The following is a 44,425-nucleotide window of genomic DNA, read 5'->3' as shown; positions in this document are numbered from 1 at the left end:
GTTGGTCGCCGCCGAGGGGTCCGCTTTGCAGACGGTGCACGGGCATGCCGAGCGCTTCTGATACCAGGCGGCCGGTTGTGCCGGTGGCGTAGAGCTCGCAAGTCGCCATACTTTCATGATGCGACTTCGACCATTCAATTAATTCTTTCTTCTTATTGTCGTGAGCCACAAGGGCTATGTGCTTTTTGCTCATGGAGAAAGTCAAATCCGTCTAAAAATACACATTGCAGGTTACATTCCTTCTTCTATTTTTGCCAGCCTGTTTTTGAAACGCTATGATGGAACAAGAGAATCTCAACCGCTGGGTAGAACTGATTGCAAAGGAGCTCGCGCAGCCCCTTAAAAATGTTAAAGCTGTAGGCGAATTGTTGGCCGAAGGCGCGACGATTCCATTCATTGCACGCTACCGAAAGGAATTGACGGGTAGCATGGACGAAGTGGCGATCATGAACGTCCGCGACCGCCTCGAACAACTTCGCGAGCTCGACAAACGTCGTGAGGCCGTGATCAGCTCCATCGAGAAGCAAGGTAAGCTTACGTCGGAGCTGATGTCCTCGATCGTTACCGCCGAAACCCTGGCGGAACTCGAAGATATTTACCTGCCGTATAAACCCAAGCGCAAGACTCGCGCCAGCATGGCCAAGGAGAAAGGCCTAGAGCCCCTCGCCCAGCGCCTCTTCAACCAGGAGAAGTTTAACCTGGATGAGTTTGCCGCCTCCTTTGTGGACAGCGAAAAAGGCGTAGCCGACCTGAACGAGGCACTCGACGGCGCCCGCGACATCATCGCGGAATGGGTCAGTGAAAATCCGGATACCCGTAAAAACGTCCGCGAGATCTTCTGGACCGAAGGCCAGGTGGAGTCGCACGTGCTGAAAGGCAAAGAAAACGATGGTCAGAAGTATAAGGACTATTTCGAATGGAGCGAGCCGATTTCCAAAACGCCCTCCCACCGGCTGCTGGCGATGCGCCGCGCGGAGAAAGAAGGTGTTCTTGCTCTTGATATCTATCCGCCTGAAGAGCTGGCAATCAGCTCTATGGAGCGTCAACACGTGAAAGAAGAAAACGCTGCTGCCGATCAGGTGCGGTTAGCGATTAAGGATAGCTACAAACGACTGCTGCGCCCATCGCTGGAAACGGAAGTGCGCATGGAGTCCAAGATGAAGGCGGATGAAGAAGCCATTAAGGTGTTTGCATCAAACCTCAAAGAGCTGTTGCTGCAGGCGCCGCTTGGCCAACGTAACGTATTGGCGCTCGATCCGGGCTTCCGCACAGGCTGTAAAGTGACCTGTCTCGACCGTCAGGGCAAGCTGCTCTACGACGACGTAATCTACCCGCATGAGCCTCAGCGTCAGACTGCAAAGGCGGCAGCCCTCGTCAAAGCGCTGTGCGAGCAATACGACATTGAAGCCGTCGCCATCGGCAACGGTACCGCAGGGCGTGAAACAGAAGCCTTTGTAAAAGCCATCGGCCTGCCGCACAAGGTTCTGGTGGTGATGGTGAATGAGAGCGGCGCCTCGGTGTATTCAGCATCGGAAGTAGCTCGGGAGGAATTCCCAGACAAAGACATTACTGTGCGGGGTGCCGTTTCGATCGGCCGCCGCCTGATGGACCCGCTGGCGGAACTGGTTAAGATCGACCCTAAATCGATCGGTGTGGGCCAATACCAGCACGATGTCGAGCAAACCAAGCTCAAGCAGGGACTGGATGACGTCGTGATGAGTTGCGTAAACCAGGTGGGTGTGGAAGTAAACACCGCCAGCAAGGAGCTACTCTCCTATGTATCCGGTTTGACGCCTGCGCTTGCCCGCAACATTGTCGAGTATCGTAACCAGAATGGTCCGTTTAAAGATCGCGAGTCGCTGATGAAGGTGTCGCGTTTGGGGGAAAAGGTTTTCGAGCAGGCGGCAGGCTTTCTGCGCATTCATGCTGCTGAAAACCCGCTGGATTCCAGCGCGGTACACCCAGAGAGCTATTCTATCGTCAAGCAGATGGCGGCCGACCTGGGTTGTTCCGTACGCGAGTTGATGAGCAGCGCCGAGCTACGCCGCCAGTTGGATCTTAAGAAGTATGTAACAGATAAAGTCGGTCTCCCGACCCTTAACGATATCCTTGCCGAACTTGAGAAGCCCGGACGCGACCCGCGCCAGACCTTTGAGATTTTCAGCTTTACGGAAGGTGTCAATACCATCGGCGACTTGAAGATCGGCATGACCATGCCTGGCATCGTAACGAACGTGACGAACTTCGGTGCTTTCGTCGACATCGGCGTACACCAGGATGGCCTTGTGCACATCAGCCACCTGGCCGATAAGTTTGTGAAGGATCCGAAAGAGGTTGTTACAGTGGCTCAAAAGGTAAAGGTGACCGTAGTAGAAGTGGATGCACCTCGTAAGCGGATTGGTTTGTCGATGAAGAGCGATCCATTTGCTGATCAAGGTGTGCCGGCGCAAGATGGCAGCAACAAGGGCAAACGTGACGATAAAGGGCAAGGGAAAGGGCCGCGCCGCGAAAACAATCGAGGCGAATCGAAACCACAAGAGAAAGAAGTCTCTATGGAAGAGAAGCTGGCAATGCTGGTGAGCAAGTTTAAGAAATAGTCGTCCCCTTCGCGGGGATCGTTCAAGCGCAAGCTGGTAGGTTGACCTTCTGGCTTGCGCTTTTTCATTACGTTTTTAATCCCCTTTCATTTACACTTTTTAATCTTTCTCTAATCTTTTAGTTTTACTTCACTTAATATATTTAACTTAAAGATTATCAATATATTAATAGCTATTTATTAAAGTCGTAATAAGCCTTGATTTTTATCACTCACTCATTCGCAAAGGAGTAGCCGTTGCCAAATCCGCAAACCTTTTATATTCGCATCCTCAACCGTAAATCTATGCTGCCAAACCACAATCCGACCGAGACCGCTGCATGGCAAAAGCTTGAAACGCTTTTCCTCACCATGCAGGCCACGCACATGCGCGAGCTCTTTGAAGAGGACCCGGAACGCTTTAAGAAGTTCCATTTGCAATTCGAAGACATCCTGGTTGACTACTCCAAGAACATCCTGAACGAGGAAGTGCTCAAAGAGCTTTTCAACCTGGCCAACGAGGTCGAGCTGAAGGATGCCATCGACGCCATGTTCCGTGGCGAGGCCATCAACCAAACCGAAGACCGCTCCGTTCTGCACGTGGCATTGCGTAACCGCTCAGGCAGCCCCACGATGTCGGATGACGAAGACGTCATGCCGAAGGTGAACCAGGTGCTGGCCCAGGTAAAGAAGTTCTCCGACAGCCTGCTCGGCGGTGCCTGGAAAGGATACTCCGGCAAGCCGATCACGGCCATTGTCAACATCGGCATTGGCGGTTCAGACCTCGGTCCCTATATGGTCACGGAAGCCCTCCGCCCCTACTGGACCACTGTCACGCCGCACTTCGTGTCCAACGTAGACGGCACTCATATTACGGAAGTGCTCAAGCGCGTAGATCCCGAAACGACGATCTTTATCATCGCCTCTAAAACATTCACCACACAAGAGACGATGACCAACGCTACCACGGCCAGGGATTGGTTCCTTGAAAAGACCGGTGGCAAAGGCGACGTGGCCAAACACTTTGTGGCTGTATCGACCAACGAGAAGGCTGTTACTGCGTTTGGAATCGCCCCGGAGAACATGTTTGTGTTCTGGGATTGGGTCGGTGGTCGTTACTCATTGTGGTCGTCGATCGGCTTGTCGATTGCCGCCACCATTGGCTACAACAACTTCGAGAAACTGCTTTCGGGCGCGCATGCGGTCGATAACCATTTCCGCAGCGAACCCTTTGAGAAGAACATTCCGGTGGTGCTCGCGCTCATCGGCGTTTGGTATAACAACTTCTTTGGCGCTGCATCGGAGGCGATCCTGCCTTACGACCAGTATATGCACCGTTTTGCCGCGTACTTCCAGCAGGGCAATATGGAAAGCAATGGCAAGCAAGTGGGCCGCGACGGTCAGCCGGTGACGTATCAGACAGGACCGGTGATCTGGGGCGAGCCCGGCACCAACGGTCAGCACGCTTTTTACCAGCTCATTCACCAGGGTACCAAACTTATTCCCTGCGACTTTATCGCACCGGCTGTCAGCCACAACCCGGTAGGTGATCATCACGCGAAGCTCCTCTCCAATTACTTCGCGCAGACCGAAGCCCTCATGCAGGGCAAGACCCTCGACGAGGTAAAAGCCGAGCTGAAGCAAGCTGGTATGGATGCCGAAGGCATTGCCCGCCATGCGCCTTTCCGCGTGTTCGAAGGCAACCGTCCAAGCAATAGTATACTTTTTCACAAGCTTACTCCCGAGACGCTGGGCTCCCTGCTCGCGATCTACGAGCACAAGATCTTTGTGCAAGGCGTGATCTGGAACATCTTCAGCTTCGATCAATGGGGTGTTGAATTGGGCAAGGTGTTGGCCAAGAAAATCCTTCCCGAACTGACGTCGACGGAAGAAATCACCTCGCACGATGCTTCGACGAATGGGTTAATCAACTATTTCAAACGTTTGAAATCTCTTTGATTAAATAACTGATTGTAAAACTAAACTCGTCCATTATTTTTGATGGATTTTTTCGACAAATGAGCAATAAAATTCTGAAGGTTGGAGTGTTCACATCGGGCGGCGATGCCCCCGGTATGAATGCGGCCATCCGTGCCGTGGCACGTTCATGTGCATACTATAAGCTGGAGTGTGTGGGGATTATGCGGGGTTATGAAGGTATGATCGAAGGTGATATTGCACCACTCGATGCACGCGCCGTGGGTAACATTTTACAACGGGGAGGTACTGTTCTGAAGTCTGCCCGCAGCAAAGAATTCCGTACTCCCGAGGGACGCAAGAAGGCACACGATCACTTAAAGAAGCACAACATCGATGCCCTCGTGGCCATTGGCGGCGACGGTACCTTTACCGGCCTGCACAAGTTCTACGAAGAGTATCAGGTGCCATCAATCCTTATACCCGGCACGATCGACAACGACCTCACGGGTACGGATTATACGATTGGTTACGACACCGCCACGAACACGGCTGTCGAAGCCATTGACAAAATCCGCGACACCGCCATGTCGCACAACCGGCTTTTCTTTATTGAGGTGATGGGTCGCCATTCGGGCTACATCGCTATCCACGCCGGCATTGCCGGCGGTGCCGCCTCGGTGGTCATTCCCGAAGAAACCATGTCGTTCGAAGATCTGTATAAAATCCTGGGCGAAGGCGAAGACACCAGCAAGAAGTCAAATCTTGTTGTTGTAGCAGAAGGCTCGAAGATCGGCGATGCGCACGCCCTCGCCAAGAAGGTAGCCGAGCGTTCTTCTTACTTCGATATAAAAGTGACTGTACTGGGGCACCTGCAGCGCGGAGGCTCTCCTACTTACTTCGATCGCGTGCTCGCGAGCCGCATGGGCGTGGCTGCTATAGAGGGCCTGCTGAACGGCGAGAACGGCGTGATGGTCGGCATCAAGGACAATAACATGGTATACAGCTCTTTTGAGAGTGTTATTGGAAAACACCATGAGATCGACGCCGAGTCGATGCGTATCGCAAAGATCCTTTCTATCTGATAAAAACCAACCAATCTACCAAACCAATCCAAACCAATCAGTAACCCAAATTTTATCTATGAAAGAATTAACCATTGGTATTGACATCGGGGGCACGAACACAAAGTATGGCATTGTCGACCGCGATGGTAATGTTGTTTTTCAGGGCAGCATTTCTACAGCTGAGTACGAGGAGTTTCGCGACTACTTCAATGGACTTGCCATTGCCTTGCGCAAGGCAACCGAAAGCATACCGTTTGCTCACAAGATCATCGGTGTTGGTGTAGGGGCCGCGAACGGCAACTATTACAAAGGCACAATCGAGCGGGCGACCAACCTCAAGTGGAAAGGCATCATTCCCCTGGCGGACATGTTCAAGGAAGAGTTCGGCATTCCAGCTATCATTACCAACGATGCCAACGCGGCAGCTGTTGGCGAAATGGTCTACGGTGCTGCGAAAGGCATGAAGGACTTTGTCGTGATCACCCTGGGCACTGGTCTGGGCAGCGGCTTTGTCTGCAACGGCATTCTCCTGAATGGTAAGCATGGTATCGCCGGTGAAGTAGGCCACACGTCGGTAAACCCGGCCGGCCGTTTTTGTAATTGCGGTAAGCGCGGCTGTCTGGAGACGTATGTCTCGGCCACCGGCATTAAACGTACCGTTTACAAGCTCCTGGCTGACCACCTTGAGCCCAGCGAATTGCGCGGCATCAGCTTCGACAATCTTACGACCAAGATGATTACCGAGTCGGCCGTACGCGGCGATGTAGTGGCCCTGGCAGCGTTCGAATATACCGGGCGCATCCTGGGTATGAAACTCGCGGAAACCGTGGTGCATACCGATCCGGAAGCGATCTTCCTGTTTGGTGGCTTGTCACTGGCCGGCGACCTGATCTTCAAGCCGACGATCAAACACATGGAGGCTAACCTCATGCCGCTGTTCCGTGGCAAAGTGAAGGTTCTCCCCTCCGGCCTCCAAAACCAGGCCGCGCCGATCATCGGTGCCAGCAGTCTGGTATGGAACTATCTCGATAACAATAAGACACAGCTCCAGGAAGAAGTGTACTAACCAAACACACCTTATGCCGAGTAGCGACTTAAAGCCTCATGATCATCATGAGGCTTTTTTATTGCCGGGCCCACCATTAAGCGACAGGCGGGCTACTGTACCTTCACACCAAGATTATCCCCTAAGGCGTTGAACTGGCCGATCCAGTTGTCCGAGCGTTGTTCGTTGGCTTGTTGCTGAGTGATCTCGAAATACAGGTTCTGAGTCTTGTACAGGTTGGGGTTGATGCGGAAGTTGCGCAGCAGCGGAAACAGGCGATTAAGGCGCTCGATACGCCGTGAACTCCGTTCTCCTTCGCCGCTGATCCGTTTCAATTCCTTGAAGATGCTTTCACCAGCCAGGCGTTCTACTTTCTCGCGGTCGTCAATGTTCAGCTTCCACTTGACCAATTCGCTCAGGATGCGCTCCACCTCGCGGATGTTGATCTTGTCGGTCAGGAAGCAACGTACCAGGTCGGCGTTGAGAATATATTCAAACGTGGTGCGGTAGGCGTTCGGAATGGGCGTATCATTCTTCGCCAGCGCATTTACCAGCGGATAGTCCCGGTTGTAGATACGCCGCAGCGATGCTTCCAGGTCGTTCATGCTCTGCTCGGTAATGAGATTGAACACCTTGCGCTTTTCATCCTGGAAAAGCTGCCAGATGGTATATTTTTCGGAGCCAAAATACATCTGCATGAAGCCGATGACATCGCCCAGGCGCCCTTCTTCGAACGCGTTCACGATCCGTCCTTGCATGCCGGCAAATTTCTCTTCCTCCATGTCGAGCGAAATATTGCCGATGATATTGTGCTTGCCCATGTAGAGCACGGCAAACGAGAACTTCTTTTCCGACCGTGTTACATTGGAACGTATCTGCGTCACGCCAAGCGCCAGGCGCTGCTCACCGGCCTCCTTGCGGATAAAGATTTCATTGCGCGTGTTGTAGTTAAAGATTGGGAACGATTCGGGATCCTCTTCGAAGATCGACGCCACGGCATAATGCACGCCCACCCGTTGCAGGTTGGTTTTGGCCGGCAAGACATACTTGCGATATATAATGGCGCCGTTGTCCAGCACTGGCACATTGCTCGGCGCCAGTTCCAGGCGTTTCATAAATTCCTCCTCCAGCTTCACGTCGCTGATCTGACTTACCAGCTGCATGGCGCGGCATGCGTATTGCATTATCTGTGTGGTCTCAATGCCTGAGATTTCGTCAAAGAACCAGCCGCAACTGGTATACATTAGCTGCGCATTCCGCTGAATCTCCATCAGACGTAAGACCAGGTTCATCTCCACCTGCCGGGTACAGTGCGTGGCCATAAACTTACGAATGGTATCATCCGTGCGATCAAGGATCACGTTGATATATTCGTCGCGTGCCTTCCAGGGATCTTTAAAAATGGACGACGCCTCCCGCTCATAAATTACTACCAGCTCATCGCGCAGCCAATCCAACGCTTCACGCAACGGCTTTCGCCAACGCTGATGCCAGCCCGGGTTACCGCCCGAATGGCAGCCGCAGTTGTTGCGCCAGCGCTCTATACCGTGCACGCAGCTCCAAGAGCTGTTCTCATGAATCTCCGCTTCATAGGCCGGCGGGAATTTGGCCAGGTATTCTGCATAGTTAGTCAACCTGCACGTTGCGTCGCGATCGATATTGTCAAGGCAAAAGGCCAACGCCATATCACCATGTTTGTGATGATGACCATAGGTTTCGCCGTCAGTCGCAATGTGTACCAATTGGGGCTCGTCACTCTCGGCGTCAAACGATGCCTGCAGATGGCCACAAAATTTAGCGCCATCGTTCAGCAAACCACTAAATGCAACTCCCTGGGCAATGCGCCCGTCATAGAAAAATAGTGTAATGGTTTTTCCCGACGGCAACCGGCACAGATACGGTCGGCGTGTATCAACACTTTCCGTCGTTACACCCGTCCACAGCAAATCGTCGAGCTTGCGGATCGACTTTGCTTGCCGCGGCGCCAGTATGGTAAATGCAATGCCGTACTTGGCCAGAAGCTCCAGCGATTCGGTGTCCACGGCAGTCTCCGCCAGCCACATGCCTTCGGGCATACGATTAAATCGATGCACGAAATCACGGATGCCCCACGCGATCTGGGTTTCTTTGTCGCGGCGATTGGCGAGTGGCAGGATGATGTGATTATATACCTGGGCAACGGCAGAGCCATGCCCGCTAAAATTCTTAACGCTCTCGCGGTCAGCTTCGAGAATGGCCGCATAGGTTACCGGGTCGTACGCCTCCATCCAGGACAACAGCGTCGGGCCGAAGTTGAAACTGATGCGCGAATAGTTGTTGATGATATTTTTAATCACCCCTTTTTCATTCAGAATGCGCGAGGCTGTATTGGGCCCATAGCATTCCGCCGAGATGCGCTCGTTCCAGTCGTGGTAGGGATGTGCCGAGTCCTGTACTTCAATTACTTCCAGCCATGCGTTCTCGCGCGGCGGTTGATAGAAGTGTCCGTGAATACAGATATAGCGCTCGGCAGGTGTCTTTACTTCTTCTTCCTCCATGGTCTTTTCCTCCGATGATCATTAGCTGCCCAGCCCGAACCCTTGTTCTTGTTTCACGAGTTTCCAGACCGTGATGCCGAGCGGAGGCAAAGTTAACGAAATCGAATTATCATAGCCATGGTATTTCACCGGCGAAGTCGACGCAATACCTTCGTTTCGTACACCGCTGCCGGCGTACTCGGTTGCATCCGACGTAAAAATTTCTTGCCATTGTCCGCGATAGGGCACGCCTAACCGGTACTGATAGCGTACTTCGGGTGTAAAGTTGCAGGCAACCAGTAATAATTCCTCCTTGCTATCACCTATGCGTAAGTATGCCATCACGCTATTGTCGCGGTCGCCATAATCCAGCCAGCGAAAGCCCTTGGCTTCGAATGCGTGGCGGTATAATGCCGGCTCTGACTTATAGAGTTTATTGAGGTCGCGTAGAAGTTGCTGCACGCCCGCGTGTAGCGGATATTGCAGCAAGTGCCAGTCCAGGCTGCGTTCATGATTCCACTCCGCCGACTGTGCTATTTCAGCACCCATAAAGAGCAACTTGGTGCCCGGGTGCGTAAACATATAGCTATATAGCAGGCGCAGGTTTGCAAACTTCCTCCATTCATCGCCCGGCATTTTTCCCAGCAACGAGCCTTTGCCATGCACCACCTCGTCGTGCGAAAGCGGCAGCATGAAATTCTCGGTGAACGCATACATAATGCTAAAGGTAATTGCGTTCTGATGATGCTTACGGTGTACGGGATCCAGTTGGAAGTAATTCAACGAGTCGTGCATCCAGCCCATCATCCACTTCTGCCCAAAACCGAGGCCACCAATGAACGTGGGGCGCGACACGCCCGTCCACGATGTCGACTCTTCTGCAATCGTGATCGCATCCGGGAAACTACTATACACAACCTCATTCATTTCTTTGAGGAATGTGATCGCCTCCAGATTCTCATTGCTGCCATACTGGTTGGGAATCCACTCCCCCGCCTTGCGCGAATAGTCCAGGTATAACATCGAGGCCACAGCGTCGACGCGCAGACCGTCAATATGAAACTCATCAAGCCAGAAAAGTGCGTTGCTGATCAGAAACGAACGAACTTCGTTACGGCCATAATTATAGATATAGCTCTGCCAGTCCGGATGAAATCCCTTCCGGGGATCGGCATGCTCGTACAGGTGCGTACCGTCGAATTCATACAGACCGTGCGCATCGCCGGGGAAGTGTGACGGCACCCAGTCGAGGATGACGCCAATGCCCGCCTGGTGAAAACGATCGATCATGTACTTGAAGTCTTCGGGCGTACCGTACCGGCTTGTCGGCGCAAAATAGCCCGTCAGTTGGTAGCCCCACGAACCGTAGAAGGGGTGCTCCATCAACGGCAGAAATTCGATATGTGTAAAACCCATATCCGCGACATACGCTACGAGCTGGTCGGCGGCTTCGACATACGACAGCGACCGGTTCTCTTCTACCGTTCGGCGCCACGAACCGAGGTGGACCTCGTAAACGGAATAGGGCTGCGGTTGGCCTTCCAGTTTTTTGCGGGCTTGCAACCATTCCGCGTCCTTCCATTCGTAGGATTCATCCCACACCACCGACGCGGTGCGAGGCGGTGTTTCAAAAAACCTTCCGAAGGGATCCGCCTTTTCCAGGGCCTGGCCCGTAACGGATTGAATGGCATATTTGTACGCTTCGCCATGCTGAATACCCGGGTGAAAGCCTTCCCAGATGCCGGAGCCATCCCATCGCGGCGACAGCGGGTGTGATTTGCCTTTCCAATGGTTAAAGTTGCCGATTACGGACACTTCTACGGCATTGGGAGCCCATACAGCAAAATAGGTGCCTTTCTGACCATCAAAGGCGGCTGGGTGCGCACCCAGCTTTTCGTACAGTTTGAAGTGTTTGCCCGTGTTAAACAGGTGAATATCGAAATCTGTCAACAGGGTGAAAAACTCTTCCGTGCCCTGATTCTTTTGAATTGCGTGTTTGGCCATTATGGGGTTGCTTAAAAGGGTGCAAAGACAGCCCGAAAAGAGCGTGCCAACCACCCGGTAATCACTTTTTCTTGCGTTCGTCCTTTTCCTCTTGGAAACGCTTCATGATGTAATAGATACCCCGCAGGGGGATAATTGTCCAGTCGGGCCGCCCATTCAGCTCATATCCCAGTTCGTAAATGGCCTTCTCTAACAGGAAAGTGCGTAGTAAAACGTCGTACTCCGGCGTCAGTACATTGCCCATGCCCATACGCTCCATGTACGCGCCCAGGTAGTAGCGCGCCACATAGTGCTGCCACTGCTCTGCCCATGACTCCAGGAAATCAAGGTCTCGATCGCGGTAGTTTTCGTTCAACAGGATTTTACCAAACGCCGCGTAGTGGATCGAGCGCATCATACCGGCCACATCTTTCAACGGACTGCGCTTCAACCGGCGCTCACTAAAGGCCAATCCCGGCTCTCCTTCGAAGTCGATGATCACAAAGTCCTTACCGGTAAAGAGCACTTGCCCCAGGTGATAATCGCCATGAATACGGGTGCGTACCGCGCTGATCTTCACCTGGTATATCTCACTAAAGCACTCCAGCACCTGATCTTCCAGCGCCAACACCTTGCGCGCAATGTCTTGTGCTTCGGCCGGCAGCCTGGTCAGCGTGCTCTCCAGCAGACTAAACTGGTCGCGCACCATTTTGCGCATAGACGAATAGATAGAGCGTTGGTAGTTGCTGGTGAAGCTCTCCGGTGTGAAGGCCGGGTTCGAGACATCGGATGCCAGGGCCAGGTGCATTTCCGCCGTACGCTGCCCCAGGCGTACCATCCGCTCGTAGAAACCACGCCCTATAAACTCCTGGATGATCTCCGGCGACTCCTCAAACTTGATGGCCGACTTGCTCAACAGCTTCGGCAGTTTCATACCCTTACCCTTCGCCATGACGCGCTCAAAGAAGCGCCCGACGGAGTCCATCGACATGGTCCATGCCTCGCCCTGGTTCTCTACCTTTTCCTGTAAAAGTCCGAATACGATGGTCTTACCCTCTGCATCGTGGTATTCAATGCTGCCCGCATATTTGGGACTATTCTGGAACGACGTGTGCTCTGACAGAAAGCGAACAACCTCTAAATCGGGGTTGATCTCCTTCTCGAGCTTGCGGTAGAATTTAAAGAAGTACTTATCATTATAAATGATCGCCGTATTGCTCTGATCCGCCTTCAGGATTTTCGAGTCAACCTGGCGGTTTTTATCTAACCGGGCAAATACACTGGAACAAAATTCCAACTCACCACCACTGTCGTCACGCAGATGCAATTCTTTCTCCATGCCGGTAAACAGGAAGTCGCGGAATACTTTATCATAGCTGCTATCCATGATAAAGCCCGCTTTGCCTTGTATCTCGGCGCGGCACACTACACTCTGCACGGTGTACTCCACGCGCTCCAGGATATTGTCCGACGGCACAAACGTCAACGGCAGGAAGTATAGCTCCGGCAGTCGCTGCACATAATGCACTTCCAGAATGGTGAGGTAGTGTGTGTCGCCCTCTACTTTCAAGGGGATCGTTTTATGAATCCCGATCTTATTCAACACCTTGGCCTTACCACCAAACCACCGGCACTTCTTCATGAACGGCGGCAAGATCTTACGCTCCAGGTTGCGCACTTCGTTGTAATTGTCAAGAAGACGTTCCCACGAGATGTCCGTACGCACCAGCGGCAGCTCACCGCTTGCGTCGGCTTTTTCTTTTTTCTCCGCCGCGTCCGCCTGGAACCAGAAATAGCCGTACGGGCCGATCGTAATGGGGTAGTCGCCCTCGCCTACGTTCATAAAACGGTTCTGGCTAAACGCCTCGGTCATATCACAATCGCGGTACTCTGACAGGTTCAGCGTCGTGGCCTGCGAGAACTGCGACAGGTTCGCTACTACAATGACCCGCTGTTTATCGTACGTGCGTGCAAAGGCCAACACTTTTGCATTGCTGCTATCAATAAACTTCATTTCTCCCCGCCCGAAAATATTCAGGCGTTTGCGCATCGCCATGACGTGTTTTAGCCACCACAACAATGACGACGGGCTTTCCTCCTGCGTCGAGACATTGACCGATTCATATCGATAGACCGGGTCGGTAATAATGGGCAAAAACAGCCGTTGTGGGTTCGCTGTTGAAAACCCCGCATTGAGGTTCATATTCCACTGCATGGGGGTCCGCACCCCATAGCGATCGCCCAGGTAAATGTTGTCGCCCATGCCGATCTCGTCACCGTAATAGATCACGGGCGTACCGGGCAGGGAAAACATGATGGTATACAGCAGCTCGATCTTGCGGCGATCGTTGTTCAGCATCGGCGCCAGCCGGCGGCGGATGCCCGTATTGACCTTCGAGCTGGCATCGCTCGCATAGGCTTTTAACAAATAGTCTTTCTCCTCCTCTGTCACCATCTCCAACCCCAGCTCGTCATGGTTGCGCAGGAAGATTACCCACTGGCAGTTTGACGGCGTATCGGGCGTCTGATCAATGATGTCGACTATGGGGTAGCTGTCTTCCGTACGCAACGCCAGAAACATGCGCGGCATCAGCGGGAAGTTGAAGTTCATGTGACATTCGTCGCCGTCGCCGAAATACGTAGCGGCATCTTCCGGCCACAGGTTGGCTTCGGCAATGAGGACTTTGTCTTTATAGTTCTTATCGATGTGTGCGCGCAGCTTTTTCAAAAAGACGTGTGTCTGCGGCATGTTTTCGCTGTTGGTTCCCTCCTCCTCATACAAGAACGCTACCGAGCCCAACCGGAAACCATCTACGCCCAGTTTCATCCAGAAGTCGACGACCTTGATCATCTCCATCTGCACTTCGGCATTTTCGTAATTCAGCTCGGGTTGATGGCGGTAGAAACGATGCCAATAGTAGCCGCGTGCTTCGGTGTCCCAGGTCCAGTTGGAAACTTCGGCATCGGTAAAGATCACCCGTGCCTCTTTGTATTTATCCGGGCTGTCGCTCCACACATACAGGTCGCGGTACCGGGAACCGGTACGCGCCTTGCGCGAGCGTTTGAACCAGGGATGTTGATCGGAAGTATGATTCAGAATGAGCTCAATGATTACCCGGATGCCGCGACGATGCGCTTCCTTGAGAAAAAGCTTGAAGTCAGCCAATGTGCCGTAGTCAGGGTGCACATCGGTGTGGTCGGTCACATCGAAGCCGTCGTCCTTGAGCGGCGACGGGTAGAACGGCAGCAGCCACAAGGTGTTAATGCCAAGGTCCTCCAGATAGTCCAGGCGTTGGATCAGTCCTGGAAAGTCGCCAATACCGTCGCCATTGCTGTCGTAGAAGGCGCGTACAGAAACTTCGTAGAAGATGGCGTCTTTAAACCACAGCGGTTCTCCGGCTTTTACGGGCGTACTCATTGATAGGATTCGTGGATGGCTAAGTGAAATAAATGGAAGGGAATTTTATGTGGGTCGATGCCTACATAGTTCCACTCCTGCGTCCAGGTATAATGCTCGCCCGTCATCAGGTCGTGCAGCTTGATGTTGATATGGTCGCCAAGTCCCAGCAACGCCTTGGGCAATTGTACATATCCGGTTTGCGTGGCATGCGGGTCGAGGTTGACGACTACCAGCACAATGTCGCGCAAGTCTTCGGTCGCTTTGACGTACGCCAGCAGGTATTGGTTCTCGACCGGGCAGAAATGCAGGTTCCAGGTTGTCTGTAGTGCCGGGTGCTCTTTGCGGGCTTTGTTCAGGACGGTGATGATATCGGTCATACGATTGGTCTTGTTCCAGTCGTATTGTTTGATCTCGTACTTCTCCGAATTGTAATACTCCTCTCTTCCCTCCACCGGCTGGTTCTCATAGAACTCATATACCGGACCATACATGCCATAATTGGACGACAGCGTCGCGGCCAGCGCCAGGCGAAGGATAAAGATATTCTCGCCCTGGTGTTGCAGGTGCCACGGCAGGATGTCGGGTGTATTGGGCCAGAAGTTGGGCCGGAAGTATTGGCGTGACGGTCCGTGTACCAGCTCATTCATGTATTCGATGATCTCTTGCTTACCCACCCGCCAGGTGAAGTAGGTATACGACTGCGTAAACCCTGCCTTGGCCAGCGACGCCATCACCTTCGGCCGTGTAAATGCCTCAGACAAGAACGTGATGCCGGGGTATTGTTTATTTACCTCGCCAATCGCCCATTGCCAGAAGCGAATGGGCTTGGTGTGCGGGTTGTCCACGCGAAAGATCTGCACGCCCTGGTCGATCCAGTACGTGATGACAGATTTCAATTCTTCCCACAAGGCCACCCAGTCTTCCGTTTCGAAGTTGAAGGGGTATATATCCTGGTATTTCTTCGGCGGGTTCTCCGCATACTGAATCGAACCATCCGGGCGCTGTTTAAACCACTGAGGATTTTCTTTTACATACGGATGATCCGGCGCGCATTGAAAGGCCAGGTCGAGCGCAATGTCAATGCCCAGCTTATGCGCCTCTTTGATCAGCGTACGATAGTCTTCCAGCGTGCCCAATGGCGAGTGTACTGCCTTGTGTCCTCCTTCATCGCTGCCAATGGCCCACGGAGAGCCGGGCTCGCCGGGCTGAGCGGTCGTCGCGTTGTTCTTGCCCTTCCGGTTGACCTTGCCGATCGGATGTATCGGCGGCAGATACAGTACGTCAAAGCCCATCGCGGCCACGCGCGGCAGCAGGCGTACTACATCGTTGAATGTGCCGTGATGGATGCCGTCGCCCGCGGAACGCGGGAACAGCTCATACCAGGTGCTATAGCTTGCTTTCGGATGCTCTACCACGACCGGCAGCACCTGTTGGTAGAGCGTTTCAAAGGCCACCAGCGGATAGTGTTGGACGATACGCGCAAAAGCGTCGCCCATGGCGTGCTCAATAGCTTGTTCATACGGCAATGCCAGTTGCGCGGCAGCTTGTTTAACTTCGTACGGGTTCTCGACCAACAGCGAGCCGAGCATCTGTGCCCCTTCCTGCAGCTCGAGCGTAACATCTACGCGCGCGGCCACCTTTTTGCGGAAGCCATCGTACCAGGTCTCGAGGTGATCTACCCACGCTACCACGGTAAACACGTGCAGGCCCTGTTGGCGCACGGTGAAGGCGGCATGCCAGCTATCGTTGCCGGTGTGCACCATCTCGACGGTTTGCCAGGATTCTTCCGCGTCCATGCGGTGCCATACCTGCGCGCGAATGTGATCGTGACCGTCGCCAAAGATATCAGCGGTAACGTCTACACGCTCTCCCGGCGTGCGTTTAGCCGGGTAACGGCCGCCGTCTACCTGGGGCTGTACATTTTCAATGATAACACGCGCCTGCCCGTTTTGCTCTGTTGGAGGCAAGTGTTGGGCTGTCGGAATATTGGCGGGGACTTTCTTCGTACGCATGGCTACTTGATTTTAAAAATATAGGCACTAAACGGCTTTAACGTGAGCGCAAATTTGCCGGTCTCGTCAATGCCCACTTCCGTTTCGTGCCACAGCATATCGCGGGCTATATAGCCCTTCGCGGGGTCAAGGCCCATCTTTGTAAAGGCCTCGGCCGGTATCTGTATCGTGGCGGGCATAGGCGCGGCCGCGTTAAAGCTGGTAATGATCAATAAACGTTCCTCGGCGGCAAACCGCAGAAAGGCGTGCACGTTGGTGCCAAAATTCCCCGCCGTGACATTGGCGCCCGTGATGTCGAGATATTCCCCCGCATACAACGCCGGGCTGCGTCCCGCCAGGTTGAGCAAGTCGGTATATAGCCGGTGCAATTGCTTCTGCTCGGGCGAAAGCAGGCCGCCATCAAACAGACCACCGTTCATCCATTTCTGATGCTCGGGCACACCCCAATAGTCAAAGATCGTCGTGCGGCCATCCTCGCCCTGAAATCCTTCTGCACCCAGTGCCGGTTCGCCACTCTCCTGGCCAAAATAGATCATGATCGGTCCTTTGTCAATCGTTGCGCTTACCACCATGGCAGGAATGGCACGCCAGGGGTCGCCGGCAAAAAACCGGGAGGCCGCGCGTTGCTCGTCGTGGTTCTCGATAAAGTGCAGCATGTGGTGGTTGATCCCGTTCAGGCGCGCCTGCACATTGGCAATCTCGGCGGTGCTGCGGTCAGGCGCAGTCGTCAACGCCCGCAGTGTATCGTATAACAATACCTTGTCGTAGAGGAAGTCGAACTTACCTGTCTCGATATAGCCCTGGTACTGATCGGGATTGTAGATCTCTGCTATGAACAGGATCCCGGGGCGCAATGCCTTCACCTGCGGTATGACCCAGGCCCAGAATTCCACGGGCACCATTTCTGCCATGTCGCAGCGGAAGCCGTCTACATTCTTGCCCGCCCAGAACACCAGGATGTCGCGCATCTTGTTCCACGTATCGGGCACAGGCTCGAAGTGTTTGCTTTTCCCCTGCTGAATGTCTACACCGTAGTTGAGCTTTACCGTCTCGAACCATTCGTTCGCACCGGGGTGTGCCGTGAACTGATCGTTTCCCGTAACCTTGGCAGGTGTCTCTTCGAACTTACCGTCGAGGGTCGGGAATGTATTTTTGCCCAGCGGCGTATAGCCATCGGGTACCTGGAACGACTGCCCCGGCAGATAATAAAAGTTATTGCTGGGGCTAAAGACCACGGTCTTGTCATCGTCTGCACCAAGGTCTTTTATTCCGGCAGGCTTCACGTCCGAATGATAGGCCCGGGCCACGTGGTTGGGCACAAAGTCAATGACCACCTGCAGGCCGTGCCGGTGTGTACGCGCAACGAGCTCTTCAAACTCCTGCATGCGTTTAGTCACGTCAGTCGCCAGGTCGGGATTGACATCGTAATAGTCTTTGATGGCATAGGGTGAGCCGGCACGACCCTTTACGACGTCGGCATCGTCGAGGGGAATGCCGAAGCGGGTATAGTCGGTGAGCACCGCGTGCTCAATGACACCGGTATACCACACGTGCGTAATGCCCAGCTGTTGAAAGGCTGTCAGCGCGGCATCATTGATATCGGCAAACTTGCCGGTACCATTTTCTTCCATCGTGCCGAAGGGAGTGTTGGCGGTTTGTTTGTTGCCAAACAGGCGGGGTAATAATTGGTATAAAATAACCTTTCCGGAAGCTTCTTCCATGGGCATGGCGGGTGGGATTTTCTCTTTCGGCGTTGTGCAGCACACCAGCGCCAAACAAGCCGTTACAAGGTACAGTAAAACCATTCTCATACGACTGGAAGATAGAAAGAAAAATCGTATGGAAACTAATCTTACGCCGCCGTCCTGCGGCGCGACACCATCAGGTGGAAGACTACTACGATCACGCAGATCATCAGTCCGAGGAACTCGCGCGCCTCCTCGATGTACAGGTGCTCCATCTTGGCAACATTGTCAAAGAGCGCCGAGTGCTCCGGTTGGTCCCACCATTCGCGCACGCCCGGTACATAGATGATGCTATACGCCAGCATGGCTACCAATACCACCCAAAGCGCCTTGCGCGGGTAAAACGAAAACATGGCCATGACGCAAAACACCGCCATCACCCCGTAGACCAGGATCCAAAGAACAGGGTCAGGATCATTGACTTGCAGAAAAGCAAATATCAGAAACATCACCGCCAGCACGAAGTTGAGAATACGCATACGAAGAATACAGTTTACACTACATAAATAAACAAAAGATGCCGGACATAACATGCCCGGCATCTCCTTGTCAACAAAACAAACTTACAAGATCGTCTTCAGGTATTTAGCACTCGAGGCAGCACTATCGATCGGTGCACCGGGATACGACTCCTGTTCAACATAATAGTATTGCAGACCTGACACTTTTGCCTTATTGAAGATCGCTTTCCAATCAATGGAACCGGTACCTACGTCAGCATTTTTGTTGCGGTCTGTCTTATCCATGTCCTTCACATGCCATTGCTCGAACCGGCCCGGGTACTTTTCAAAATACTGAATCGGATCGTAGCCTGCGTTCACTACCCAGTAGATGTCCATTTCCATGCTCACTTTCTTAGGGTCGAGCTCTTTCAACATCAGGTCGTAGGGCACCTGGCCGTCGATCTTGTCGAATTCAAACGCGTGGTTGTGGTAACCGAAGCGTATACCCGACTGGTTGCAAACTTCGCCGGCGGCGTTGAGGTCCGCGATGATGCGTTTGTAATCGTCCAGCGTCTGGCGCTGCTCTTCAGCGATATAGGGCACAACCATGTATTTCTGGCCGTTCTTTTTGGCGTCTTCTACGGCTTTCTTCCACGTGTCTCCTTTGATCAGGTCGAGGCCATAGTGACCGCTGGTCACCTGCATGCCCAACCCTTTTACAAAGGTGTTGAATTCGGCGTAGGCCATGCCAAAGATCTGGCCGTCTTTGTAGCTATACGCCTCCAGCTCCTTGTAACCAAAGCTGGCCACGCGGGTTAGTACGCCTTTCGGATCTTTACCAATGGTGTCGCGCAGGGTGTAGAGCTGAAGCCCTACGCCTTTCTGGCGTTTTCCAGCTGCGGCGATAGCCGGCAGTGCCAGCAAGCTGGCAGCGGCGAACGTCGCAGTCTGTACAAATTCTCTTCTTTTCATGGCTGTTTAGGGTTGTAGTGGTATATGCCACCCGTCAGTTCACGAGTTGCACACTTCTAAAATAAAACAAAGATTGATCACCTGCACCGGAATTTTTAAATACCAGATACAAATCGTGATAACCGGTGGTTGCGGTCGCCGTAATGCCGATTGTCTGTGACCCTTTGCCGGTAGTCCTGCCCTTTCCGAACAAGGCTCCGTCGGGCTTGTCAAGGTGCAATTCCACTTCACCCCCCGCCTGGTCGGCTGGTACAATCAATGTCACCTTTGCCTGCCGGATTCCGGTCAGGTCCAAATGCTTGAACGCCGCCCGTGCGTTGTTCTTCACATCGGCCAGCACCGACTGATCGTTCTCTTTCCGGCGTTGCGCACCGTCTATCTCCGTGGCCTCGCGTGCGGTGAGCACAGCGCTGCGCAATACAATCACCTGGTTTGCCGACAAAGCCGGTACATTGCCCGCGCCACCCTTATCCTGGTAAGATGCCGTCAGCATATAAACACCGTCCGTTTCTTTGCCCGGCGTAACCTTACCTTGTAGCGGCAACTTCGCCGGCGCCTTCGTATCGGCCAGCGACAGAATGTATTCCACCATCTTCTTGGCATCGTCCACGCTCACCTGCGGGTGCGCCGCCATTTCGGTACCACCCCAAATGCCCGCGCCGCCTTTGATGACTTTCGCGGCCAGTTGTCCCGGGGCGTCACCGTTGCCCTTGTAGCGTTCGGCCACCTGCAGGTAGCTGGGGCCGGCCGAACGTTGGTCGATCGTGTGACACGACTTGCAATCGCTCTTCGCAATCAACGCCTTGCCGGGCAACTCTGCCGTCGGCATCTGGTGCCCCTGGGCAACCTGCGCCATGTCAAAGCCTTTCACATAGTCGAATGTTACGGTTACCGCAGCCGGGTCGATCTTGCCGTCTGCGGTGCTGCCGTCTTCGGCGTCCGTAGCCTCCACCACGTATGCCACGGGCGTACCCGGGAAGAAGAAAGTTTTGTTGCCGCTGGCCAGCGACGCCTTCACTTCGGGCGGCGCATTGCCGGCGGCCACTTGCACGGAGGTGATGGCCTCCAGGCCTTTGTCATCCACGACCTTGAGCTGCACCGGGTAGACGCCGGGTTTGTCGAAGGTCACGGTAAAGAGGCTGTCCTTTGCCTCATAGTCCTTACCCGCGGCCTTCAGCGTAAGTGTAAGCTTGTCGCCTTTGTCATGGTCGAACGTACCCGCGGCCGAGAACTGTACTTGCAGGGGTACGCCGCCGTTGATCTGGCTGGCCTTCAGCCTGGCTACCGGTGCGCGGTTGCCGGGGTTGTAGTCGATTCGCACCAGACGTGCGTCGAGGTTCTGCGCAAACCACTTGGTGCCGTATTCCAACATGTACAACCGGCCGTCGGGACCAAAAGCCATGTCGATAATGTTGTTGAAGTTGATGTTGGGCATGAAAGGCTCCATGTCCATGATCTTATCCTGTCCGTCCAGGCTTACAAGGAAGATCCAGTTACGCATCCAGTCGTACGCGATCAGCTTATCATCGAAGTAATCCGGGAACGCCGTCGAGACGCCTTTGTACAGGTCGCTATGATACACCGGCCCGGCCATGGCGTTGCGTCCACCCTCCTTCAGCATCGGAAACTCGTCGGAATGTGCATACGGGTAGTAGATCAGCGCCGGGGTCGCCGGCGGCAAGTCATGTTTACCGGTGTTGTTGATCGACTCGTTTACCGGCAGCGCCGGATCCCACCAGCCTTTGATCTCGCCGGTAGCATAGTCATAGCGTGAATACGCTTCGTTCTTGCCGACAAAGTAGGGCCAGCCATAGTTGCCGGGGCGGCGCGCCAGGTTGATCTCATCGTATGAGCGCGGTCCGCGCAGCGAGTCACCTTCGCCGGCGTCGGGTCCCACTTCACCCCAATACAGCGCACCCGTCTTGGCGTCGACCGAAATACGGTACGGGTTGCGACAGCCCATAACGTAGATTTCGGGGCGCGTGTCTGGCTCCTGTTCATCAAAGAGGTTGCCGGCGGGAATGGTATATGTGCCATCCGGTTGGGGCTTGATGCGCAGTACTTTGCCGCGTAAGTCATTGGTGTTGGAAGACGACTTCTGGGCATCATACGGACCGCGGTCCGGGCGTTCATCCGACGGACTAAAGCCGCGCGACTCCCAGGGGTTGGTGTTGTCCCCCGTTGACAGAAACAAGTTACCATCGGGGCCAAACGCCAGCGAGCCCGCGGTGTGACAGCAGCTCTCCCGTTGCGTAGGCACTTCCAACATGACCTTTTCCGATGTACTGTCGATTTGGTCGTTCACAAAGGTGAAACGCGACAGGATGTTGGCGGACTTTTCGGCGTGTGAATAGAAGATATACAGCCAGTGATTTTTGTCAAAGCCGGGATCGGCGGCAATGCCGAGCATACCGTCTTCAAACTTGGTGCCTATGCGGAAAGTGTTTACGACACGTACTTTGCCGCTCTTGGGGTCGTACAGCTTTACATCGCCTTTACGTTCCAGGAAGATGATGCGGCTGTCGGGCAGGATCACCATTTCGGTCGGTTCGTTCAGATTGAAGTCTAACACTGTTTTGGTGAAGCGGCTTTCATCCGGGGCAATCTTGGCAGTGGCCTTCCCGAAGTCCGGCTTGTCGCCTTCGCCCAGGGCATAGCGGATGCCCTGCCACAGGTGATTCCGGAAGAAGGCATCTGCATAGCTTTCGTCGGTGTGGCCCATGCCGGTATAAAATGCCCGGCCACCGTCAAACTCGTGGTACCAGGCAATGGGGTGGTCTTTGCCGTTGCCGCCGCCCTGGTACGACGCTTCGTCGAGATTGTACAGCACCTCGAGGTCGGCGCCGATGCTGCGGTAGTTATACCACTCGTCGGTACGCAACACCGATTGTTGCAGCGAGTCGCCTTCGAACGTTGGTTTCAGTGCCACGATGCGGGCCTCCTGGATCTTCGGGTGGCTTTTAAAATACGCACCGGTCAGGCGACCGAACCATGGCCATTCATACTCGGTATCGGAGGCAGCGTGTACACCCACAAAGCCGCCGCCCGCCTGAATGTAGCGGCGAAAGGCGCCCTGCTGCTCCAGGTCGAGTACGTTACCGGTAGTGCTCAGGAATATGACCGCATTGTAGCGGCGCAGATTGTCTTCGGTAAACACCGATGCGTCTTCGGTTGTGTCGACGTCAAAGCCGTGTTCCCGGCCAAGTTCCAGCAGCGCTTTCTTTCCCGCGCCGATAGAGGCATGCCGGTAGCCGGTGGTTTTAGAGAACACCAGGACGCGTGGCCGCTCCTGGCACGAAAAGAGTAGGCACAGCAATAACGCTGGCACGATAAAGCTCAGATTTTTCATAGGAGGTTAGGATGGGCATAAAAAAACCTGGAAGCCGCAGCCTCCAGGTTTTTAATGTTATTTCAATTCCTTGATTTTGAGGTTGCGGAACCAGACCTGGTCGCCGTGATCTTGTAATGCAAAGTGTCCTTTCTTGGTCTTGCCGAAGTCGGGCATGCTCTTGAACTTGCTGGCGGCCACCATTTCGTCCCAGGCAGCATCGTGCATGGTAAAGGTCACGACCTTCTTGCCGTTCAGCCAGAACTCATACTTGCCTTTGTTCGAGATGATGCGGGCTTCGTTCCATTCGCCGGCAGGCTTCACGGTTTCTTCCGAGCAGGCGATCAGATCATACAGGTCGGCGGCGCGATGCTTGTGGATTTTCGCATCGGGGTGACCATTGTTGTCGAGCACTTGCATTTCCGGACCGGTAACATATACCGCGCTATACTTAGGGTCTTCTACCACGTTGAACAGCAGACCGCTGTTGCCATTCGGCGCAATCTTCCAGTCATAGGAAAACTCGTAGTTTTCATATTCACCGGCAGTGATCAGATCACCACGGCCTTCTTTGGTAGAAGCATCGAGGTACAGGGCGCCGTCGGCTACCTTCCAGGCCGTGCCGTCAGACTTGCCGTTAAATACTTTCCAGCCTTTGGTGCTGGTTCCGTCGAAAAGCAGTTTCCAACCGGCCTTTGTCTCGGCGGCAGTCAGCTTATTTTGGGCTTGTGTAGGTGCGCTCATAACCAGGGCAATGGCGGTCAGCAATACAATGATTCTTTTCATGTTCAGGATGTTTAGCAAATGATGGATAGAACGATCAATCTTTCAGTTTCTCGCCGTCGAGCGACAGCACATACATGGCCATCTTCTCGGCATCGGCTTGCGACAGATCGGCGTGCGCGGTCATCGGTATCTCACCCCAGTTGCCCGCACCGCCGGCAATGATCTTACCGGCCAGCATGGTTACGTTTGCTTTTGTGAACTCGTATTTCTTAGCCACTTCCGCGTGTGCCGGGCCAATGATCTTGTTCGTGGGGTGGTGACAGGTTTTGCAATCGCTGTTGTCGACAAGCGCCTGACCTTCTTTGATCAGGTCGTCGGTCGATGCCGCTTTGGGCTCGGCCGTCTCGTAGTCGCTATACGCATCACCTTCCTCTTTCTTCTCTTCTTCTTTTTTCGATCCTCCGCACGATGTAAGCGCAAAACTGGCTACCCCTGCAAGGGCCACGATGACGAATAATTTTTTCATGTCTGTAGTCGATTTATACTGTTGTGTCTGTGATTTTATAAAATTAGAGGCCCAGAATCCGTTTGTTTAGCTTCTGGTCTTTGCCTGCCGACGCAAAATCGTCAAAGGCACGTTCCGTCACGCGAATGATGTGGTCCTGGATAAAGGGTGCGCCCTCGGCAGCGCCCTGCTCGGGGTGTTTAATACAGCACTCCCACTCCAGCACGGCCCATCCGCTGTAGTCGTATTGGGTCAGCTTGCTGAAGATCGCACTGAAGTCCACCTGCCCATCGCCCAGAGAGCGGAAACGACCGGGACGGTTTACCCAGTCCTGGTAGCCGCCATACACGCCTGATTTACCGGTGGGGTTAAATTCGGCGTCCTTGACGTGGAACATCTTAATGAAGGTGTGATAGAAGTCGATATACTGCAGGTAGTCCAGCTGTTGCAACAGCAAGTGGCTGGGGTCATACAGCATGTTGCAGCGCGTATGCTGCCCGGTAGCCTCCCAGAAACGCTCGAAGGTTATACCGTCGTGCAGGTCTTCCCCCGGGTGAATCTCATAGCACAGGTCAACACCCGCTTTGTCAAAGGCATTGAGAATGGGCAGCCACCGTTTCGCCAGGGCGGCAAAGCCGTCTTCCACCAGGCCTGCCGGGCGTTGTGGCCACGGGTACATGGTGTGCCACATCAGCGCGCCCGAAAAGGTAGCGTGCGCATTCAGGCCCAGGTTGCGGCTCGCTTTGGCAGCGAACTTCAGCTGCTCAGTGGCCCATGCCTGGCGCTCTTTGGGATTGCCGCGCACCGCCTTTGGCGCAAAGCCGTCGAACAGCTCATCGTAGGCGGGATTTACCGCTACGAGCTGCCCTTGCAGGTGTGTCGAAAGCTCGGTGACCTGCAGGCCTGTCGACTCGACAATGCCCTTCCAGTCGTCGCAGTAGTCTTTGCTCTCCGCTGCTTTTTGCAGGTCGATGCAGCGGCTGTCCCACGTGGGAATCTGCACGCCCTTATACCCCAGTGAAGCGGCCCATTTGCAGAGTGTCTTCAGGTTATCGAACGGAGCCTGGTCGCCGAGAAACTGCGCCAGGAATATAGCCGGTCCTTGTATCTGTTTCATGTGTCTGTCGTGTTACGGAAAGGCTAGATGTCTTTCAGCGGTACCCACTTTTTGTTAGACGTAGCCGACTTCACGACGGTCTGCACGAAGTTCATGCCGCGTACGCCATCCTCCACATCGGGAAAGTCATACTTCTCGTAGTTAACCTTCTTGCCCGGCTTGTAGTCGCGTAAGGCGCGGCTAAAGGCGCGATAGATGTTAGCAAACGCTTCCAGGTAGCCTTCCGGGTGACCGGCCGGTGTGCGTGTAAACGACTTGGTGTGGTCAGACAGGTAGCCCTGGCCGGCGCGGATTATTTCCTGAGGCTTATTGAGCCATTTTATCTTGAGGGTATTGGGCTCCATCTGGCGCCATTCCAGGCCACCATGCTCGCCGTAGATACGGATGTTGAGGTCGTTCTCTTCGCCGGCCGCTACTTGTGTGGCCATCAAAATACCGGAGGCACCGTTGTCGAAACGCAGCAACATAGACGAATCGTCGTCCAGGTTACGGCCCTTTACAACCGTGTTCAACATGGCGCAAACTTCGGTGATCTTGTTGCCCGTGATATATTCCGCGAGGTTGGCAGCATGTGTGCCGATGTCGCCAATTGCACCACCCATACCCGACTGTTTGGGATCGGTACGCCAGGAGGCTTGTGCATTACCACTCTTCTCCGCAGCGGTCGACAACCAGCCCTGGGGATATTCAACAAATACTTTGCGGATTTTGCCCAGCTTACCGGCGCGCACCATCTGGCGTGCCTCTTTCACCAGCGGATAGCCCGTATAGGTGTGCGTAAGACCGAGAATAAGGCCGGTCTTGTCGACCAGCTTGCGAAGTATTTTGGCTTCGTCTACAGAAAAGGCAATAGGCTTCTCCACGATCACGTGAAAGCCATACTCGAGGGCCATTTTAGCGGGGCCGAAGTGTACGTGGTTGGGAGTGACGACGGAAACAAAGTCCATCCGCTGGTCGGCGGGCAGCTGTGATTCCTTCTCGAACATCTCCTGGTAGGTTTCATACACCCGTTTCGGATCGAGATATAACGCTTGCCCGGTCGCTTTGGACTCGCCGGGTACAACACTGAAAGCACCGCATACTAATTCAATCTCGCCATCAATTCCCACAGCTTTGCGGTGTACAGGGCCGATAAAAGAGGTGAGTCCCCCTCCTACCATCCCCATGCGTAATTTTCTTTTCATGAGTGTTAATGATTGGTTGTTAAGGTTTAAGATGATCCTATCCCATTACCGGAAAGACGCCTACCCTGTCTTTACCGGTCGGATATTTCATACGTTTGTATTTTGTTGCAATAAAGTATTCTCAGCTTGAAAAGTAAACAAATAAAATTACCGGAAACGATTGCAAAGCCTTCCGCGTCCGCAATTTTTTACACTATTGCGCAAAATTTGCATTGCCATCGTGACAACCAGAGGCCACGCCTTATAGTCATAGTGACAATTGGTGGCGAGCGTTAACGCTGAGGCATCTCTTGTGTATTTCATAAATTACAGTTTGGCACCTGCACTATAGCGACCTTATAGTGACATTCAGCCATACCAAAGCCAGGAATAAGCCACTATAAAGTTAGTCGCCAGTCCCGTGCAGACGTTTTGTGAATTCTCATCGTTCTGATTTCCGTCACCAAAATCTTCGGGAAATTCCCGCTACCTTTGGCCATCGTAGTACGTAACCGATATTCATGACCGAATCGCTCTTTCTTCGAAATCTTTGGTATTTCGCCATGCACGGCGAGTTTTTGAAACCGGGTAAACTTATTGCCAAAGAGATTTTAGGCGAACGGATCGTCTTCGGACGCAACGAACAGGGTGAGCCTTTTGCCTTGAAAGACAACTGTCCCCACCGGGGCGTGCCCCTGTCCATGGGGTGGTACGACGGCAAGGAAATCCAGTGTTGCTACCACGGCTGGAAGTTCAACCATGCCGGCACCTGCACGGAGATCCCGGCCCTGGCCGACGACAAGTTCGACCGCTCCAAGATCAAGGTCTTCAAATACCCGTGCCGCGAGTTGAACGGCACCATCTGGATCTACATTCCCCGCAACAAGACGCAACTCGAGGGCGCCGAAAGCCGGCTGCCCGACCTCCTCATAAAGCCCGAGCTGAAGTTCAGATTTGTCGAAAAGGTAACGATGCCTGCCGACGTCGACCATGCCGTAATCGGCCTCATCGACCCCGCCCACGTAACATTTGTACACCAATCGTGGTACTGGCGTTCGGCTAAGAAACTGAAGCAGAAAGAGAAACACTTCGAGCCCGACGGTCTGGGCTTTAAGATGGTAAGGCACAAGCCGTCGTCGAACTCCAAGGGCTATTCAATTCTGAAGGGTGAGACTTCTACGGAGATCAACTTTCAGTTGCCGGGCAATCGCTTTGAGCACATTCGCGTGGGCGAGCATGAGATCGTGTCTATCACGTGCCTTACGCCCATCAACGAAAATGAGACCGAGCTGAATCATATCTTCTATGCTTCCTTCGGTTTTGTAAAATACCTGTGGTGGCCGCTGCGCTATTTGGGCAAGCAGTTTATCCATCAGGACCTCGGCGTGTTCCGCAAGTTACAGAAGGGGCTGGAAACGAAGCCTACGCTGATGCTGCTGGGTGAACCCGATGCGCAGGCGCGCTGGTATCATGAGTTGAAACGGCAGTGGGACTTGTCGCAGCAGGAAGGGAAGCCGTTTGAGAATCCCATTCCTAAGAAAACACTGCATTGGGTCACTTAAGCGAGACAACGCCTGGAGGTCAACGGGAGTAAACCCGGACTTGTCCTAGTCCTTTCTATACTAGCTTATCTCTAGCTTAAGTCTAGGTTAACACTAGCTTAAGTCTAGGGTATCCCCGCTTTATCCGCCAAAAACGCTGTATTTTTCTTCGCTCTCGCTTCCACACGGACACTGGTTCATTACCAGTCATCGCTGTCTTTCTTCTTCTGAAGCTCAGTGTACTGGAGCTTGTCTGTAAAGGCTTTATCCAGTAATCCTAAAGTATTTGGCTTGCACCAATCCGGCGACAGAATTGTCGCGCTATTCTTTGTGGCGTAGTTTGTCAGACGATCTTTTTCGCTGATGTTCTTGTAGCCAATGTTGCCTGTTACCATCAACGTACGGAACGTCAGGCGGTACTTTCCGTCCTTTACGGCGGCCGTAACTTTACCGCTATACTTTCCCGTTTGGATGATGGGCGGGGTAGCTACCTGGGTAAATTGAAATTTTTTATAGTCGACTACAATGTCATTTACATCGAATGACACTTCGTCGCCGCTGACGGTTACATTGGCAACATAGGGCAATGCTTTATAAAATGCCGCCATCTTTTCGGCGGTGACGGAATCTTGTACAAAGACCTTTTGATAAATGATCTCCTGATCGACGACCTTGAAGTTGCCGTAGGTAGTGGTGGGTTGGGCCTGGGCAAAAAGAGAAACAGAAGCCAGGATCAAAGAGCAAAAAATACCTCTCATGGGGGTGTTAAGTTTCCCCAAAGGTAACGAACGGGTGTCAATCACCCATACGGCCGGACCAAAACAAAGGCCGTTCGACCGGGTAGGGTGTCGAACGACCTTCATGTGTATCGGCTAGATGAACTTGCTAAGCAGGTTCTCGTAGTACTCTTGTTTGCCGCTGATCTGTTGCGGCTCGCCGGCCTTGTGGGCCAACGTGCGCAGCTCTTCCAGGGTCACTTTGCCTTGCTCGAACTGTCTACCTTTGCCGCTGTCGAACGATGCATACCGTTCTTTGCGCAGCTTCAGGTACGTGCCGTCGTCGAGGATGGACTGGGCTGTCAGCAGGGCGCGGGCAAACGTGTCCATACCGCCAATGTGTGCGTAGAAGACATCCACCAGGTCGGTTGAGTTGCGGCGTGTCTTCGCGTCGAAGTTTACGCCGCCGTTCTTAAAGCCGCCGGATTGTAAAATCACCAGCATGGCTTCCGTCAGCTCAAACAGGTTGTTCGGGAACTGGTCGGTATCCCAGCCGTTCTGGTAGTCGCCGCGGTTGGCGTCGATGCTGCCGAGCACGCCGGCGTTGGCCGCTACCTGCAGCTCGTGATCGAAGGTATGTTGGGCCAGGGTGGCATGGTTTACTTCGATGTTCAGCTTGAAATCATCCATCAGGTCGAACTCGCGCAGGAAGGCGATACACGTTGCGGCGTCGAAGTCGTACTGGTGTTTCGACGGCTCCATGGGCTTAGGCTCGAGCAGGAAGGTGCCTTTAAAGCCTTGCGCACGGGCGTAGTCTTTTGCTACGTGCAGGAAGCGCGCCATATGCTCTTGCTCACGCTTCATATCGGTGTTGAGCAGTGACATATAACCTTCGCGGCCGCCCCAGAATACGTAGTTCGTACCCCCCAGCTCGATGGTAGCGTCCAGGGCATTCTTTACCTGTGCGCCGGCATGGGCCACGACGTTAAAATCCGGATTGGTAGCGGCACCGTTCATATAGCGCGGGTGCGAGAACAGGTTGGCTGTACCCCACAGCAGCTTTACGCCGGAAGCCTTTTGTTTTTTCCTGGCATACTCCACCACCTTCGCCAGGCGTGCTTCGGACTCTTTCAAGGTAGACCCTTCGTCTACCAGGTCGTAGTCGTGAAAGCAATAGAAAGGCGAACCGATCTTGGTAATAAACTCAAAGGCTGCATCCATTTTGTCGAAGGCGCGCTCAACGGCATCTTCGCGTTGGTTCCAGGGGAAGTTCTTGGTGCCCGGTCCGAACGGATCGCCGCCGGTGCCGCAGAAGGTATGCCAATAGGCAATGGCAAAGCGGAAGTGCTCTTCCATGGTCTTCTTGCCGATCTTGCGCTTGGCGTCATAGAATTTAAACGCGAGCGGGTTGTCGGAATCCTTGCCTTCGTACTTGACCTGGCCTACGCCTTTGAAGTACTCTTTGTCTCCAAGTGAAAGTTTCATAGTATAGCCTTAATTGATTTGTTTCTGTAATTGTTGAAGCCAGCGGTCATACGCCGCGGCATACGCATCGGCCTTGCCGGCCACCGGATCTTCCGAGCGAATAAGCTTCAGTCCGCGGAAGGCATCTTCAAACGCGCCATAGATCCCCGCGCCTACGCCTGCACCCAACGCTGCGCCTTTCGAACCATCAGTATCATACAGCTCCAGCCGGGCGCCAATGGTATTCACAAACGCTTCGCGGAACAGCGGGCTTAAGAACATGTTCGCATTGCCGGCACGGATCACCTGTGTCTTCAGGCCCATTTCCTGTAACACATCAAAGCCATACTTCAGCGCAAACACAATACCCTCCTGCGCCGCGCGGAAGAGATGCGCCTGTCCATGTTGATTGAAGTCCAGGCCAAACAATGAGCTGTTGATGTTTTTGTCCTCCAGCACGCGCTCAGCGCCATTGCCAAAAGGCAACACCGTCAAACCTTCCGCACCAATCGGTGCACCGGCCGCGATGCTATTGATGCGGTCATAACCGTACAAATCACCCTCGCCGCGCGCCATCTTGCGCAGCCAGCTGTTAAGAATGCCCGTACCGTTAATGCAGAGCAATACACCGTTGCGTTTCGCGGGGTGTTTATCATTGACGTGAATGAACGTGTTGACCCGCGAGCGCGTGTCATATGCGTTCTTGTCGGTCACGCTATAGATCACACCCGAAGTGCCTGCCGTGGCAGCGGTCTCGCCGGGATTGAGCACATTGAGAGAGAATGCGTTGTTGGGTTGATCGCCGGCGCGATAGCTTACCGGAATACCTGCCGTCAGACCCAATTGCCCGGCTACCGCCGCACGTACTTTTCCCTGAATCGAAAAGGTTGGCTCCTGCCGGGCCAGCATGCTGGCGGGAACGCCGTATTGCTCCAGCAGGCGCTTAGACGGCGCCTCGTCCTGGTAGTCCCAGAACATACCTTCCGAGAGGCCCGATGCGGTGGTTACGACTTCGCCGGTAAGCTTCATTGCCAGGTAGTCGCCGGGCAGCATGACTTTGTCGATCCGGTCAAAGACCGCGGGCTCGTTCAACTTCACCCAGCGCAGCTTGGAGGCTGTAAAGTTACCGGGCGAGTTCAGCAAGTGTTGCAGGGCATAGCCTTCGCCAAGCACCTTCGACGCGTTCTTGCCGATCTCGACGGCACGGCTGTCGCACCAGATGATCGACGGCCGCAATACATCCTGGTTCTTATCGACACAGACCAGGCCGTGCATTTGATAGGAAATACCAATGGCGGCAATGGCCGCGGGGTTGACACCCGACTGCATCAGGGCGCCCTGCAGCGCCTTGACGGCGTGCTCCCACCACAGGGCGGGATCTTGCTCGGCCCAGCCCGGCTGCACGGCCAGCATGCCCATTTCTTCGGCAGGCGAATGTGCCGCGCCAACGGTCAGGCCCGTGTCGGCATCGACCAGCGAGGCCTTCACGGAAGAGCTTCCGACATCGTACCCCAGGAGGTATTTCTTCATATTAACAATGGTTCAATCGGTTGATGATGTCGGTAAAGATATAACTTATAGTACATTTGACTACAAGGTGTCCGAAATTATTTTCTATCTTGGCCTCCACAGCACACTTATGCCCATGCCCCACGAAACACCCGATGCGATTATTGATGCTCTGTCGATCGACTGTCTGATCTTTGGCTTCCAGAAGAACGAGCTCGACATTTTGCTCGTACAACACGGCGAAGGGATCAGCAAAGGTAAATGGGCGCTGCCGGGCGGCTGGATCAAATACAACGAAAGCGCCGACGCTGCCGCGGCCCGCATTCTGCAAGACCTTACCGGTGTGTCGAAGATCTACCTGGAGCAGCTCCGGGCTTTTGGCGACGTGCAGCGCTACCCTACCAAGCGTGTCATCACCATTGCGTATTATGCGCTGGTTAAGCCCGAGGCCTATACACTGGGTGCCGGCTTCACTGCGTCGGACGTGAAGTGGTTTAAGCTGGGCGACGTGCCCTCCTTACCCTACGACCACAGCGCCATTCTCCACGCCGGCCTGCGGCACCTCAAACACAAGGTGCGCCACGAGCCGATTGGGTTCAACCTGCTGCCCAAGAAGTTTACACTGCTGCAACTACAGGAATTGTACGAAGCACTGCTGGGCCAAAAGCTGGACAAGCCCAACTTCCGGCGTAAGCTCATGAAAATGAACCTGCTACTGCCGTGTAAAGAAAAGCAGACCGATGTGTCGCACCGCGCCGCCAGCCTCTACCGTTTCGACAAAAAGACCTATGATAAACTGACCGAGAAGGGCTTTACGTTCGAGCTCTAACGGCGTGTGGCCAGGCCGGTGATCTATTATAATAGTCTAAACGACCATAACCCACTGGAATAATTGTAGCTTGCAATCGTTGGAAAGCAACAAAAATACATCCATATTCCGGGCGCTAAACCTAAATCGAACATATACTATCCTATGGAACAAACCATTGACCGCTCACGCCTGTTTTGGGCCAGCTGCCTGGCGCTGCTGGTTACATCCCTGTCGTTCGGCATCCGCGCCGGTATCCTCAACGAGCTGGGTACTACTTTTCAACTTTCCGCCACCGAGCTGGGTGTCATCACCGCTACAGCCTTCTGGGGCTTTCCGCTGGCGGTAATCATCGGTGGCATGGTGGTCGATATCATCGGCATGAAGCGTCTGCTGGTGGTCGCCTTCCTGTTCCACCTGGCGGGCATCATCTTTACGATCTTTGCCTCCGGCTATTGGTCGCTCTTCCTGTCCACGTTGCTGATCGGCATTGCCAACGGTACAGTCGAAGCGGCATGTAACCCGCTGGTAGCAACCATTTACCCCGACAACAAAACCACCAAGCTTAACCACTTTCACTTGTGGTTCCCGGGAGGCATTTTTATCGGCACACTCATCGTATTCTTCTTTACCAAGCTCGGCCTCGGCTGGCAGGTGCAGGTAGCCACCATGCTGATCCCTACGCTGCTATACGGCTACTTTTTCTCACGCCTTACTTTCCCGGTAACAGAACGTGTCGCCAAGGGTGTTTCTACCGGCGAGATGTACAAAGCATTGCTTAGCCCGCTTTTTATCTTTATGATCATCTGCATGTTCGGCACCGCGATCACCGAGCTGTTCACCGGTCAATGGATCGACGTGCTACTGCGCAGCGTAACCGATAACGCCCTGCTCGTGCTGACACTGACCACCGGCATCATGGTAATAGGCCGTGGCCTGGCAGAGCCAGTCGTACACCGGTTCTCACCGCAAGGTGTGCTGCTGATATCTGCCGTACTTTCGGTATTGGGTCTCTACCTGCTGGGCCATACCAGCGGCAACATGATCTTTGTCGGCGCGCTGGCGTTCGGCATGGGTGTATGCTACTTCTGGCCAACGATGATCGGCTTTGTTGCCGAGAACCTGCCCCGCACGGGGGCTGTCGGCCTGAACTTTATGGGCGGCGCCGGCATGTTTGCCGTGTCACTGTATCTCATTTTCATGGGCGGGTACTACGATAACCTGGTGAAAAGCAAGATCCCTGCAGGAATCTCGGAAGCTGAAACCGTCAACCTGCTGGCAGAGGCGCGGAAGGCGGCTGGGCCTGAAATCATCAATGTGACACTCGTTATTCCCATTATACTCACGGTTGCCTTCGCTGGCCTCGTGTTTTATATGCGCGGGCGGAAGAAGGCGGTAGTGTAATAGCCCTAATAACACCAAAACTTGAAATGAGGATGCTCTAACGCATCCTCTTTTTTTTTGTATTACGGCATCGGACATGCCATTCCAATACCCTGGCCCGAATTCTGCTAAACAATCTCCGTTAACTTTAACGATCTAATCTTTCCTATGAGAAAACTTCCAACGCTTTGTCTACTCACGGCATTTGCCATCACCAGTTTTCTCTTCACGGGCTGTTCCAGTGAAGACGACGACCCAGATCCCGCCACCAGATTGGGTAGCATTAAAGCAACTTTTACCGGCACACGAAGAGACGGCCTTGCCTTTAACCACTCAACCGAATACAAATTTACAGATGGTGGAACCAGCAATCCCCAAACTTCGAGTTGGTTCGAAACGATATTCAACGATCGTCTCCAACGCAACATTTATGTTTATCGACGGGCAGGTTCCCCCTCTAGCGAAGATATGGCAGGATTTTCGCTCGCCGAGAGAGATGGCGAGGTTTCATTCCGGATGCTCAACGCCGCCACGACAATCGTTGCTGACGATCGAACATACTTTCGCGTGAATTTCTACAGTCCCTCGGCATCGAATGCGTTCGAGCCGGTCATGTCCGACTACGTGTTCAACGCCGCCACCGGCGAGCTCAGATTCAAATATAGTTTCAGATTCGCCAAAGATGACGTAAACAACTCCACTGAGAATGACATGCAGATTACACTCGATGTAAACGTTTTGCTTTACAAAGAGTTATAGTCGCACGAGCGAAATACAACCCGCAAGAAGGGGCTTTCGCGCCCCTTCTTTTTTTGCCTATCCGGAAATATCCCGAAGAAATCCGCGCCATCGGCCATTTGCGTACATGCAGGAAACTACACAATCGTTTCCTTGAGTATGAAGAAACTTATCCTGATATTACTGATAGCATCCGTGAATGACAGTATGGCACAGAAACTGAACGTCGTCGATCCGGTTAAATTCCTCGCCCTGGGCGACTCGTACACCATTGGTGAAAGCGTCGCTCCCGCCGAGCGGTGGCCGGTACAGTTGGCCGAGGCCTTGCGCAGAAAAGGGCTCTCCTGCCCCGATCCTACTATCATTGCCACTACCGGCTGGCGCACGGATAATCTCAAAGACGCCATTCAGCAGGCCCATCTCAAGCCGGAGTACACGCTGGTGTCACTGCTCATCGGCGTCAACAATTATTACCAGGGTAAGTCGGTGGAGGCCTATGGTCCTGAGTTTGAGGGACTGCTCAGTACGGCCATCGCCCTGGCGGGCGGCCAGCGCGCGCACGTGTTTGTTGTCTCCATTCCCGACTATGGCTATACACCCTTTGGCAAAGACAAACAAATTACCATCACGCTGGGCATCGACCGGTTTAACGCTGCCAACAAAGCCATCGCCATTCGCATGGGCGTGACGTATATCGACATTACAGGCATCTCACGCCGCGGACTCGCTGACGCGGATTTAGTGGCCGGCGACGGCTTGCATCCTTCCGGCAAAATGTATACCGCGTGGACAGCGCTGATCCTGGAACATCTAAAAATCGCCAGGCCGGCAGACGAAGGTAACAACACCCCCACAACACCCGAAAACGGCATTCGCGATGCACGCTATAGTTTGAAAGTATACCCCAATCCATTCCACGACATCCTCCAGGTCCAAAGCCATGCTGCACCGTCGCCCAACCGGCGTTTGAGCTTGTTGACCAGCACCGGCGAAACGATTAAACACGTCCTGCTTGATACCCAGGGCACGATCCTGATCCCCACCGCCGACCTGGCCGCCGGCACATACTTCTTATCCTTGCGCGACCAGGATACCGAAGTGCTGCGCGAGCCGATTGTGAAGCATTAAACAGCGTGAAGTATGAGCGCGAAGAAACTGTCGCGCTTCCAAATGAAGTCCGTTGCCGCGCACAAATAAGCCTGATTTATAGGTGTAGCTGGATAATTGCTTTTCTGATAGCCTCTTCGTTTCTTGACGGAAAGTAGTTTATGAGCTCCGCAACCTTACGCGTCACTTCTGAGATCGGCACCTTGCGCAGGCTTTTGGTGCACAGCCCCGACAGCAGTCTGGGCAAAGTAGTGCCGTCCAAAGCGCAGGACTGGCTCTTCGAAGACATTGTTCACCTCGACACTATACGCCGCAAAGAGTACGATTTTTATACCCGCATCCTGCTGTATTTCCTGGATCCTGCGCGCATTCAGGGAAAGCTGACGACCATCGACGATCCCCGCAACGGCCGGGCCTTCTTTAAACCTTGTCACGACGATTTTCACCGTTCTGAAAATGTCATCGAGCTGCAGTGGCTGCTGGCGGATATCCTGGCCGACACCAGCATACGCCTGCGCCTGGTTGCCTCGGTCTGCGCCATCGAGTTCTGCTCGTATGAAACGCAGAACAACCTCTTCGCCCTGGAACCACGCGAGCTTTCGAAAGTACTCATCAGCGGCATCCTGCACGATGGGCGCATGCTCTTTCCGCCGATTCCCAACTTTATCTTCACACGCGACATCGGCGTGGTTATTAACGACCATATACTCTTAAACCGGCCGGCAAAGAAAGCGCGTACGCGCGAAGCCCTGCTGACCAAATATATATTCTTCAACCACCCCTTGTTCACAACATTTCGCGACAAGATCCTGGAGATCGAAGATACCTCCTATCATTTCCTCATGCCCAAGGACACCGACGAGAAGAAGGTGACGTTGGAGGGGGGCGATGTGATGATGATCACCCCGAGGCACCTGTTGCTGGGCATCAGCGAACGCACCACGGTGGAAGCCGCTCACCAGGTGATCAACCTGCTCTTTGCCCGGCAGATCGTCGATACCATCACGGTCATTCGCATTCCGAAGAAGCGAGACTACATGCACATCGATACGGTCTTCACACAGGTGAAACGCAACGTGTGGGTCATGCTGGGCAACTTCTCGCGCACGAACATCCGCAAAGAAAACGCCGACCCCATCGAACGCATTCTGGAAAGCAAAAAGAAGGACGACCCGGTCAGGATCACGCAGTTTCACCGGCACGCCCCGGAGAGTCCCGTGTCGTTCGACAGCCTGGAAGACCTGCTCATCAATATCAGCGAGAACGAATTGATGAGCCCCGAAAAAACGGTATTTATATACTCGGGCAACAATGAGTTTCCGTACGACGTGCGCGAGCAGTGGACAGATTCCTGTAACGTACTGGCCCTGCGCGAAGGCGTGGTGTTGGGATATGACCGCAATGACAAGACTACCGAAGCCTTTCGCGCGGCAGGCTTTTCCGTTATCACCGCCGAAGCGCTGCTGGCAAGCCTCGAAGCCGGCACCCTCCAGCCCGCAACCCTGCGCGACACGCTGATCGTGATGCCCTCCGCCGAGCTGTCACGCGCCCGCGGTGGCTTTCACTGCATGAGCCTGCCCTTGTGGCGGGAAGACCTAACGCATCAATCCTGAACTGCTATGGCCACGCCCCTGCAAACAACTTCGCATATACTGATGATCCGCCCGGTACACTTTGGGTACAACACGCAGACCGCGGTCAACAATGCTTTTCAGTCCGTCGAAGATCTGGACGCCCAGGGTATGGCGCTGCACGAATTTGATTTGTTTGTAGCCCTGTTGCGCCGGCATAGCATAGACGTGACCGTTGTAGACGACACCCCCGCGCCGCATACGCCCGACTCGATCTTTCCCAACAACTGGATCTCTTTTCATGACGACGGCCGCGTGGTGTTATACCCCATGTACGCCGTCAACCGCCGGCTGGAGCGTAAGCCTCACGTACTGAAAGCGTTACGCTCACACTTCCGCCTGACCACGCCCATTGACCTGTCGGAATACGAGCAGCAGGATCGCTTCCTGGAAGGCACCGGCAGCATGGTGTTAGACCGCACCCATAAGATCGCCTACGCCTGTCTTTCACAACGTACCGATGCCGGCGTGCTCGAAGATTTCTGCCGTCGGCTGGGGTACACGCCCCATACCTTTACCGCCACGGATGCGAACGGCTATCCTATTTATCACACCAACGTGATGATGTGCATTGCCGATACCTATGCCGTGATCTGCCTCGATTCCATTGCCGACAACGCCGAGCGACAACAGACAATAAAATGCCTGGAAAGAACAGACAAAGAGATCATTACCATCACGCTGGACCAGATGAATCACTTTGCCGGCAACATGTTGCAGGTCAGCAACGCTACGGGTGAGCGCTTTCTCGTTATGTCGTCTCGGGCGTATCGTTCGCTTACCCCGGGACAAATTTCCCAAATTGAACAACGAAACCCAATTATACACTCTCCGTTAGATACCATCGAACGCAATGGCGGCGGCAGCGCCCGGTGTATGATCGCCGAGGTATTCCTGCCGGTTGAATGAACGCCGGAAAATTGCTAGTTTTATCACTCAATGCCTGTCATTTGAATCCGTTAAGGCCTATTACCGCTACCCCGGAACAGCCGGTCCAAACTGTTTCTGGTTTGCACATCGTTGCGAACTTCTCCGTGCACGACGTGGATAAACTGATTGATTTTCAACCCTTTCGCACCTTTATCGAAGACCAGATCGACACGCTCGGCTTATGCCGTGTGGGCGACGTCTACCATAATTTCCCCGGCGGCGGCTTCACGGGTGTCGTCTGCCTGACGGAGTCACACCTGTCGGTGCACACGTGGCCCGAGCAGCGCTACCTGACCTTCGACGTATTTTTATCCAACTATTTGAAAGATAACCGGGCCGTCACGCACCGTCTATACGACGCTGTGCGGATGTTCTTCGATGCCACGGTGCTTTGGGAACAGCGTCTTGATCGTTAAGTTATGAGTCTACATACCCGTATCACCTGTCCGGGCTGTCAGGCCCCGTATACACTTCGCCTGCGCCTTACCGGCCGCTTTATATGCCTTCGTTGCCGGGCGCAAGCCGTGGTAGACGGCATCGCGCAAGACGCCTCCAGGCCGCTGGTGACGGCAGCGCCCATGCCCGACGACCTGAGCTTTGTTCAGATCGGTACGACCGGGGTACTGGACGATGCTCCGTTCGAGGTGATCGGCCGCATACGCCTGCAGTTGCGAAACGACTATAAAAACTTCTGGTGCGCCGTGCGTAAAGAAGGCAGCGGTTTCTGGATAGCCGAGTCGTTCGGAAGCTTTGCCGTATACAACGGCGCCTGGCAACCCTATACCGACCTTGCTTCCAAACTACGGTCGAACAAAACCATCCCCTTGCCGGATGTCCCTGTCACGGGCGAGTATGTGGAGCGCTGTGAAGGCCTCGCCTTGTCCGGCGAGCTGTTACCCTGGAACGTCGTCGATCCCGGGTGGTTTGTCGTGCAGGGTAGCAAGGGCGCGCGTACCGCTTTTTTTATGACCAAACCCAACGTCGGCGGTGTACACTACCTGCTGGGCAAAAAGGTCCCGGTAGAAAATCTAAAATTGGCCAATACCCTTCCGTGGAATGAGTGGAACTAACAACATCATCAGCTGCCCGGCCTGCAACACTTCTCATACACTCCGCGGCAAGGCCCTGACACGGGCCCTGACCTGTAAAAACTGTGGCGTTTATTTCCGCACCGGCAGCTGGAACAAAGAGCAGGAGAAATTTCAGCTTTCCTACACCTTTGAACCCGTGCTTCCCATCGGCGCCAAAGGCGAGATCGAGGGTTTTGTTTATGAGGTGATGGGGGTTGTCATCAAGACTGAGCGAAAGTATAAATACTCCTGGCGTGAGTACCTGATCTTTAACCGCCACCGTGGCTATGCATTTCTCTCAGAGTACGATGGCCATTGGAATATGGTCTGGCCGGTGGAGAGTGATCCGCGTGCCTCGCTCTTTCCGGGCGGGTTTTATGAAGGTGAGCAACGCTTCCACCTATACCAAAAGTACAGCGCCGATGTGGTTTATGCCCGTGGCGAATTCTTCTTCGATGTTGTCGACATGACCGCTTCCACGCAAAATGAAGAGTATATCAATCCGCCGTATTTCTTTGCGTTGGAATCCAGTGACGACAGTATGCTGTGGTGCAAAGGTGAATATTTTAAACGCCAGGAGATCGCCGACATCTTTTCCGTACCGCTCAATAAGATGCCCCGTTCCGCCGGATTGGGATATACCCAACCCGTCACAGGCTCCTTTAGCATCTCTTCGCTGGTTATTAGCCTGATCGTGCTGATTGCGGCGGCGCTGGTGATCCAATCCATGATCAGTACCCGCTCCGCCGACGAAAACGTCTTTCAGCGGGGCTTTGCTTTCGCCGATTTTAAAGATCAAAAGTTTGTCGCGACGGAACCTTTCCACCTAAAGGGCGGACCGCAAAGTATCCAGATTAACATCCACGTGCCGGTCGATAACGATTGGTTCTTTTCCGAATTCGCGCTGGTGAACGAAACCACCGGCGAGGAGTATAACTTTACAAAAGAGATCGAATATTACCATGGTTACGACTACGAAGATGAGATCCATTGGTCGGAAGGCGGCACCACCGCAGAGGCCTATATTTCGCGTCTGCCCGAGGGCGCGTACCACGTCAATATATACCCGGAGTTCGGCACCACGGTAACAGGCTTTGACATGGTCATCTGGCGCGACGTTCCTTCCCGGTTGAACCTCCTCTGGGTGGTCATTGGGCTGGCCATCTTTCCTGTTATTTACATCATCTGGGCGAAGGCACGAGAAAAAGGACGCTGGGCGGACAGCGACTATTCACCATACGAATAAACACAACACCATGAACCTGACCGATCTCAAAGGATTAAAATATTATCTGATCTATGCCGTGGCCTTGCTGGCATTCTTTGCTTATTCGGGCATGGTCGGCTGGAAGTGGTTTAACCCCACCAAAACCGAGCGCGAGCGCAGCGAACGCGCACCCGGCACCCACGGACGGAGCTATATCTATCACAAGTAACCAATACCACGCATCACTTTAAAACACCACACTATGGAATTAAAATACGTTTGGGCATCGATTGTATTCTCCCTCATCGGCATCATCATTCTGGCGCTCGCCTTCTGGGTGGTGGAACGGATCACGCCGGAAAACCTTTGGAAGGAGATCCTGGAAAAGAACAACATCGCGCTCGCTATCATGGCCGGGGCCTTTATGATTGCCATGGGCATCATCATCGGTTCGGCTATTCACAGTTAACAAAATGATTCGGGACGATCGTAACGCCGCTGGCTTCCAGTGGCTGCTGCTGATTTCGGTCTTTGTCGTCGCCACCTGCGGGCTGATCTACGAGCTCGTGGCCGGCACGCTGGCCAGCTACCTGCTGGGCGATTCCGTTACGCAGTTTTCCACCATCATCGGCACGTACCTCTTTGCCATGGGCATTGGGTCGTACCTGTCGCGGTTTCTAAAAGACAACCTGCTGGGCTGGTTTATCAGCATCGAGCTGATGGTCGGCATGGTCGGCGGCTTCAGCGCCGGCGTGTTGTTTATACTCTTCGAGCAGGTCGTTTACTTTCGCATCATCCTCTACGCGTTGGTCGTGTTGACCGGCACGCTGGTAGGTCTCGAGCTGCCGCTGCTGATGCGCATTCTCAAAGACCGCGTCGAGTTCAGCGACCTGGTGTCGCGTATCTTTACGTTCGACTATATCGGCGCGTTGTTCGCCTCGCTCCTTTTTCCCCTGATCTTTATACCCTACCTGGGGCTACTGCGCACATCGTTCTTCTTTGGCTTTCTCAATGTAGGTGTTGCCTGGATTGTGGCGTATCGTTTCAGACACGATCTGCGCCGGTACCGTTCGTTGCGATGGTCAGCTATCGTTTGCCTTTTATTGCTGGCGGTTGGCTTTGCTCTGTCGGAGCACCTTACACGTTTGTCCGAGTCGCTCACCTACCCTGACAAGATCGTATACGCCAAGTCAAGCCCCTACCAACGTATTGTATTGACCCGCAGCGTCAACGACTGGCGGTTGTTCCTCAACGGCAACCTGCAGTTCAGTTCTCTGGACGAATACCGCTACCACGAGGCCCTCATTCACCCCGGGCTTTCCCGTGTAGACCATCCACAAAACATACTTGTGCTGGGAGGTGGCGACGGCATGGCTGTACGCGAAATACTCAAATACCCTTCCGTCAAAAAAATTACCCTGGTGGATCTCGACAACAGCATCACCGCGCTGTTTAAATCTAACGAGGCGCTGATGAAGCTCAACCAGCACTCGCTCATGTCACCCACCGTGACCGTCGTCAATCAGGATGCTTTTGTCTGGATCCGCGAGCAGAAAAACACCTATGACTTTATTACCATCGACTTTCCCGACCCCTCGAATTATTCGCTGGGGAAACTTTATACCACTACTTTTTACCGTGAGCTGCGACGCTTGCTGGCACCCGGTGGCTGTTTGGTCATTCAGTCCACCTCGCCGTTTGTCGCCCGCAAATCCTTCTGGATCATAGACGAGACCTTGCGAAAGACCGGCTTTGCCACGCTGCCGTATCATTGCTACGTCCCGTCGTTTGGCGAATGGGGCTTTGTGATGGGCTTCCAGGGCGAACTGCGCGAAAACTATACATTGCCTGCAGGCCTGCGGTTTATCAGCGCAGCAACCTTGCCGCCGCTCTATTCCTTTCCACCCGATATGGACCGGCTGGCAAGCGAAGCCAACACCCTGAACAACCAGGTGCTGGTCAATACTTTTGAAAAAGAATGGGCTGACTATACACGATGATCACGCGCCGGAAATTTGTGACCCGCCTGGTACAGGGCGCCGGAGCCTCCCTCCTGCTGCCGACGCTGCAACATTGCCGGCCGGCAGAAACCATGCACGCGCAGCTGGGCGGCCCGGATGCCGCGCTGGGCCATCGCCTGCGCACCATGGATTTTGGTCCACCGGTCTCTGACACGACAACCGGCATCGTCATCATCGGCGGTGGCGTGGCCGGCCTCTCTGCCGCGCGCTACTTAAAACGCTATACATCGGACTTTACGCTACTGGAGCTGGCGGCCGAGCCGGGCGGCAATGCCATCGGCGGACAAAACGCCGTATCACGGTATCCCTGGGGTGCGCACTACCTGCCCATGCCAAACGACCAGGACCCCGAGCTCGTGGCGTTCTTGCAAGAGGCCGGCATCATTACCGGCTATACCGACGGTCTGCCGGTATACAACGAATACCACCTCTGCTTCGACCCACAGGAACGGCTCTACATCAACGGCTACTGGCAAGCCGGACTGGTACCGCGCGAAGGTATACCGGTCCGCGACCGCGACGAAATTGAGCGCTTCCTGGCACGCATGCACGAATACAAAGAGATGCGTGGCAGCGATGGCCGCGAAGCGTTTGCCATTCCTGTCGCCAATAGCTCACAAGACCCCGTGCTACGGCAGCTGGATACCATCTCCATGGAGACCTTCCTCACCCAGCACAACTTTACCTCGCCCTTCCTGCGGTGGTATATACAATACTGCTGCGCCGACGACTTCGGTTCCGCACCGGCCGATACGTCCGCCTGGGCAGCTATTCACTACTTCGCATCGCGTAAAGGCAAAGCCGCCAATGCATCGTCGGATACCGTACTGACCTGGCCGGAAGGGAACGGGTGGCTGACCAACCAACTGCAAACACCCCTCCAGGAGCACATTCACACGCGCAGCCTGGTGCACAACATTCAGTGGAGCCGCGGGCAGGTAGCCGTTACGTATTTCGATGCCACCGCCGGCGTTTCGCGCCGCATCCGGGCGCGCGCCGCCATTGTCGCCACACCCCAGTTTATCGCGCGGCGACTTCTGGGCGACACCACCCGCACATTCCGGCCCGAAGCCTTTCAATACGCCCCCTGGATGGTGGCCAACGTCACTACTACCGCCGACCTGACCGAAAAACGCGGCGAGCCCGTTTGCTGGGACAATGTACTCTACGGCAGCGAGTCCCTGGGGTATGTCAACGCCGTGCATCAAAAGGCCGGCCTCACAGGTACAGAACGCGTATTAACCTACTACCTACCCCTGCTCGGCACCGACGCGCTTGCCCGCCGCCAGCAGGCACAACGCACCACGGCCGACGCCTGGACCGACATCATCCTCGCCGACCTGCAACGCCCGCACCCAGGCATTGAACAACACATTTCTTCCCTTGACCTCTGGATCTGGGGCCACGGCATGATCCGCCCCGCGCCAGGCTTTATCTGGGGCACCGACCGGCCGGAAGCTGCCAGGCCGCTACAAGACACCGTATACTTTGCGCATTCGGACGTCAGCGGCTTGTCGATCTTTGAAGAAGCATTTTACCAGGGCCACACCGCCGCCCGGCAAGCATGGCAGACACTATAAAACCATATCGTCAACCCTGGCTCGCAGACCCGCTGCGCGAAAGCCTGCTCATCCTCGCGCCCGCCTTTCTGCCGGTGGCGGTCATTGTATTATTTCATGATTATTTCCAGGCAAACCACGAGGTGTCTACCGTCTGGTGGGTCGTGCTGGTGCTTGGCATCGACGTAAGCCACGTCTACAGCACCCTGTTCCGGCTATATTGGGAC

At 54.1% G+C, this 44,425-nt stretch carries 34 protein-coding genes and 1 pseudogene; 19 read left to right on the top strand and 16 right to left on the bottom strand.

Annotation, left to right across the window (positions count from 1 at the left end; translation table 11 throughout):
* A partial coding sequence (locus tag KK062_RS26985) for a methylglyoxal synthase (protein ID WP_254087499.1) occupies positions 1-193 on the bottom strand: 193 nt, incomplete at its 3' end.
* A gap of 82 nt (positions 194-275) precedes the next feature.
* Between KK062_RS26985 and KK062_RS26980 the strand changes: the two genes are divergently transcribed.
* From KK062_RS26980 to KK062_RS26965, 4 genes are all read left to right on the top strand, one after another.
* On the top strand, positions 276-2,597 hold the full coding sequence (locus tag KK062_RS26980; protein ID WP_254087498.1) for a Tex family protein: 2,322 nt from the start codon (positions 276-278) through the stop codon (positions 2,595-2,597).
* Positions 2,598-2,881: 284 nt separating this feature from the next.
* Positions 2,882-4,534 (top strand): glucose-6-phosphate isomerase, encoded by a 1,653-nt coding sequence (gene pgi / locus KK062_RS26975; RefSeq protein WP_254087497.1) that lies wholly within the window; start codon positions 2,882-2,884, stop codon positions 4,532-4,534.
* A 59-nt stretch (positions 4,535-4,593) separates the two neighbouring features.
* The gene (gene pfkA, locus KK062_RS26970; protein WP_254087496.1) at positions 4,594-5,577 is read left to right on the top strand and encodes a 6-phosphofructokinase; all 984 of its coding nucleotides are present in this window, start codon (positions 4,594-4,596) and stop codon (positions 5,575-5,577) included.
* Between the two features lie 58 nt (positions 5,578-5,635).
* Positions 5,636-6,625, top strand: a complete 990-nt coding sequence (locus KK062_RS26965; protein ID WP_254087495.1) for an ROK family protein — start codon at positions 5,636-5,638, stop codon at positions 6,623-6,625.
* Positions 6,626-6,717: 92 nt separating this feature from the next.
* On the opposite strand, the gene KK062_RS26960 is transcribed toward KK062_RS26965, so the two are convergent.
* The 12 genes from KK062_RS26960 to KK062_RS26905 all read right to left on the bottom strand — a co-directional run bounded on the left by KK062_RS26960 (position 6,718) and on the right by KK062_RS26905 (position 26,535).
* On the bottom strand, positions 6,718-9,141 hold the full coding sequence (locus tag KK062_RS26960; protein WP_254087494.1) for a DUF3536 domain-containing protein: 2,424 nt from the start codon (positions 9,139-9,141) through the stop codon (positions 6,718-6,720).
* Between the two features lie 21 nt (positions 9,142-9,162).
* A complete protein-coding gene (glgB, locus tag KK062_RS26955; RefSeq protein ID WP_254087493.1) occupies positions 9,163-11,124 on the bottom strand; it encodes a 1,4-alpha-glucan branching protein GlgB in 1,962 nt (653 codons plus the stop codon).
* A 61-nt stretch (positions 11,125-11,185) separates the two neighbouring features.
* Positions 11,186-14,521: a maltose alpha-D-glucosyltransferase gene (gene treS, locus KK062_RS26950; RefSeq protein ID WP_254087492.1), complete on the bottom strand. Its 3,336-nt coding sequence runs from the start codon at positions 14,519-14,521 to the stop codon at positions 11,186-11,188.
* Entirely contained in the window at positions 14,518-16,515 is a 1,998-nt protein-coding gene (locus KK062_RS26945) for an alpha-1,4-glucan--maltose-1-phosphate maltosyltransferase (RefSeq protein WP_254087491.1), read from the bottom strand. The genes treS and KK062_RS26945 overlap by 4 nt, the downstream gene beginning before the upstream one ends.
* 2 nt (positions 16,516-16,517) lie before the next feature.
* A complete protein-coding gene (locus tag KK062_RS26940) occupies positions 16,518-18,326 on the bottom strand; it encodes an alpha-amylase family glycosyl hydrolase (RefSeq protein WP_254087490.1) in 1,809 nt (602 codons plus the stop codon).
* A 41-nt stretch (positions 18,327-18,367) separates the two neighbouring features.
* Complete coding sequence (locus tag KK062_RS26935) at positions 18,368-18,739, bottom strand: transmembrane 220 family protein (protein WP_254087489.1); 372 nt, start codon at positions 18,737-18,739, stop codon at positions 18,368-18,370.
* Positions 18,740-18,823: 84 nt separating this feature from the next.
* Complete coding sequence (locus tag KK062_RS26930; RefSeq protein ID WP_254087488.1) at positions 18,824-19,675, bottom strand: sugar phosphate isomerase/epimerase family protein; 852 nt, start codon at positions 19,673-19,675, stop codon at positions 18,824-18,826.
* Between the two features lie 34 nt (positions 19,676-19,709).
* Entirely contained in the window at positions 19,710-23,024 is a 3,315-nt protein-coding gene (locus KK062_RS26925; protein WP_254087487.1) for a ThuA domain-containing protein, read from the bottom strand.
* A 57-nt stretch (positions 23,025-23,081) separates the two neighbouring features.
* Complete coding sequence (locus tag KK062_RS26920; protein ID WP_254087486.1) at positions 23,082-23,789, bottom strand: 3-keto-disaccharide hydrolase; 708 nt, start codon at positions 23,787-23,789, stop codon at positions 23,082-23,084.
* Positions 23,790-23,823: 34 nt separating this feature from the next.
* On the bottom strand, positions 23,824-24,255 hold the full coding sequence (locus KK062_RS26915; RefSeq protein WP_254087485.1) for a c-type cytochrome: 432 nt from the start codon (positions 24,253-24,255) through the stop codon (positions 23,824-23,826).
* Between the two features lie 43 nt (positions 24,256-24,298).
* The gene (locus KK062_RS26910; protein WP_254087484.1) at positions 24,299-25,351 is read right to left on the bottom strand and encodes a sugar phosphate isomerase/epimerase family protein; all 1,053 of its coding nucleotides are present in this window, start codon (positions 25,349-25,351) and stop codon (positions 24,299-24,301) included.
* A gap of 23 nt (positions 25,352-25,374) precedes the next feature.
* Positions 25,375-26,535 (bottom strand): Gfo/Idh/MocA family protein, encoded by a 1,161-nt coding sequence (locus KK062_RS26905; RefSeq protein ID WP_254087483.1) that lies wholly within the window; start codon positions 26,533-26,535, stop codon positions 25,375-25,377.
* Between the two features lie 500 nt (positions 26,536-27,035).
* On the opposite strand from KK062_RS26905, the gene KK062_RS26900 reads away from it, so the two are divergent.
* Positions 27,036-28,076, top strand: a complete 1,041-nt coding sequence (locus KK062_RS26900; protein WP_254087482.1) for a Rieske 2Fe-2S domain-containing protein — start codon at positions 27,036-27,038, stop codon at positions 28,074-28,076.
* 179 nt (positions 28,077-28,255) lie between these two features.
* Here the strand turns inward: KK062_RS26900 and KK062_RS26895 are convergent, their stop codons facing one another.
* The 3 genes from KK062_RS26895 to KK062_RS26885 form a co-directional block, all read right to left on the bottom strand.
* Positions 28,256-28,813, bottom strand: a complete 558-nt coding sequence (locus tag KK062_RS26895; RefSeq protein ID WP_254087481.1) for a hypothetical protein — start codon at positions 28,811-28,813, stop codon at positions 28,256-28,258.
* Between the two features lie 114 nt (positions 28,814-28,927).
* Positions 28,928-30,256, bottom strand: coding sequence for a xylose isomerase (gene xylA / locus KK062_RS26890; RefSeq protein WP_254087480.1), 1,329 nt, complete (start codon positions 30,254-30,256; stop codon positions 28,928-28,930).
* 9 nt (positions 30,257-30,265) lie between these two features.
* Positions 30,266-31,765, bottom strand: coding sequence for a xylulokinase (locus KK062_RS26885; RefSeq protein ID WP_254087479.1), 1,500 nt, complete (start codon positions 31,763-31,765; stop codon positions 30,266-30,268).
* A 115-nt stretch (positions 31,766-31,880) separates the two neighbouring features.
* Between KK062_RS26885 and KK062_RS26880 the strand changes: the two genes are divergently transcribed.
* The 14 genes and pseudogenes from KK062_RS26880 to KK062_RS26815 form a co-directional block, all read left to right on the top strand.
* Positions 31,881-32,573, top strand: a complete 693-nt coding sequence (locus KK062_RS26880) for an NUDIX hydrolase (RefSeq protein ID WP_254087478.1) — start codon at positions 31,881-31,883, stop codon at positions 32,571-32,573.
* A 144-nt stretch (positions 32,574-32,717) separates the two neighbouring features.
* Positions 32,718-33,956, top strand: coding sequence for an MFS transporter (locus KK062_RS26875; RefSeq protein WP_254087477.1), 1,239 nt, complete (start codon positions 32,718-32,720; stop codon positions 33,954-33,956).
* A gap of 147 nt (positions 33,957-34,103) precedes the next feature.
* Positions 34,104-34,694 (top strand): hypothetical protein, encoded by a 591-nt coding sequence (locus KK062_RS26870; protein ID WP_254087476.1) that lies wholly within the window; start codon positions 34,104-34,106, stop codon positions 34,692-34,694.
* A 138-nt stretch (positions 34,695-34,832) separates the two neighbouring features.
* A complete protein-coding gene (locus tag KK062_RS26865) occupies positions 34,833-35,801 on the top strand; it encodes a GDSL-type esterase/lipase family protein (RefSeq protein WP_254087475.1) in 969 nt (322 codons plus the stop codon).
* Between the two features lie 140 nt (positions 35,802-35,941).
* Positions 35,942-37,393: an arginine deiminase family protein gene (locus KK062_RS26860; RefSeq protein WP_254087474.1), complete on the top strand. Its 1,452-nt coding sequence runs from the start codon at positions 35,942-35,944 to the stop codon at positions 37,391-37,393.
* Between the two features lie 6 nt (positions 37,394-37,399).
* Entirely contained in the window at positions 37,400-38,320 is a 921-nt protein-coding gene (gene ctlX / locus KK062_RS26855) for a citrulline utilization hydrolase CtlX (protein ID WP_254087473.1), read from the top strand.
* Positions 38,321-38,421: 101 nt separating this feature from the next.
* Positions 38,422-38,757 (top strand): S-adenosylmethionine decarboxylase family protein, encoded by a 336-nt coding sequence (locus KK062_RS26850; RefSeq protein ID WP_254087472.1) that lies wholly within the window; start codon positions 38,422-38,424, stop codon positions 38,755-38,757.
* A gap of 3 nt (positions 38,758-38,760) precedes the next feature.
* On the top strand, positions 38,761-39,411 hold the full coding sequence (locus KK062_RS26845; protein WP_254087471.1) for a hypothetical protein: 651 nt from the start codon (positions 38,761-38,763) through the stop codon (positions 39,409-39,411).
* Positions 39,398-40,657 carry a DUF4178 domain-containing protein gene (locus KK062_RS26840; RefSeq protein ID WP_254087470.1) on the top strand — a complete coding sequence of 420 codons (1,260 nt, stop codon included), beginning with the start codon at positions 39,398-39,400 and terminating at the stop codon, positions 40,655-40,657. Before KK062_RS26845 ends, KK062_RS26840 begins: the two co-directional genes overlap by 14 nt.
* A 10-nt stretch (positions 40,658-40,667) precedes the next feature.
* The gene (locus tag KK062_RS26835) at positions 40,668-40,847 is read left to right on the top strand and encodes a hypothetical protein (RefSeq protein ID WP_254087469.1); all 180 of its coding nucleotides are present in this window, start codon (positions 40,668-40,670) and stop codon (positions 40,845-40,847) included.
* 33 nt (positions 40,848-40,880) lie between these two features.
* Positions 40,881-41,087 carry a DUF350 domain-containing protein gene (locus KK062_RS26830; RefSeq protein ID WP_254087468.1) on the top strand — a complete coding sequence of 69 codons (207 nt, stop codon included), beginning with the start codon at positions 40,881-40,883 and terminating at the stop codon, positions 41,085-41,087.
* Positions 41,088-41,091: 4 nt separating this feature from the next.
* Positions 41,092-42,618 (top strand): polyamine aminopropyltransferase, encoded by a 1,527-nt coding sequence (locus tag KK062_RS26825; protein ID WP_254087467.1) that lies wholly within the window; start codon positions 41,092-41,094, stop codon positions 42,616-42,618.
* Positions 42,615-44,219, top strand: a complete 1,605-nt coding sequence (locus KK062_RS26820) for an FAD-dependent oxidoreductase (protein ID WP_254087466.1) — start codon at positions 42,615-42,617, stop codon at positions 44,217-44,219. The genes KK062_RS26825 and KK062_RS26820 overlap by 4 nt, the downstream gene beginning before the upstream one ends.
* Positions 44,204-44,425 (top strand): annotated as a pseudogene (locus KK062_RS26815) (hypothetical protein); the annotation flags it as partial. The gene KK062_RS26820 and the pseudogene KK062_RS26815, both read left to right, overlap by 16 nt.

Source organism: Dawidia cretensis, assembly GCF_018598175.1.
Classification (GTDB): Bacteria; Bacteroidota; Bacteroidia; order Cytophagales; family Cyclobacteriaceae; genus Ohtaekwangia; species Ohtaekwangia cretensis.
Note: the sequence above shows the minus strand (reverse complement) of the source record. Positions and strands in the feature narration are given on the sequence as shown.

Coding starts and splice junctions, on each gene's coding strand:
- KK062_RS26980 (WP_254087498.1), top strand. CDS start 276: ATGATGGAACAAGAGAATCTCAACCGCTGGGTAGAACTGATTGCAAAG.
- pgi (WP_254087497.1), top strand. CDS start 2,882: ATGCTGCCAAACCACAATCCGACCGAGACCGCTGCATGGCAAAAGCTT.
- pfkA (WP_254087496.1), top strand. CDS start 4,594: ATGAGCAATAAAATTCTGAAGGTTGGAGTGTTCACATCGGGCGGCGAT.
- KK062_RS26965 (WP_254087495.1), top strand. CDS start 5,636: ATGAAAGAATTAACCATTGGTATTGACATCGGGGGCACGAACACAAAG.
- KK062_RS26960 (WP_254087494.1), bottom strand. CDS start 9,141: ATGGAGGAAGAAGAAGTAAAGACACCTGCCGAGCGCTATATCTGTATT.
- glgB (WP_254087493.1), bottom strand. CDS start 11,124: ATGGCCAAACACGCAATTCAAAAGAATCAGGGCACGGAAGAGTTTTTC.
- treS (WP_254087492.1), bottom strand. CDS start 14,521: ATGAGTACGCCCGTAAAAGCCGGAGAACCGCTGTGGTTTAAAGACGCC.
- KK062_RS26945 (WP_254087491.1), bottom strand. CDS start 16,515: ATGCGTACGAAGAAAGTCCCCGCCAATATTCCGACAGCCCAACACTTG.
- KK062_RS26940 (WP_254087490.1), bottom strand. CDS start 18,326: ATGAGAATGGTTTTACTGTACCTTGTAACGGCTTGTTTGGCGCTGGTG.
- KK062_RS26935 (WP_254087489.1), bottom strand. CDS start 18,739: ATGCGTATTCTCAACTTCGTGCTGGCGGTGATGTTTCTGATATTTGCT.
- KK062_RS26930 (WP_254087488.1), bottom strand. CDS start 19,675: ATGAAAAGAAGAGAATTTGTACAGACTGCGACGTTCGCCGCTGCCAGC.
- KK062_RS26925 (WP_254087487.1), bottom strand. CDS start 23,024: ATGAAAAATCTGAGCTTTATCGTGCCAGCGTTATTGCTGTGCCTACTC.
- KK062_RS26920 (WP_254087486.1), bottom strand. CDS start 23,789: ATGAAAAGAATCATTGTATTGCTGACCGCCATTGCCCTGGTTATGAGC.
- KK062_RS26915 (WP_254087485.1), bottom strand. CDS start 24,255: ATGAAAAAATTATTCGTCATCGTGGCCCTTGCAGGGGTAGCCAGTTTT.
- KK062_RS26910 (WP_254087484.1), bottom strand. CDS start 25,351: ATGAAACAGATACAAGGACCGGCTATATTCCTGGCGCAGTTTCTCGGC.
- KK062_RS26905 (WP_254087483.1), bottom strand. CDS start 26,535: ATGAAAAGAAAATTACGCATGGGGATGGTAGGAGGGGGACTCACCTCT.
- KK062_RS26900 (WP_254087482.1), top strand. CDS start 27,036: ATGACCGAATCGCTCTTTCTTCGAAATCTTTGGTATTTCGCCATGCAC.
- KK062_RS26895 (WP_254087481.1), bottom strand. CDS start 28,813: ATGAGAGGTATTTTTTGCTCTTTGATCCTGGCTTCTGTTTCTCTTTTT.
- xylA (WP_254087480.1), bottom strand. CDS start 30,256: ATGAAACTTTCACTTGGAGACAAAGAGTACTTCAAAGGCGTAGGCCAG.
- KK062_RS26885 (WP_254087479.1), bottom strand. CDS start 31,765: ATGAAGAAATACCTCCTGGGGTACGATGTCGGAAGCTCTTCCGTGAAG.
- KK062_RS26880 (WP_254087478.1), top strand. CDS start 31,881: ATGCCCCACGAAACACCCGATGCGATTATTGATGCTCTGTCGATCGAC.
- KK062_RS26875 (WP_254087477.1), top strand. CDS start 32,718: ATGGAACAAACCATTGACCGCTCACGCCTGTTTTGGGCCAGCTGCCTG.
- KK062_RS26870 (WP_254087476.1), top strand. CDS start 34,104: ATGAGAAAACTTCCAACGCTTTGTCTACTCACGGCATTTGCCATCACC.
- KK062_RS26865 (WP_254087475.1), top strand. CDS start 34,833: ATGAAGAAACTTATCCTGATATTACTGATAGCATCCGTGAATGACAGT.
- KK062_RS26860 (WP_254087474.1), top strand. CDS start 35,942: ATGAGCTCCGCAACCTTACGCGTCACTTCTGAGATCGGCACCTTGCGC.
- ctlX (WP_254087473.1), top strand. CDS start 37,400: ATGGCCACGCCCCTGCAAACAACTTCGCATATACTGATGATCCGCCCG.
- KK062_RS26845 (WP_254087471.1), top strand. CDS start 38,761: ATGAGTCTACATACCCGTATCACCTGTCCGGGCTGTCAGGCCCCGTAT.
- KK062_RS26840 (WP_254087470.1), top strand. CDS start 39,398: ATGAGTGGAACTAACAACATCATCAGCTGCCCGGCCTGCAACACTTCT.
- KK062_RS26835 (WP_254087469.1), top strand. CDS start 40,668: ATGAACCTGACCGATCTCAAAGGATTAAAATATTATCTGATCTATGCC.
- KK062_RS26830 (WP_254087468.1), top strand. CDS start 40,881: ATGGAATTAAAATACGTTTGGGCATCGATTGTATTCTCCCTCATCGGC.
- KK062_RS26825 (WP_254087467.1), top strand. CDS start 41,092: ATGATTCGGGACGATCGTAACGCCGCTGGCTTCCAGTGGCTGCTGCTG.
- KK062_RS26820 (WP_254087466.1), top strand. CDS start 42,615: ATGATCACGCGCCGGAAATTTGTGACCCGCCTGGTACAGGGCGCCGGA.